The organism is Pseudomonas sp. PS01300 (assembly GCF_029960155.1).
GTDB classification, from domain to species: Bacteria; Pseudomonadota; Gammaproteobacteria; order Pseudomonadales; family Pseudomonadaceae; genus Aquipseudomonas; species Aquipseudomonas palmensis.
Window position 1 is genome coordinate 1 of sequence record NZ_JASCPN010000040.1, and the last position, 51,967, is coordinate 51,967.

Here is a 51,967-nt window from a genome sequence, read left to right on the forward strand (position 1 = left end):
GCCTGCCGCCATACAGCAGCGCACCAAAGATCTCCCACACCGAGAAGTCGAAGGCATAGGAGTGGAACAGGCTCCACACGTCACTCGGCCCGAAGTTGAACCAGTGTTCGGTGGCGGCAAACAGGCGCAGCACGTTGTGGTGCGCGAGCAACGCGCCCTTGGGCTTGCCGGTGGAGCCGGAGGTGTAGATCACATAGGCCAGGTTGGCAGGGTCCAGCGAGAGTGCCGGGTTGTGCGTGGCGAAGGCGCCGAAGTCATCGTCCAGCAGCAACGTGCGCACGCCTTGCGGAACTGGCAGTTGCAGGTGCGACTGGGCCAGCACCACGCTCAGGCCGCTGTCTTCCATCATGTAGGCCAGGCGGTCCTCGGGGTACGCCGGGTCCAGTGGCACATAGGCGCCGCCAGCCTTGAGGATCGCCAGCAGGCCGACCACCATCTCCAGGCTGCGCTCGCAGGCCAGGCCCACCAGCACCTCCGGCCCGATGCCCTGGGCAATCAACGCATGAGCCATCTGGTTGGCGCGTTCGTTGAGTTCGCGGTAGCTGAGCTGGGCGTCACCCAGGGTCAGCGCGATGGAGCCCGGCGCACGCGCAGCCTGGGCTTCGATCAGTTCATGGAGGCAGCGCTGGCTGGCGAACTGCGCAGGCGCCGGGTTCCATTGCTGGAGGTTGGCCTGTTGCTCGCGGGCATCGAGCAACGGCAGTTCGCCGACGCGCTGTTGCGGGTCAGCGACAATCGCCTGCAGCAGGTTCTGCCAGTGCCGGGCCAGACGCTCGATGGTCGCGGCATCGAACAGGTCGGTGGCGTAGACCAGAATCGCCGAAAGGCCATCGGCCGTTTCCGTGGTATCCAAAGTCAGGTCGAACTGTGCAGTGTGGTTGTCCCAGTCCAGACGCTCCACCTCCAGGCCCGGAAGCCGCTCGATGGCGCGCAGTTCACCGGCATCTTCGCTGTGGTGGTTGAACAGCACCTGGAACAGCGGGCTGTGTGACAGGCTGCGGCCCGGTTCCAGGGCTTCCACCAGTTGCTCGAACGGCAGGTCCTGGTGGGCCTGGGCCTGCAGGGTGGTCTGGCGCACCTGCTGCAGCAGTTCGGCGAACGACAGATCGGCACCAATCCTCGCCTCCAGCACCAGCGTATTGACGAAGAAGCCGATCAGGCGCTCGGTTTCAAGACGGTTGCGGCTGGCCACCGGCACCCCGACCCGCACCTGCGCCTGGCCGCTATAGCGGTGCAGCAGGGTCTGGAACGAAGCGAGCAACAGCATGAACGGGGTCACCCCTTCACGCTGGGAAAGCGCGCGCAGGCCACGGGCCAGTGCGGCATCGAGCACGATATCCAGCTTCGCGCCCTTGAAGCTGCGCGTGGCCGGCCGCGGTCGATCGCTCGGCAGCTCCAGCACCGGCTGCTCGCCGCCCAGTTGCCGGCACCAGTAATCGAGCTGGCGCTCGCGCTCGCCGGCCTCCATCCACTGGCGCTGCCACTGGGCAAAGTCGGCGTACTGGATCGGCAGGGCCGGCAACTGAACTTCGCGCCCCTGGCTGTAGCCCGCATACAAGGCAATCAGCTCGTCGACCATCACCTGCATCGACCAGCCATCGGAAACGATATGGTGCTGAACCAGTACCAACACATGGTCGTGCGCCGCCAGCCGCAGCAGCCTGACCCGCAGCAGCGGCCCCTGGTCCAGGGCAAACAGGCGGCCGTTCTGGGCCTCGATACAAGCCTGGATCTGCGCCGCCGGATCGTCCCCTGCATACAGCACCTGGAGGTCGATATCGACACGGGCCTGCTCGGCAATCAGCTGACGCGGCTCGCCCTGCACCTCGACGAATGTGGTGCGCAGGCTTTCGTGCCGCGCCAGCAGGCTGTCGAAACTGCGCTGCAGCGCCGCAACGTCCAGCGCCCCGCGCAGGCGCAGGGCGGCCGGCAGGTGATAGGCACTGCTCTGCGGATCCAGCTGCCAGAGGAACCACTGGCGCTCCTGGGCATACGACAGCGGCAATGGCCGGCCGCGCTCGACACAGGTGAACGGGGGCTCGCCGGCGGCCTGCCGCCCCCCCAGCGCTGCCACGAAGTCGCCCAGCCGGCTGCGCTCGAACAGGGTACGCAAGGCAACCTCCAGCCCCAGCACCTGACGCACCCGCGACACCACCTGGGTGGCCAGCAACGAGTGCCCGCCGATCTCGAAGAACGCATCGTCAAGCCCTACCCGCTCCAGCTTGAGCACGTCCTGCCAGATCGCCGCCACCTGTTGTTCCAACGCGCTTTGCGGCGCCACGTAGGTGTGCTGGGCCTGGCTGGCATCGACCGGTGGCAGGGCCTTGCGGTCCAGCTTGCCGTTGGGGCTCAGCGGCAAACGTTCAAGAAACAGCAGGTACGCCGGCACCATGTAGGCGGGCAGCACCGCGCGCAAGTGTGCGCCGATCGCTTCGCGCAACGCCGCCTGGGCCTGCGCCTCCAGTGCCTGGCGGCTGTCGCCGGGCACCACATAGGCAACCAGCTGCAGGCCGTCGGCAGCGGGCTGGGCCAGCACCACCGCCTCGCGAATGCCCGGTTGTTCGAGCAGGCGCGCCTCGACTTCGCCCAACTCGATGCGAAACCCGCGAATCTTGACCTGATGATCGATACGCCCGGCGTACTCGAGCACCCCTTCGGCATTGAAGCGGGCCAGGTCGCCACTGCGGTACAGGCGCCCACCCGGCTGCGCGGCGAACGGGTCGGGGATGAAACGCTCGGCCGTCAGGCCCGGGCGGTTGAAGTAGCCACGGGCGAGCAACTCGCCGCCGATCACCAGCTCCCCCACCACCCCTACCGGCGTCGGTGCGCCGCTTGCATCCAGCACATGGAGGCTGCGCCCGCCGAGCACCCGACCGATCGGCATGCTCAACGGGGTGCTGCGCACACCGCTGACATAATCATCGCATTCGAGGGTGGTGACACAGACCGTGGCCTCGGTGGGGCCATAGGTGTTGAGCAGCGCCACCTGCGACAATCCGGCCTGGCGCCAGGCTGCCACCCCTTCAGGTGGCATTGCCTCGCCGCCGATGTGCACGCGCCTGAGCTTGCCGTAATCGCGTGGGCCAGCGGCGGCAAAGTCCTTGGCCAGCAGGTTCCAGTAGGCGGTGGACAGGTCGGAAACGCTGACCTGCTTGTCGATGACCTCGTGGTAGTAGCGTTCGCTGTCCCAGAGTTCCTGGCCGCGCAGCACCACGGCAGCGCCGCAGATCAGCGCAGGGTAGAACTGCTCGACGAAGGCATCGAAGTTGAAGGTGGCAAACTGCAGGATCCGGTCGTCCGGCCCGAGCCTGGAGAACTCACGCGCGACCTGCGCATGCCCGGCCAGCGCCAGGTGGCTGATGCCCACCCCCTTGGGGCGCCCGGTGGAGCCGGAGGTGAACATCACATACGCCAGGTTGTGCGCATGGGCGGTATTGGCCAGGTCGCTGGCGTCGAGCTGGCGCCAGGCCGCATCCTGGTCCAGGCACAGGCTGCGCACCCCGCACGGCAGGCCCAGGCGCGCCAGCAACGGGGTCTGGGTCAGCACCAGCGGCGTGGCGCTGTCCTCGATCATGCACAGCAGGCGGTCCTGCGGATACTGCGGGTCCAGCGGCACATAGGCGCCACCGGCCTTGAGCACCGCCAGCAGCCCGACGATCATGTCGATGCCGCGCTCCACCGCGATGCCGACCGGCACCTCCGGCCCTACCCCGCACGCCACCAGGTGGCGCGCCAGGCGGTTGGCACGCTGGTTGAGCTCGGCATAGCTCAGTTGCGTCGACTCGAAGATCAGCGCCAGGGCCTGCGGGCGCTGCGCCACCTGCGCCTCGAAACGCTGATGCACGCGCAGGTCGGGACAGGTCAGCGGTGCACGCCCCCATTGCTCGAGCAGACACTCGCGCTCCTCGCTCGAGAGTAACGCCAGTTCGTCGAGGCGACACGTCGGGGTGGCGACCACGGCCTGCAGCAGGGCCACCCAGTGGCGTGCCATGCGCTCGATGGTCGCGGCCTTGAACAGGTCGCTGGCATAGGTCCAGGCCACCTGCAACTGGCCGCCCTGCTCGTAGGTGTCCAGGCTCAGGTCGAACTCGGTGGTACGGCTGCGCCAGTCGAGCATCGACAGTTGCAGGCCCCCGGCCAGCTTGAGCGCGGACACATCGGCCACGTGCGGCTGGTGGTTGAACATCACCTGGAACAACGGCGAATGGCTCAGGCTGCGCTCCAGTTGCAACCCTTCGACCAGGCGCTCGAATGGCAGGTCCTGGTGCGACTGCGCGCCGCTCACCGTGTCGCGGGTAGCCTGCAGCAACTCGAGAAAACTCATGTGCCCTGCCAGCGGGGTGCGCAACACCTGGGTGTTGACGAAGAAGCCGACCAGGCCTTCCAGCTCGCTGCGATTGCGGTTGGCCACGGGGCTGCCGAAGCGCACGTCGGTCTGCCCGGTGTAGCGATAGAGCAGCACGTTGAAGACCGCCAGCAGCACCATGAACAACGACACGTTGTGTTGCCGGGCAAAGCCACGCACCTGCTCGGCCAGCCCTGCGTCCAGCGTCAGGCAATGGCGCTCGCCGTCGAAGCTGGGCGACGAGGGGCGCGGGCAATCGAGCGGCAGTTCCAGCACCGGATGCTCGTCGCCGAGTTTTTCACGCCAGTACGCCAGTTGCCGCGCCTGCTCGCCGGCCTCCAGCCAGCGACGCTGCCACAGGCCGTAGTCGGCGTACTGGATCGGCAGCGCCTCGAACTGCGGCGCAAGGCCTTGGGCACAGGCGTCATAGCTGCGCGCGAACTCGTCGATCAGGATATTCATCGACCAGCCATCGGCGACGATGTGATGCAAGGTCAGCAACAGCACGTGCGCCTGTTCATCCAGCTTGAGCAGGCGCAGGCGCAGCAGCGGGCCCTGTGCCAGATCGAATGCACGCAGCGACTCCTGCTGCGCCTCGTGCTGCACCCGCGCTTCACGCGCAGCGGCCGGCACCGCGCTCAGGTCCAGTTGCTCCAGGCGCACCGCATGCTCCAACGGCACCTGCTGCACGCTGCCATCGGGCTGCGAGCGGAACACCGTGCGCAGCACCTCGTGACGCGCCACCAGCAGGCTGAACGCACGCTCCAGGGCCGCCACATCCAGCACGCCGTTCAGGCGTACCGCACCCGGCAGGTTATAGGCGCCGCTGTGCGGGTCCAGCTGCCACAGAAACCACATGCGCTGCTGCGCATAGGACAACGCCTGGCGGTCCGGCACCTGGACCCCGGCAGGAATCGGGAACTGCGAAAAGTCCAGGCCTTCCTTGCTCAGGGCCTGCAGAAACAGGCTGCGCTTTTCCGGCGCCAGCTCGATGAAACGACAGGCCAGTTGGAGGGACTTCTCAGCATTCATCGAATGGTTTCCGTGCAGGGTGGATAGCGGGCAGCGCCCCGGTTATCCCTACGAAACGGATACACCCCAGGAAAAATTAAACACCGCCACGGCCCCCGTTCATTGCTCGCGGCTAAATCAGCCGTGCCGCTAGCCGTCTATCTAGGGAACCCGTAGCAAGAAGGTGCATGCCATGACTTCCGCCTCCTCCCTGACCCGCGCCGTCGGGCGCGGCCTGCGCAAGCTGGCCGGCGCACAGCCCGAGCGCGCCTACCGCCTGTTCGATGTCACCCTCAAGCAACGCATCCAACTGAGCCCGTCGCTGAGCCGCCTGGTGTTCACCGGCCCGGACGTGGCCCGGATGCACACCCTGGCTGCCGATCAACGCGTCAAGCTGTTCTTCCCCGCCGCCGACGGCAGCCCGCCCGAACTGCCCAACGACCTGCACTGGAACGAAGCCCGCCGCGCCCTGGCCGAGGCCAGCCGCCCGCCCATGCGCACCTACACCATCCGTGCCCTGCGCCGCGAACAGGCCGAGGTGGATATCGATTTCGTACTGCACGGGGTCAACGGCCCCGCCTCGGCCTGGGCCACCCACGCCCGCACAGGCGACCGTCTGCAGATCCTGGCACCCAACCTGGCCTTCGCCGGCGACCCCGGGGGCTACGAATGGAACCCGCCCGCCGGGGTGCGCAACATTCTGCTGGTGGGCGATGAAACCGCCTTGCCAGCCATTGCCGGCATTCTCGAAACCCTCGCCGGGCAAGATGACCCGCCCCAGGTCGAAGCCTATGTAGAGGTGCCGCTGCAACAGGACTGCCTGGCCCTGCGCTGCAATGCCAGCACCACCCTGCACTGGCTGCCACGCGACCAGCAACAGCGTATCCAGGGCCAGGCCATGGTGCATGCCGTGACCCAGCTGGCCACCCTGCCCGCCAGACGCCCGCCCGCCGACACGCGCCTCGAGGAGGTGGACATCGACCAGCAGATCCTCTGGGAACGTGCCAGCGCCAGCCACCAGAGCTTCTACGCCTGGGTGGCCGGGGAATCGGCTGCGGTGATGCAGATCCGGCGCTTTCTGATCAACGAACAGGGCCTGGACCGCAACGCGCTGACCCTGATGGGCTACTGGCGCGCCGGGCGTACGTTCGAGTAGCGCCAGCGGGGTTCAACAGGGCTCCCGGCGGCAGGCCGGGAGCCTTGGAAACATTTGCTTGCATTTTTTAGTGCAGGATTTCTGCTTCTCATTCGTCCTAACAATTACCACTGCACCCTTTCGAGCGAGCCTGAGCCCAGACACCCCGTGCTCCGGAACCTCATGCTCACCACACTCCGAATCGAAGTTGCCTGCCCAATGTCGAAAAAGTCACGTTCAAAACTCTGGTTTCTGGTCCACAGCTGGCTAGCCCTGCCGATCTGGTTCTTCGTGCTGATCGTCTGCTTCACCGGGACGCTGGCCGTGGTCAGCCAGGAAATCGTCTGGCTGGCGCAGCCCGAGGTCCGCGCCTCCAAACCCGACGGCGACCCGCCGATGCTGGGCTTCGACCAGGTGCGCGCCGCCGTCGAGGCCGCGCAGCCGGGGGTGTATGTCAGCACCATCGTGCGCCCGGACGAATCGCATTTCGCCCTGACCGTCAGCGTCACCTACCCCGACTCGCGCTCCACCACGCTCTACGTCAACCCGTACACCGGGGTGGTCCAGGGCGAGGCGGCGCAGTTCAACTTCCAGGCCTTTACCCGCGCCCTGCACGGCTGGTGGCTGGTGCCGTTCACCAATGGCTACAGCTGGGGCTGGTACCTGGTGTCGCTGCTGGGGCTGCCGATGCTGGCCTCGCTGGTTACCGGGCTGGTGGTGTACAAGCGCTTCTGGAAGGGCTTTCTCAAGCCGACCCTGCGCCTGAAGCACGGTGCGCGGATTTTCTGGGGCGACTTCCACCGCCTGAGCGGGATCTGGTCGATCTGGTTCATCGCAGTCATCTCGATCACCGGTACCTGGTTCCTGATCCAGGCGATTCTGTTCGACAACCAGATCTCGATTTCCAGCAACCAGGTGCTGCCGGTGATCGCCCGCGAGAACGTGCCCACCGCGCCCGCCGGCCAGCCGGCCCCGGTGCTGAGCCTGGATGCCATCGAAAAGATCGCCATCGACAAGATTCCGGGGCTGGACGTGAGCTTCATCAGCCTGCCGAGCAACGCCTACAGCCACACCTCGGTGGGGGGGCGCAGCTGGTACCCGCTGATGTTCCAGACCGCATCGGTCAACCCCTACAGTGGCGTGGTCGAGGCCCATGAGCTGCTGTCCGACCGCAGCAAGCTCGAATTCGTCACCGAGTCGATGCGCCCCCTGCATACCGGCGATTTCGGCGGTATCTGGATCAAGCTGATCTGGTTCGTGTTCGGCCTGCTGCTGAGCATGATGGTGCTCAGCGGCCTGCTGATCTGGACCAAGCGCACCGCCATCGCCACGGCCACCGCCCTCAAGCGCAGCGAAAAACCGGCACGCGCCAAGCGCGCCGCCGCTGCCACCCCTACCCCTTCGGAGAGCCAGGCATGAGCAAGGCAATCGCTGCACAACCGCCTTCGCGCCTGCGCCAGTTCTGGCTGAAATGGCGTTTTCACATCAACATACTGCTGTTGTTGGTACCGCTGGGTTTCATGCCCAAGTACTTTGCTGATGCGGCCTTGTTTCGCGGTGACGTGGGCCTGGGCGAACGCGAGATCGGCGAGGTCCAGGTCGGCCCCTGGAGCCTGAAGCTGGCCGAGCTGCGCAACGAGGCGCCGCGCCAGGACGGGCCGGCCGGCTACATGAAGAGCTTCAACGCCAGCCTGTGCGAAGCCTGTATCCCACAGGTCAAGGCCACCTACCTGCGTATCGGCAAGCCGCGCAGCCTGCGCGCCGCCGGCGGAATCTTCTTCGGTTCCCCTTACCGCATGGGCGCCACGGTGCCGGTGCCGCTCAAGACCAGCCCCGACGCCGAACTGTGGGTGACCATGGAAGGCTGGGACGGCAGCATGCACCAGGGTTCGGTCCCGCTCAGCAAGGCCTCGCCAAGCACTGTCGCCTGGCTTCAAAAACAAGGAGGCAAATGATGCCTGTTTCTGACCTGCTGCGTCGCCTGGGTGGCGCGGCACTGCTCACTTCGCTCGCCACCTTCAGCAACCTGGCGCTGGCCCACAACCCGATCTGCGAATGCAAGCAGATCGAAGGCGGCCAGATCCAGTGCACCGGCGGCTTTTCCGACGGCAGCGGCGCCCCCGGCGTAACCCTCGACGTGATCGGCTACGACGAAAGCATCCTGGTACCCGGCAAGCTGGGCGAAGACTCCAAGCTCACCTTCAAGCGCCCCGATGCCGAGTTCTACGTGCTGTTCGACGCAGGCCCCGGTCATGTGGTGGAAATCGACCAGGCCGACATCGAGGCACCATGAGCACCCCGACCACGACCCAAACCATCCGCCCGGCCGGTGCCGGCCATGAAACGCTGTACGTGCTGTTGTTCTGCGCCCTGGTGCTGCTGGTGGCCGGCGCGGTGGTCAGCTGGCGCGGCGAAACCACCGAAACCAGCGAAGTGGCGGCCCATCAGTTCGATGCGCGCCGCGACCTCACGGCCGGCGAGCAAGGGGTGTACGCCGACCTGCGGGTTACCCTGGAGGAGATCCAGCTGCGTCAGCAGGAAGAACAGCGCCTGCCCACCCCGGCCGAGCTGGATGCCGAGGGCTACGCCCCGTTCGCCCGCGACGCCAGCGCCGTGAGCCGTGGCGGCCACACCTGGCAGTTGCTCGAAGGCGGCGCCTACCTGGGGCTCAGCCAGGCCAGCGAAGTGGCCGGCTCGTTCCTGATGCGCCTGGGCGCACAGCCCGACAGCCCGGCCGATATCTGGCTCAACCGCAGCACCGACCTCACCGCCCCCCACGACCTCAGCGACGCCGCCTTGAGCGCTGCGGGCTGGCAACAGGTCGTCGCGCAATTCGATGCCGGGGTCACTCGCCAGCATCGGCACTGAACCCACGGATACACCTGAGAGAAGACCGCCTGCCCATGTCTATTTCATCGTTTCTGGTCAACCGCCGACGCATCCTGGCCGGCGTGCTCGCCCTGTGCCTGGCGCCCCTGGCGCACGCCGAAGAGGCCAAGCGCCTGCGTATCGGCATCACCCTGCACCCCTACTACAGCTACGTGGCCAACATCGTCGGCGACAAGGCCGAGGTGGTGCCGCTGATTCCGGCAGGCTTCAACCCGCACGCCTACGAGCCACGCGCCGAGGACATCAAGCGCATCGGCACGCTGGACGTGGTGGTGCTCAACGGCGTGGGGCATGACGATTTTGCCGACCGCATGATCGAGGCCAGCGAAAAGCCTGGCGTGGCCACCATCGAGGCCAACGCCAACGTGCCGCTGCTGGCGGCCACCGGCATCGCCGCACGCGGCGCGGGCAAGGTGGTCAACCCGCACACCTTCCTGTCGATCAGCGCCTCGATCGCCCAGGTCAACAACATCGCCCGCGAGCTGGGCAAGCTCGACCCGGCCAACGCCAAGGCCTACACCGCCAATGCCCGCGCCTATGGCAAGCGCCTGCGCCAGCTGCGTGCCGAGGCCCTGGCCAAGCTCACCAGCGCGCCCAATGCCGACCTGCGCGTGGCCACCGTGCACGCGGCCTACGACTACCTGCTGCGTGAATTCGGCCTGGAAGTCACCGCCGTGGTCGAGCCCGCCCATGGCATCGAACCGAGCCCCAGCCAGTTGAAGAAGACCATCAACCAGCTGCGCGACCTGGACGTGAAGGTGATCTTCTCGGAGCTCGACTTCCCGTCCACCTATGTGGACACCATCCAGCGTGAGTCCGGCGTGCGCCTGTACCCGCTGTCGCACATCTCCTACGGCGACTACAGCGCCGAAAAGTACGAAAAGGAGATGACCAGCAACCTCGATACCGTGGTGCGCGCGATCCAGGAGGCCGGGGCATGAGCGCCATCGAGCCGATCACCCTTGCCAGCCAGGGCCCCGGCGTGGAGTTCGACGCCGTTGGCCTGACCCTGGGCCGCACCACCATCCTCGACCAGGTGAGCTTCAAGGTGCGCCCTGGCAGCGTGCATGCGCTGGTGGGGCCCAACGGCGGCGGCAAGAGTTCGCTGATCAAGACCCTGCTCGGCCAGATGCCCCACCACGGCCGCCTGAACCTGCACTGGGCCGGCGCCCCCGGTTGCATCGGCTACGTGCCGCAGGCCCTGGAATTCGACCGTGGCCTGCCGATGACCGTGGACGACTTCATGGCCGCCATGTGCCAGCGCCGCCCGGCGTTCCTGGGGCTGTCGCGCCACTACGCGGCGAGCATCGGCCAGGCGCTGGAGCGCGTGGGCATGCAGGACAAGCGCAAGCGGCGCATGGGCGCCCTCTCCGGCGGCGAGCGCCAGCGCGTGCTGCTGGCCCAGGGGCTGATTCCGGCGCCGCAACTGCTGGTGCTGGACGAACCGATGTCGGCGCTGGATGAAGCGGGCATCCGCATCTTCGAACAACTGCTGCTGGACTGGCGCGCCAGCGGCACCACCGTGCTGTGGATCGAACACGACCTGGAGGCGGTGAAACGCCTGGCCGATCACGTCACCGGCCTCAACCGGCGCATCCTGTTCGACGCGCCGCCCGAGCAGGCCCTGCGCCCGGAGGCGCTGCTGCAACTGTTTTCCACCCACCCGCGCAGCGCTGCGGCGACCGGGAGCCACGCCTGATGAACTATGAAGAATTTCGCCTGATGATCCAGGGCCTGGCGTCCTCGGGCTACCTGCCCGAAGCCCTGGCCTATGGCTTCGTGGTCAACGCGCTGCTCGCCGGCCTGCTGATCGGGCCGGTGCTGGGCGGGCTGGGCACGCTGGTGGTGGTCAAGCGCTTTGCGTTCTTCTCCGAGGCGGTGGGCCACGCGGCCCTGACCGGGGTGGCCATCGGCATCCTGCTCGGCGAACCCTATACCGGCCCCTACGGCAGCCTGTTCGGCTACTGCCTGCTGTTCGGCGTGCTGCTCAACTACCTGCGCAACCGCACCGGGCTGGCCCCGGACACCCTGATCGGGGTGTTCCTGTCGGTGTCACTGGCGCTGGGCGCAAGCCTGCTGCTGATACTGGCGGGCAAGATCAACGTGCACATCCTGGAGAACGTGCTGTTCGGCTCGGTGCTGACGGTCAACGGCAACGACCTGCTGGTGCTGGCCATCGTCGGCGCGCTGGTGCTGGGCCTGAGCCTGCCGCTGTACAACCGCATCATGCTGGCCAGCTTCAACCCGCAGCTGGCGGCAGTGCGCGGGGTGGCAGTGAAGACCCTGGACTACCTGTTCGTGGTGCTGGTGACGCTGATCACCGTGGCCGCGGTTAAGGTCATCGGCGCGATCCTGGTGGGCGCACTGCTGGTGATCCCGGCCGCTGCCGCCCGCCTGCTGAGCCAGTCGCTCAAGGGGTTTTTCTGGACCTCGGTGGTGATCGCCACCCTCAGCACCCTGAGCGGCATCCTGCTGCCGATCGTGTTCGACCTGCCGTTGCCCTCGGGCGCCGCGATCATCCTGGTCGCCGGCATGGCCTTCGCCCTGGCCGCCATCGCCCGTGGCACCCTGCCCAGCCTGAAAGGAAACATCGGATGAAGCCGACATTTCGCCAACTGACCCTGGTACTGGCCCTGAGCGGCGCCTTCAGTGTTGCCGCACAGGCCGCCGAAGCCGCGCGCCCGGTGCAGGTACTGGCGTCCCTGCCCATCACCTACGGCCTTGGCCAGTTGCTGCTCGACGGCAGCGAGGTGAAGCTGCAACGCGCCGCCGCGGCCAACCTGCCCGGCTCGCGCCAGACCGCCTACTTCAGCGGGCGCGGGGCGCCGGCCCTGCAGAAGCTGGCCGTGAACGCCGATGCGGTGATCGGCCTGCGCTCGGTATGGGCGGACGACCCGCTGTACCCGATGGCGCGGCGCAGCAATATCCGCATCGTCGAAGTGGATGCCGCACGCCCGGTGGATGGCAGCCTGCCCGGCATTGCGGTGCAGCCGGGGGCGCCAAAGGACGGCCTGAACAGCCAGCCGTGGCTGTCGAGCAACAACCTGGGGCGCATGGCCGACGTGACCGCCGCCGACCTGGTGCGCCTGGCGCCGGCCGCCAAGCCGAAAATCGAGGCCAACCTGGCCACGCTCAAGCAGCAGTTGCTCAAGCTCAGTGCCGACAGCGAAGCGCGCCTGGGCGAAGTCGACAACCTCAGCGTGGTAAGCCTGTCGGAGCGCTTCGGTTACCTGATCGGCGGGCTGAACCTGGAGCAGGTGGCCTACAGCGTACCCGCCGAAGACCAGTGGACCCCCGAGGCACTGCAACAGCTGACCGCCCTGCTCAAGGACAACGACGTGGCGCTGGTGCTCGACCATCGCCAGCCGAGCGAGGCGGTAGCTGCGGCAGTCGCCAAGGCCGGCAGCCGCCTGCTGGTGCTGGAGAGCGGCGGCGAAAACCCGGTGAGCGAACTGCAGGGCAGTATCGATGAAGTGATCAAGGCACTCGCCGCGAAAGCCTGAAGGTCGGCAAAAACAAAGCCCCAGTGCGCAACGCCTGGGGCTTTTCAGTTGCGCCGAACGCCAGCGCGCGCGCGATCAGCGCGCCGGCAGCGGTTGCGGCACCGGCAGCGGCCTGCCAAGCAGCACACCGACCACCACGGCGAACACCAGCGCTGCCACCCCGGCGCTTTGCAGCACCGTCTCGAAGCCGCCGATGAAGGCGTGCTGCGCCAGCGGCGCGAGGGTTTCGCGCAGTGCCGGGTCGACCATAGCCAGCGCTGCCGGCAGGTCACCGGCGGCAACCCGGGTGGCCATGTCGCCGACCTTGTCCAGTTGCCCAGGCGCCACCCCTGCCACCGCCTCGCGCAGCAACTGCCCGCTGCGCGCCGCCAGGATGCCGCCCAGAATGCCGATGGCCAGCACGATGGCACCAAAGCGCGTGGTAGTGCTCAGGCCCGAGGCCATGCCGGTGCGCTCGCGCGGCACGCAGGCCATGATGTTCTTCTGCGTGTCGCCGTTGAGCAGCCCGGCCCCGGCGCCCAGCACGATGCTGGCCAGGGCGAAGCTCAGGTAGCCGCCATAGCTGGCCGCCGCGCCGCACAGCAGGTTGCCCGCGCCCACCAGCAGCAGGCCCAGGGCGAACACCTGGGCGCTGCTCAGCCGCGCCGACAGGCGCATGCCCAGGCGCGGGGTCAGCAGCATCGCCAGGGCAAACGGCAGCATGCCCGCGCCGGCGGCCAAGGCCGACAGTTGCAGGCCGTTCTGCAGGTACAGCGGCAGCAGGGTCATCATCACCTGGGCGCAGGCGGCGTAGGCGAACATGCCCAGCAATGCACCGATGAAGCGTGCGCTGCGCATCAGTTGCAGGTCGATCATCGGCCGCGCCTGATTGCGCTCCACCAGAATGAACAGGCCGAACAGGAACGCTGCGATCACCAGGCGCCCAAGGGTCTGGGCACTGCCCCAGCCGACCTGGTTGGCATCGATCAGCGCCCAGATCAGGTAGCCCAGGCTGCCGGCGAAGGTCAGGCTGCCAAACGGGTCCAGCCGCGCGGCGGCGCTGTCGCGGGACTCCTCGACACTGCGCCGCACCATCACCGCCAGCACCGCCACCAGCGGCAGGTTGATGTAGAAGATCCAGCGCCAGCCCAGGGTGCTGGCGATCAGCCCGCCCAGCAGCGGCGCGAAGGTGATGGTCGCGCCCATGCACGCGCCCCAGAACGCCCAGGCCCGCATGCGCGCCTCGGGCTCGTGGAAGCGGTGACCGATGGCAGCCAGTGCCGAGGTCAGCAGCAACGCCGCGCCCACGCCCTTGGCGGCCCGTGCGATGTCGAGGAACACCAGGGTGGGCGCCGCGCCGCAGGCCAGCGAGGCGAGGCCGAACAGGCCCAGGCCCAGTTGCAGCATGCGCCGGCGCCCGAAGCGGTCGGCCAGGCTGCCGGCGGGCAGCAGCAGTGCGGCGAAGGCCAGCAGGTAGGCGCTGACCACCCATTCGATGTCGGCGAACGAGCCGGACAGGTCGCGGGCGATGCTCGGCAGGCTGACGGCGACGATATTGGTGTCGAGAATGATCAGGGCGCACACGGCCGAAGCCGTGAACAGGGTGAAACGGGCGGAGGACATTGCAAGGCTCCCGTGCAAGGCGATCTGGGGCCGGTGTCGCAGTGTCCGAGCAGGCTGCCGCGACAGGGCCGGTGTAGCCACCGGATGCTCATAGGCGCAGCGGCTTTGCCGCCACGTCACGCATCTTGTAGTGTTACTACACATTACCGCCGCAACGGCCTGGCCTTGTTAGCCAGGATCGCCTGCGTCATTAGCCTGCAGCTAACGAGACCCCATGGAAATCCGCCATTTCCGCTATTTTCTCAGCGTCGCCCGCCTCGGCCACTTCACCCGCGCCGCCGAGCAACTGGGCATCGCCCCGCCGACCCTGAGCCGGCAGATCCAGGACATGGAAAGGCAGCTGGGTGTGCGCCTGTTCGAGCGCAGCCAGCGCGAGGTGTGCCTGACCGCCGCCGGCGAGGCGCTGCTGCCCGAGGCCGAACAGGCGGTGCGCCAGTTCGATGCCGCGCAGCTGGGCGCACAACGGGCCGGGCGCGGTGACGTGGGGCGTATCGAGTTGGGTTATGTGGCCTCGGCGGCCTTTTCGGGGCTGCTCCAGCAGCAGGTGACGCGCTTCAGCCAGTCGCACCCGGGGGTGGTGCTGAACATCCGCGAGCAACCCATGGCCGAGTCCCCCGCGCTGGTGCGTGACGGTGTGCTGGATATCGCCTACGTGCGCACGCCGATGGACCTGCCCGACGAACTGGTCGCGATGGACCTGCACGAAGAAGGCTTTGTCCTGGCCCTGCCGGCCAGCTCGCGGTTGAACGAGCTGCCGCAGATCATGGCCGCACGCCTGGCCACCGAAACCTTCATCTTGCCCGAGCAGATCTCCGGCACCCTGGCCGTCGCCGCCCAGGGTGGCTTCGTGCCGCGCCTGGGGCCGCAGCCGGGTAGCCTGGTGGCGGTCATCACCCTGGTTTCGCTGGGCCAGGGCGTGGCGCTGGTGCCCGAGTCGGTGCTGCAACACATCACCCTGCCGCAGGTCAGCTACCGGCGCATCGCCGACAGCCAACCCACCTCGTGCCTCACCGTGCTGCATCGGCGTTTCGAGAAGGCGCCCGCGGTGATGCGCTACATCGAGGCCCTGCGCAGCGGCCAGGGCTGATCGCACCCGCGCGCCTTACAGACGCTGCAGGGCCGCCGGCAAGGCGCGGGCGAAGCGCTCGGCCACGTCGTCCACCTGCGCTGCGGTAATGATCAGCGGCGGCAGAAAGCGCACCACGCAACCGTTGCGCCCACCCAGTTCGATGATCAGCCCGCGCTTGAGGCATTCGTTCTGGATCAGCGAGGCCAGCTTGCCGAACCCCGGCGCATGCCCCAGCGCATCGGCGGCCCCTTGCGGGTCCACCACCTCGACGCCGAGCATCAGCCCGCGACCGCGAATGTCGCCCAGGTGCGGGAAGTCACGCTGCAGCACCGCCAGGTGCTCGCACAGCCGTGCGCCCATGGCCTCGGCGTGGGCAGCCACGTCGTGTTCCTTGAGATAACGCATCACCGCCGAGCCTGCAGCCATGGCCATCTGGTTGCCACGGAAGGTGCCGGCGTGGGCACCCGGCAGCCAGGTGTCGAGCCAGTCGCGGTACACCACCACTGCCAGCGGCAGGCTGCCGCCGATGGCCTTGGACAGCACCACCACGTCCGGCACGATGCCGGCGTGCTCGAAGGCGAACATCCTGCCGGTACGGGCAAAGCCGCTCTGGATCTCGTCGACGATCAGCGCCACGCCCGCCTGCTCGGTGATGCGCCGCACGCCGCGCAGCCAGTCGAGGTCGGCCGGGATCATGCCGCCCTCGCCCTGCACCACCTCGACGATCACCGCCGCCGGCAACTGCACGCCGCCTTCGGGGTCGCTCAGCAGGTTTTCCAGGTAGCGCAGGTTGACCTGCACGCCCTGCTCGCCGCCCAGCCCGAACGGGCAGCGGTAGTCGTAGGGGTATGGCAGGAACTGAACGCCGTTGCCCAGCAGTGCGCCCATCGGTTTCTTAGGCCCCAGGCTGCCCATCAGGCTCAGCGCGCCCAGGCTCATGCCGTGGTAGCCGCCCTGGAACGACAGCACCGTGCTGCGCCCGGTGGCAGTGCGTACCAGCTTGAGCGCGGCCTCCACCGCATCGGTGCCGGTCGGCCCGCAGAACTGGATCCGGGCCTGGGCGCTGAAGGCCGGTGGCAGCAGGCCGAACAGGTCCTGCACGAACTGGTCCTTGACCGGCGTGGTCAGGTCCAGGGTATGCAGCGGCAGGCCGTCGGCCAGCACCTGCTGGATCGCCTCGATCACCACCGGGTGGTTGTGGCCCAGGGCCAGGGTGCCGGCGCCGGCCAGGCAGTCGATGAACTGGCGGCCCTCGACGTCTTCGACGTAAAGCCCCTGGGCACGCTTGAGCGCCAGCGGAATGCGCCGCGGGTAACTGCGTGCATTGGACTCCTGCTGCTTCTGTCGCGTCAGCAGCGGCGAATCTTCGAAGTGATAAAGCGTTTCGCCAGGCTCGTCGGCTGAAGAAGCCGGCTGTGCCTGGGCAAGGCAGGTAGCGACTGACATCGGAAGTAACCCTCGCAAGCAAGCGGATGGTCCCACCACGCGCCGATGGCCAGCGTTGTGTCGGGATGTGTACTCGCTTGAAAGACGCATCAACGCCCTGCGGATTTAGCGCGCGGGGCGGTCTTCTAGAAGGTTTTGTGCATCAGTTGCAGGTGCAGGCCATGAAATCCCAGCGCCTCACCGCTGGGCGAATAACCCAGGCGTGCGAAAAAATCCTGGGCCGAGCCGGTGCTGTACAGCGATGCATGGGTACAGCCCCAGCGGCGCAAGGCGTGTTCCAGGTCCAGCACCAGTGCCCGACCGATGCCATGCCCGGTGTAGTCGCGCTGCACGAAGCACTGGCAGATCTCGCCGCTGCGCAAGGCCAGCGCGGTAGCCACCGGGCGACCCTGCCAGCGCCCCAGGTTCAGGTACAGGGCCGGGTCGCCCAGCCAGTCGGTGATCTGCGCACGCTGCTTGCTGCGCGACCAGGCGTCGATCACCTGCAGGTCGCCGTGATGGTCCTGGTCGGCTGTGGTGGCGATGCTCTGCTGCATCAGCCGCTCGATCAGCGCGGCCTCGGCCGGCCGGGCCCTGGCAATGCGAATCCGTTCGTCCATGAGTGCTCCCTGGTGCTGTGCGGTCCACACCTTACGGGGGCGACCGGCGCCTGACGAGGCCGGCGGGGTTACATTTGATGTGCACGCAACGGCATCTGCAGCAACACGCGCAAGCCGTCGGCGTGGCTGTCGAACGTCAGCGAGCAGGCGCAGCGCTGCACGATCGCCTGCACGATCGCCAGGCCCAGGCCACAGCCTTCGCTGTGGCCATTGCGCCAGAAACGCTGGGTCACATGCTGCAGGTTCTGTGCATCGATGCCCGGCCCATGGTCGCGTACCAGAAAGCCCACGGTGTTCGCCTCGACCTGAACATGCAGCTCCACCGGCGCGTCGGCGGCGCTGTGGCGCAGGGCGTTGTCCAGCAGGTTGCGCAAGGCCGCCACCGCCAGCGCCGCGGGCATGTCGGGAAACACCTGGGCCGCCGGCGCCGCAGCCTGCAGCACGATGCGCCGGTTGTCGCCCAGGCCCGCATCCTGGATGGCCTGGCGGGCGATCTGCTCGGCGCTGTACTGCACGCCATCATCGAACGACAGGCTGCCCTCCACCCGCGCCAGCAACAGCAGCTGCTCCAGGGTACGGTGCAGGCGATCGGCGCCCTGCTCGGCATGTTCCAGGGCCTGCTCGCGCACCTTGCCATCGGTCATGCGGGCCACTTGCAGGTGGGTCTTGATCGCCGTCAGCGGGCTGCGCAGTTCATGCGCGGCATCGCCGGTCAGGCGCCGTTCGCGCTCGATGGTCTGGCCGATGCGCTGGAACAGCTGGTTCTGGGTTTCGAGCAACGGCTGCAATTCGCTGGGCAGGGCACGCACCTGCAACGGCTCCAGCGAGTCGGGGCTGCGCCTGCGCAGCGCGTCGCGCATGCGGTTGAGCGGCGCCAGGCCCTTGCCCACCCCCAGCCACAGCAGCCCGAGGCTGCCCAGCAACGCCACCAGCACGGGTGCCGAGGCCGCCAGCAGGATCGAGCGGTTCAGCGCCTCGCGCTCCAGGTGCCGGTCGGCAGTGGTGATGCGCACATCGCCGCGTGCATAGGTGAAGCTGCGCCACAGTGCGCCATCGATCATCTGGTCGTGAAAGCCGCTGCGCTGATCGTCGAGGGTCTGGTCGGCATGGTTGTGGCTGCGCGCCAGGATCTCGCCGCGCAGCGAGCTGACCTGGCAGGCCATGCCGTCGGGGATGCTGAACTGGTCGGTGCTCAGGCGCGTGCCCTCGCCCTTGCTGGTCAGCGGCTGCGGCAACTGGTCGATCAGGCCGGCGACCATGCGCGCCGACGCCACCAGGCGCTGGTCGAGGGAGAACATCATCTGCTGACGCAGGTCGCACAGCATCCACGTCGCGGCCAGGGCCCAGATCAGGATGAAGGCAGTGCCCAGAATCAGGCTCAGGCGCAGGCGCAGGCTCATCGTTGCAACGCCTGCGGCACCTGGGCCGGCCCCAGGCGATAACCCAGGCCACGCACGGTCTCGACGATGCCGTTGCCCAGCTTGCGGCGCAGGTGATGGATGTGCACGTTCAGAGCATTGCTTTCGACCTCGTCGCCAAAGCCGTAGACGCTGTCCTTGAGCTGCTCGCTGGACAACACCCGGCCGCGGTTCTGCAGCAGGGCCTGGAGCAGCGCCTGTTCGCGGCGCGACAGGTCCACCGGCTGACCGGCCAGGTGCGCTTCGCAGCTGGAGGGGTCGAAGCTCAGCGGGCCGTGTTCGATGACGTTGACACAGCGCCCGGCCACGCGGCGCAGCAGGGTGTGCAGGCGCGCGGCCAGCTCGCGCAGATCGAAGGGTTTGAGCAGGTAGTCGTCGGCGCCGGCCTGCAGCCCGTCGACCCGGTCGGTGACCGCATCGCGCGCGGTCAGGATCAGCACCGGCAGGCTGTGGCCCTGCTGGCGCAGGCGTTGCAGCAGCTTGAGGCCGTCTTCGTCGGGCAGCCCCAGGTCCAGCACCATCACGTCGAAATGCGCGGCCTGCAGCATCGCCCGCGCCGCACTGGCGCTGGCCACGCGGTCGACGGTCAGGCCCTGGGCACTCAGGCCGGCAATGATGCCGCTGGCGATCAGGTCATCGTCTTCACAGAGCAGTACGTGCATGGGGCGGGCTCGGTCGTTGGCAGAAAGGCCCAGTGGGCCACAGGCGGATTAACCGGGGATTATGCCGCGCCCAGGCGCTCACGTCGCCTGCGAGGCGACGGCTGCCCATCGGTTAACCCTGGGTTAATCCATGCCGGTCAGTCTTGCGGGCTTATCGCACTGCCAAGGCGTCGACATGCGCGTATTTCTGCTAGCCCTGCTGTGGCTGTTCAGTTCGCTGAGCCAGGCCCAGCCCTTCAACAACCCTTTTGCCCAGAGCGAATTCCTGCCCGTGGAAAAGGCCTTCGTGTTCAGCAGCGAGCGCCTGCCCTCGGGGCAGATGCGCCTGCACTGGCAGATCAGCGACGGCTACTACCTGTACCAGAAGCGTCTGAAGTTCGATGGCCTGGCCCCCGAGGCGGTACCACCATTGCCGCCGGCCCTGCCCCACAGCGACGAGTACTTCGGCGAAACCCAGGTGTACCGCGGCGAACTCGAGCTGCTGATACCGGCCAACGCCACCGGCCAGTTGCGCATGGGCTGGCAGGGCTGTGCCGACGCGGGGCTGTGCTACCCGCCCCAAACCAGCCCGGTCGACCTGGGCGGGCAGGCCGCAGGCGCCGAGCAGGCCAGCGACCAGGCCCTGGCCGGCAGCCTCGGCGAACACCCGCTGGCCTGGAGCCTGCTGGCCTTCTTCGGCCTGGGACTGCTGCTGGCCTTTACCCCCTGTTCGTTGCCGATGCTGCCGATCCTGGCCGGGCTGGTGATGGGCAACGGCGCCAGCACCCGCCGCGGGCTGGTGCTGGCAGGCGCCTACGTGCTGAGCATGGCGCTGGTGTATGCCGCCCTGGGCGTGGTCGCCGCACTGCTTGGCGCCAGCCTGCAGGCATGGCTGCAGCAGCCTTGGCTGCTGGGCAGCCTGGCCGCGCTGTTCGTGCTGCTGGCCCTGCCGATGTTCGGCGCCTTCGAGCTGCAGCTGCCCACCTTCGTGCGCGACCGCCTGGAGCGCGCAGGCCGCAACACCCGTGGCGGCAATCTGTATGGCGCGGTACTGCTGGGGGCCTTGTCGGGCCTGCTGATGGGGCCGTGCATGACCGCCCCGCTGGCCGGCGCGCTGCTGTACATCGCGCAGAGCGGCAATGCCGTGCATGGGGCGCTGGTGCTGTTCAGCCTGGGGCTGGGCATGGGCCTGCCGCTGTTGCTGCTGGTGACCGTGGGCAACCGCTACCTGCCACGTCCGGGGGCCTGGATGAACCGGGTCAAGGCGGTGTTCGGCTTCGTGTTCCTGGGCATGGCGCTGTACACCCTGCGCGCGGTGCTCGACCCTGCGCTGTGGCTGGGCCTGTGCGGGGCCTGGCTGATCGCGCTGGCCTGGGGCGCCTGGCCCGCGGTCCACACCCTGCGCGCCCTGCAACCGGCCGTGCTGCTGGCGGGCCTGTGGGGCGCCTTGCTGGTGGTGGGCGCGGCCGGTGGCGCGAGCAACCTGCTGCAGCCCCTGCAACCCTATGCCGGTGGCACCGGCAATGCCGTGGCTGCGCCCCACGCCGACGCCTTCACCACGGTGCGCACCCCGGCCGAGCTGCAGGCGCAGCTGGACGCCGCCAAGGCCCAGGGGCAGTGGGTGTTCCTGGATTACTACGCCGACTGGTGCGTGTCGTGCAAGGTCATGGAAAAACAGGTGTTCGCCCGCCCCGAAGTGCTCGCCGCGCTGGAAGGCGTGCGCCTGGTACGCCTGGACGTGACCGCCGATGCCCCGGCCAGCCAGCAGTTGCTGCAGCGCTACCAGGTGCCCGGCCCGCCGAGCATGCTGTGGATCGGCCCCGAGGGTGACGAGCGCCGGGCCAGGCGCATCACCGGTGAAGTCAACGCCGCCACCTTCCTGCAACACTGGACCGCCACCCGGAGCCAAGGCTGATGCTGACCGTTAACCTGGGCCCCCTGACCATCGCCCTCGACCACCTGCTGCTGCTCTGCGCCCTGGGCCTGGCCACGCTGGTGGGCTGGCGGGTGGCCAGGCGCGGCGGCGACAACCCCGAGGCCGCACTGTTTCGCCTGTTCCTGCTCGGCCTGCTGTGCGCCCGGCTGGGGTTCGTGGCGCGCTACTGGTCGATGTATGCCGAAGACCCGGTGCAGATCATCGACATCCGCGATGGCGGCTTTTTGCCCTGGGCCGGCCTGGTGGCGGTGCTGCTGGGGGCGGCCTGGTACGCCTGGCGCCAGGCGAGCCTGCGCCGGCCACTGGGCTGGGGCCTGTTCAGCGGCGCGCTGTTCTGGTTGCTGGCCAGCTGGGCCAGCCACCTCTACGAACAGGGCACGCAACTGCCGGACCTGGCCCTGCGCGATGCCCAGGGCCATTCGGTGGCGCTGCACAGCCACCGCGGCCGGCCGTTGGTGATCAACCTGTGGGCCACCTGGTGCCCGCCGTGCCGGCGCGAGATGCCGGTGCTGCAACAGGCCCAGCATGATTATCCGGACGTGACCTTCCTGTTCGTCAACCAGGGCGAAACCCCGCAGATCGTCACCAACTTCCTGGCCACCACCGGCCTGAACCTGTCCCATGTACTGTTCGATACCGGTGGCCAGCTGGCCCAGCAGGTCGGCTCCATGGCGCTGCCCACCACCCTGTTCTACGACGCCGAGGGGCGCCTGGTGGGCAGCCACCTGGGGGAGCTGTCCCGTGCCAGCCTGCGCCATGCCCTCGAATCCTTCGACCGCGATACCGCGCTCGCTCCCACCGTTCCAGCAAGGACGACACCATGAAAGTTTCCGCCATTACCCTCGCCCTGGGCATGTTCGCCACCCAACTGGCCGTCGCCGAAGAATTGCCCAAGGCCGTGCAGCAGATCGAGGCCAAGGGCGCCAAGGTCACCGGCAGCTTCGATGCGCCCAATGGCCTGAAAGGCTATGCCGCGCAGTTCCAGAACCGTGGCGTGGCCCTGTACCTGACCCCGGACGGCAAGCACGTGCTGGTTGGCAGCCTGTTCGACGAACAGGGCCAGGACCTGAGCGAGGCGCCGCTGGAGAAGCTGGTGTATGCACCCATGGCCAAGCAGGTGTGGGCCAAGCTCGACAAGACCGCGTGGATTGCCGATGGCAAGGCCGATGCACCGCGGGTGGTGTACCTGTTCAGCGACCCCAACTGCCCGTACTGCAACATGTTCTGGCAGCAGGCACGGCCGTGGGTGGACTCGGGCAAGGTGCAATTGCGCCACATCATGGTCGGCATCATCCGCGCCGACAGCCCGGCCAAGTCGGCCGCGTTGCTGGCCAGCGCCGACCCGCAGAAGGCCTTGCAGGCCCATGAAAGCGCGGGCAAGGCCAGCACCCTCAAGCCGCTGGCGAAGATTCCGGCGCAGGTGCAGGCCAAGCTGGATGCGAACCTGGCGCTGATGGAGGAGCTGGGATTGTCGGCTACGCCGGCGATCTTCTACCTGGATGACAAGGGGCAGTTGCAGACCCAGCAGGGTGCGCCGCGGCCAGAGATGTTGGGGAAGATACTGGGCAAGCGCTGAGACTCACCACGCCAACAGATATCTGAAGCCGGGCACCAGGGCTGGCGATGCAAATCCCACAGGCCATGGCCTGCAGGATCGGTGTTGTCAGCCTTGTTTGTTCGGCCGAAGATCGCAGTAGGGCCACCATGGGCCAGTCGACACCTTTGCAGCGCCCTCAGGATCGAGCGCCGCCCGCGCGGCGCATCGCGGGTCAAGCCCGCTCCCACATTTGCTGCAACGTGCCATGGCCTGCAGGATCGGTGTTGTCAGCCTTGTTTGTTCGGCCGAAGATCGCAGTAGGGCCATCATGGCCTTTGGGGGTTGGGGTGGCGCTACAGCATCACCAGCGTCAACACCACCAGCAACGGCAACAGCACCGCACACGACCACGCCATGTACCCGAAGAAGCTCGGCATCTTCACCCCGCGCTGCTCGGCTATCGCCTTGACCATGAAGTTCGGCGCGTTGCCAATGTAGGTCATCGCCCCCATGAACACCGAGCCCATGGAGATCGCCAGCAAGGTCTGCGGCATGCGCTCCATCAACACCTGCGCATCCCCAGCCGCCATGTTGAAGAACAACAAATAGGTCGGCGCATTGTCCAGGAAGCTCGACAAGGTCCCGCTCAACCAGAAGTACATGCTGTCGATCGGCTCGCCCTGCGCACCACTCACGCTCGCCACCAACCACGCCAACTGGCCGTCACTGCCGGCCCGCAATATCGCAATCACCGGGGCAATGGTGAGAAAGATGCCCGCAAACAACTTGGCCACCTCGACGATCGGCCCCCAGTCGAACTCGTTGGCAACCCGCAGGCCGCGCGGGGTGAACCACAACGACAGCAAGGCCAGTACCACCAGCAGGCCGTCACGCAACAGGTTCTGCACCTCGACCCGCGTGCCCATCAGCTCGACGCCAATCCCGGGTTTCCAGAGGCCCGACATCAATACCGCCAGCACCACGCCCGCCAACAGCAGGAAGTTGCGCTTGCCCAGCAGGCGCAACGGCGCATCCGGCGTCGGGTCTTCGGCCAGCATCTCGTTTTCGCGGCGATAGTAGTAGCGGTCTATCAGGTAGAACACGCCCAGCAACGGCACCGCCAGCAGCACCACCGGCAAGGCCATGTGCTGCAGGGTCCAGGCAAAGCTCACACCCTTGAGAAAACCCAGGAACAACGGCGGGTCGCCCAACGGGGTCAGGCCGCCGCCGACGTTGGCCACCAGAAAGATGAAGAACACCACCACGTGCGCGGTGTGCTTGCGGTTGTCGTTGGCACGCAGCAGCGGGCGGATCAGCAGCATCGCCGCCCCCGTGGTGCCCATCACCGAGGCCAGCACCGCCCCCAGCGCCAGCAACCGCGTGTTGAGCCACGGCGAGCCATGCAGGTTGCCCTCCACCACGATCCCGCCCGAAATGGTGAACAGCGCAAACAGCAGGATGATGAACGGCAGGTACTCGGCCAGCAGTACGTGCACGCCCAGCCCCAGGCTGGCGTGCCAGCCGAAGGCAAAGCAGAACGGCAGCGCGAACAGCAGCGTCCAGCCCAGGGTGATCTTGCCGAAATGGTGATGCCACAGCGGTGCGGCCACGATGGGCAGCAAGGCGATGCTCAGCAGGATGCCGGCAAACGGCACGCCCCACAGCAGGCCCATGCGCGCACCATCGACCTCGGCGGCGCTGGCGATGCCCGGCAGGCACAGCAACAAGAGGGCCGCCAGTAGCGACAGACAGGAACAACCACGAAACAAAGCAGGGAAAAGGCGCATCGATACCGACCGTGTGCAGATGAACAGCAGCGCGCCAGCCCGAAGGCTGGCGCGCATGAGCGAAGCATGGATGCTAAACCAAAATGCCCCGCTCGGCTGCCTACAACGCCTCCAGCGAAGCCATCAGGTCACTCAGCCGGTCGACCTTGTCGTCGCTCAGCACCGTGGCCTCGAGGCCCTCCACATAGATCGCCAGTTCCTCCACGCTGCTGCATTCGAACATGGCCCGCAGCGGCACGTTCAGTTGCAGCACCTTCTGCACCCGCGAAGCAATCTGGGTGGCCAGCAGCGAATGCCCGCCCAACTCGAAGAAGTTGTCGCGCACCCCCACCCGCTCGACCTTGAGCACATCGGCCCAGATGTCAGCCAGTTGCTGCTCCAGTTCACTGCGCGGCGCCAGATAGGCCTGGCTGTGCTGCTGGCCGAACTCGATGGCCGGCAGCGCCTTGCGGTCGAGCTTGCCGTTGGCGTTGCGCGGCAACTCGGCCAGCCACGCCCAGTGCAGCGGCACCATGTACTCCGGCAGTTCGGCGCGCAGGCGCTGGCGAACCTGTTCCAGCAATGGCGCCGTGTCGGCACGGCTGTCGGCCGCCACCAGGTAGCCGACCAGGTGCTTGCCGTTTGCACCCTCCTGCACGCCCACCGCCGCGTCACGCACCTGGACCTGTTCATGCAGGCGTGCCTCGATTTCGCCCAGTTCGATGCGGTAGCCGCGAATCTTCACCTGGTGATCGATGCGCCCCACGTACTCCAGCACCCCGTCGGCACGCCGGCGTGCCAGGTCGCCGGTGCGGTACAGGCGCTCGCCGGGGGCGCCGAACGGGTGCGGGATGAACGCCTGGGCCGTGCGCAGCGGGTCGCCCACGTAGCCGCGCCCTACCCCGGTGCCGGCCACGCACAGCTCGCCCACCGCGCCCAGCGGCACCAGCTCGTGATCTTCACCGAACAGGTACAGGCGGTTGTTGTCGGTCGGCGTGCCGATCGGCAGGTAGCTGCCCTGGGTGGAGGCCGCATCGACGCGGAAGAACGCCACGTCATCGGAGCACTCGGCCGGGCCGTAGGCATTCACCAGGCCGACCTGCGGGTAGCGCTCCAGCCACTGCCAGGCCAGCTCCGGCGGCATCGCCTCGCCGGTGGGCAGCATCCAGCGCAGGCCGCTCAGGTGCTGGCGCTCGTTGGCCAGCATGCCCTGGATCAGCGACGGCACGCTTTCGAGCACCGTGATGCCGGCGGCCTGCACATGCTCCAGCAGCCCTTGCGGATCGTGCGCGATGGCATTGGGCACGATCGCCACCTGCGCGCCGAACAGCGGCGCGGCAAGGAACTGCCACACCGAGATATCGAAGCTCTGCGAGGCGGTCTGCGCGATCACGTCCGCTTCGCCCAGTTGCAGGTACGGCACCTTGCTCAGCTGGTTGTTGAGCATGCCGCGCTGCTCGACCATCACGCCCTTGGGCAGGCCGGTGGAGCCGGAGGTGTAGATCACGTAGGCGAGGTTGTCCGGCGCGCTGTAGATGCCCGGGTTGGCTTCGCTGCCGTCGCCGGCCTGAATGTCCTCCCACACCAGCAGGCGCGGCCGCCCGGCACACCCCAGTTCGTCGAGCAGGGCCTGTGCCTGGGCCAGGCAGGCCCGGGTGCAGACGATCACCGGGGTGCAACTGAGCTCGACGATGCGTTGCAGACGCGCGCCGGGCAGTCCCGGGTCCAGCGGCAGGTAGCCGGCGCCGGCCTTGAAGCTGCCGACGATCATGCCCAGCAGCGCCAGCCCGCGCTCGGCCAGCAGTGCCACCGGCTGGTCGACCTGCACCCCGGCCGCCACCAGGGCATGCCCGAGGCGGTTGGCCTGGCAGTTCAGCTCGGCGTAGCTGCAGTGCTGTTCGAGGCAGCGTGCGACCACCCGATCGGGATGCGCCGCCACCCTCGCCTCGAACAACGCCGCGTAGCTCTGCTGCAGCGGATAGGCATGCTCGCTGCGGTTGCAGTCCTGCAGCAGGAAGCGCTGTTCCTGCTCGCCCAGTAGTGCCAGCTGCGCCACATCGCCGTGCAAGCCCTCCATCAGCGCCAGCAGCAGGCGCTTGAATTCGCCCAGCAGGCGTTCGACGGTGGCGCGGTCGAAGTAGCGCTGGTCGAACGACAGGTGCAGGCCCAGGTCGTCGCCGGGGTAGCACACCGCCGTGAGCGGGAAGTTGGTGTGGGTGCGGCCCGAGTCGGAGGTTGCATTCAGGCTCTGGGCGCGGTCCAGCACCGCCACTTCGACCGGGGCGTTCTCGAACACGAACAGGCTGTCGAACAGCGGCTGGCCCTTGGGCAGTTCGCTGCATTCCTGGATGTTGACCAGCGGCAGGTACTCGTACTCGCGCACCTCCATGTTGCGTTCCAGCAGGCCCTGCAGCCACTGGCGCACCGAACACCGCTCGCCGGGGGCCGGCAGGGTGACACGCAGTGCGATGCTGTTGATGAACAGGCCCACGGTGTGCTGCATCTGCGGCAGGCTGACCGGGCGCCCGGCCACGGTCACGCCGAACACCACGTCACGCTCGCCGCCGAAGCGGCTGAGCACCAGCGCCCAGGCCGCCTGGGCGAAGGTGTTGACGGTCAGCTGATGGGCCTGGGCCAGCTCGCGCAGGCGTACCCCGTCCTCCACCGCCAGGCGCGTGTAGCAGTCGCCCACCTGCATGCCGCCGTGATCGCCCGCGTGCTCGCGCAGCAGCGGGCGGTCGCTTGGAAGGTAGGTGGTGCGCTCGAAGCCCTGCAGGTTCTGCCGCCACCACTGGCGCGCCTCGTCCAGGCTCTGGTGCTGCAGCCAGCCGATGTAGTCGCGGTAGCGCGGCGGCGTCGCCAGCTGCGCCTCACGGCCCTCGCCCAGGGCCAGGTAGAGCTCGAAGAAGTCGTTCATCAGCAGCGAGCGGCACCAGGCATCGATGAGGATGTGGTGGTTGCTCATCATGAACCAGTACTGCGCCTGGCCCACGCGGATCAGGCGCAGGTGGAACGGCGCCTGCTGCAACAGCTCGAAACCGGCCTCGCGCTCCTGCTTGTGCAGGGCCTGCAGGCGTGCTTCGTGATCGGCCTGCGGGTCGGCGCTCCAGTCCTGATAGTCGATGGGCGTGGTGCCGGGCTTGTGAATGATCTGCAGCATGCCTTCGCCGGCATTCCAGCAGAACGAGGCGCGCAGGGCTTCGTGCCGCGCCACCACCGCCTGCCAGGCCTGGGCGAAGCGCTGCGGGTCGATCTCGCTGTTGATGCGGTAGCGGTCCTGCATGTAGTAGATGCCCGTGCCCGGTTCGAGCAGGGTGTGCAGCAGCATGCCCTCCTGCATCGGGGTCAGCGGGTACACGTCCTCGATCTGCGCGGCGGGCACCGGCAGGCTGTCGATCTGTGCCTGGGTCAGGCGCGCCAGCGGGAAGTCCGACGGCGTGAAGCTGCCGTTGGCGTCATCCAGGCAATGGACGATCAGGCTCGCCAGCTCGCCGAGGTAGGCGCGGGCCAGCTCTTCGATGGTCTGGGTGTCGAAGCGCTCGCGGCTGAAGGTCCAGCGCAGCTGCAACTGGCCGCCGTACACCTGGCCGTCGACGCTCAGCCAGTTGGGCAGCGGTGCGTCGAGGTCGTGGGCCAGGCCCGCGGGTTCGTCCACCGGCTGATACAGCGCCGCACTGCCGAACTGCTGGTCGAACTGGCCCAGGTAGTTGAAGGTGATGCGCGCCTGGGGCAGCGCGGCCATGGCTTCGCGGGTGGCGTCATCGGCCAGGTAGCGCAGTACCCCATACCCCAGGCCCTTGTGCGGCACGCTGCGCAGTTGCTCCTTGATCGCCTTGATCGAGGCCGCCTGCCCGGCGGCCTCCTCGATGTTCAGCGGGCTCAGGCGCAGCGGGTAGGCGCTGGTGAACCAGCCGACGCTGCGGCTCAGGTCGATCTCGTCGAACAGGGTCTCGCGGCCATGCCCTTCGAGCTGCACCAGCACCGAGGTATCGCCGCTCCAGCGGCACAGCACCCGGGCCAGCGCGGTCAGCAACAGGTCGTTGACCTGGGTGCGGTAGGCCGCGGGGGCCTGCTGCAGCAACTGGCGCGTCTGCCCCTGGCTCAGTTGCACGCTGACGGTGTGCGCCTGGCGGTGCAGATTGGCACCCTGGGGGTGGTCGCACGGCAGCTCGCGGGTGGCGGCACTGAGCTGCGCCTGCCACCAGTGCTGCTCGTCACGCAGCGAGTCGCTGCCGGCATAGGTGGCCAGGCGTGCGGCCCAGTGGCTCATCGCGCTGGTCTTGGCTGCCAGCGGCTGGCCACGGTACAGCGCCTGCAGGTCTTCGAGCAGCACGCGCCACGACACGCCATCCACCACCAGGTGATGGATCGCCAGCAGCAGGCGCTGGGCGCCCTGCCCGTCCTCCACCAGCAGCGCACGCAGCAGCGGGCCGTCGGCGAGGTCGAGGCTGCGCTGCACATCGCTGTACAGGGCCTGGCAATCCTGCAGATCGGCCACCGAGGCCTGCCACAGCAGTGCGCGCGTATCGGCCGGGGCGTAGCTGGCGCGGCCCTCGCAAAAGCGCAGGCGCAGTGCATCGTGATGCGCCACCAGCGCCTGCAGGGCCTGTTCCAGCGCTTCGCCGGCCAGGCGTTCGGCAGGCGCCAGCAGCACGGCCTGGTTCCAGTGCTGCGGTTGCACCACGTCGCTGTCGAAGAACCAGTGCTGGATCGGCGTGAGCGCTGCGGCGCCGCTGAGCGGGCCCTGTTCGATCAGCGTGGCCTGGCTGCGGCTGACCACCGTGGCCAGGGTCTGCACGGTCTGCTGCTGGAACAGGTCGCGGGCGCTGAAGTGCAGGCCCAGCTGGCGGGCGCGGCTGACCACCTGGATCGACAGGATCGAGTCGCCGCCCAGTTCGAAGAAGTTGTCCTGCAGGCCCACGCGCTCGACGTTGAGCACATCGCGCCAGATCGCGGCCAGTTGCTGCTCCACCTCGCTGCGTGGCGCCTCGTAGTGCTCGCGGCCCTGCTCCCTGTCCGGCAGCGGCAGTGCGTGACGGTCGAGCTTGCCGTTGCCGGTCAGCGGCATCTGATCCAGCAGTACCAGGTGGGCGGGCACCATGTAGTCGGGCAGGTTCACCCGCAGTTGCGCCTTGAGGCTGTCGCGCAGCGCCGCCTGCTGTTCGGCGCCGGCCTGTGCCTGCTCGCACACCAGGTAGGCAGCCAGTTGCTTGCCGCCGGGCATGTCCAGCGCCAGCACCACGGCCTCGCGCACGTCGGCATGTTCCAGCAGGCGGCTTTCGATCTCACCCAGTTCGATACGGAAGCCGCGGATCTTCACCTGATGGTCGATACGCCCCATGTACTCCACCAGCCCGTCGGCGCGCTGGCGCACCAGGTCGCCGGTGCGGTACAGGCGCCCGCCCCGCTGGCTGAAAGGGTCGGCGACGAAGCGTTCGGCGCTCAGCCCAGGTCGATCATGGTAGCCCTGGGCCAGGCCTGCGCCACCGATGTACAGCTCGCCAATGGCGCCCTGCGGCAGCAGCGCCAGGTCGGCATCGAGGATGTACGCCACGCGGGCGCCGATCACCCGGCCGATCGGCACACTGCCGGCGCCCGCTTCAAGGGCCGGTGGTGCCAGGCAGGCCAGCGGCATCACCACGGTTTCGGTGGGGCCGTAGGCATTGAAGAACTGCGCCGGCTTGAACGCCTCGCGAATGCGTTGCAGGTGCTCGCCGGTCAGGGCTTCGCCGCCGGTGATGCACAGACGCACCGGCAGCTGTTCGTCGCGGCTGGCCAGCCATTGCGCCAGCTGGCTGCCGTAGCTCGGCGTGAATCCCAGCACGCTGACCTGCTGCTGGCGGATCAGCGTGCAGATTTCCTCGGCGCCCCACTGCCCCTGGGCGCGCAGCACCACCCGTGCGCCGCTGAGCAATGGCACCAGCAGGCGCTCGGTGGCCGCGTCGAAGTTGATCGAATAGAAGTGCAGCTCGCAGTCGTCGCTGCGCATGCCGAACGCCTCGATCACCGCCAGGCAGTGCATGGCGATCTCGCCATGGCTGACCACCACGCCCTTGGGCTTGCCGGTGGAGCCGGAGGTGTAGATCAGGTAGGCCTGGTGACCCGGCAGGCTGAGTGACGGCAAGGCCTCGGCGCTGTAGCCGTGCAGCGCCGCCGCGTCGTCGTCCAGGCACCAGCGGGCCACGCCGGGCGGCAGCTCGCCCAGCCTGTCGAACAGCGCGCGCTGGCCCAGCAGCAGGCCGATGCCGCTGTCCTGGATCATGTACTGCAGGCGTTCGAGGGGGTATTCCGGGTCCAGCGGCACGTAGGCGCCGCCGGCCTTGAGGATCGCCAGCAGGCCGATCACCAGCTGCGCCGAACGCTCCAGCGCCAGGCCCACCCGCACCTGCGGGCCCACGCCACGTTCGCGCAGCACCCGCGCCAGGCGGTTGGCCCGGGCATCGAGCTGGGCGTAGCTCAGGTGTTCGCCGGCAAAGGTCAGTGCCAGTGCATCCGGGGTGCGCTGGGCCTGTGCACTGAACAGGTCATGCACGGTGCGGTTCAGGCCCGGCGCTGCGGGGTCGCCGGCCAGGTTGTCGAACAGGGCCTGGCGCTCGCCCTGGCCCAGCAGCGGCAGTTCGCACAGGCGTTGCTGCGGGTCGGCCAGCAAGGCGTCGAGCAACCGCTGCCAGTGCGCCGCCATGCGCGCGATGCGCGGCGCGTCGAACAGGTCGCAACTGTAGGTCAGGCAGCAGCCCAGGCGACGGTCGAGGTCGGTGACTTCCAGGTTGAGGTCGAACTTGGTCGCCCGGGCGTCGTTGACCAGGTACTCCACCTGCATGCCGGCCAGTTGGCGGCTCTGCTGGAATTCCCAGCGCTGCACGTTGCACATCACCTGGAACAGCGGGTTGTAGGCGGCGCTGCGCGGTGGCTGCAAGGCTTCGACCAGGTGGTCGAACGGCAGGTCCTGGTGCGACTGGCCGTCGATCACGGTCTGGCGCACCTGCTCGATCAGGTCGGCCACGCGCATCTGCCCGTCCAGCTGGCAACGCAGCACCTGGGTGTTGAGGAAGGCGCCGATCAACCCCTCGCTTTCCGGGCGGATGCGGTTGGCCACCGGTGCGCCGATGCGCAGGTCGGTCTGCCCGCTGTAGCGGTACAGCAGCAGCGCCAGGGTGGCGGTCATGGTCATGAACAGGGTCAGGCCATGCTCGGCATTGAAGGCGCGCACCCTGGCGGCCAGCTCATCGCTCAGGTCGAAGCGGTACAGCTCGCCGCGGTGGCTCTGCACCGCCGGGCGCGGGCGATCGGCGGGCAATTCCAGCACCGGGTGTTCATCGCCCAGCTGTGCGCGCCAGTAGTCCAGCTGGCGCTGGCGCTCGCCGGCCTCCAGCCACTGGCGCTGCCACACGCTGTAGTCCAGGTACTGCACCGGCAGCGGTTCGAGCGGCGAATCGCGGTCGTCCAGAAACGCTTCGTACAGCTCGCCCAGCTCGCGGGCAAAGATGTCCATGGCCCAGCCTTCGGTGACGATGTGGTGCAGGGTGAGCACGAAGTAGTGCTCCTGCTCGCCGGCCTTGACCAGGCAGGCACGCAGCAGCGGGCCGGTCTCCAGGTCGAACGGCTGGTGCGCCTGCTCGTCGGCCAGGGCCTGCAGGCGCTGCTGGCGCTGCACCTGGTCGTGGGCCGAAAAATCCAGCCAGTTCATCACCAGCCCGGTGTCGGGCGAAACGGCCTGGTACGGTACGCCATCGATGCTCGGGAAGGTGGTGCGCAAGGTCTCGTGGCGCACGATCAGCGCCTGCAGGGCCTGTTCGAAGCGGCTGACGTCCAGCACCCCGCGCAGGCGTGCCATGCCGCCGACGTTGTAGGCCGGGCTGTCCGGCTCCATCTGCCAGAGGAACCACATGCGCTGCTGCGAGTACGACAGCGGCACCGGCTGGCTGCGGTCGATGCGCGTTATTTCGCCTTGCAGGTTGTGCTGCCCGGCCAGTTGCAGGGCCTCGATGCGCGCGGCGAAGGCGCCCAGCGCGCTGGCTTCGAACAGGGTGCGCAGTGGCAGTTCGACGTCGCAGGCCTGGCGCGTGCGGGCGATGATCTGGGTGGCCAGCAGCGAGTGCCCGCCGAGGGCGAAGAAGTCATCGTCCAGGCCGACCCGCGCCAGGCCCAGCACATCGCACCAGATGGCGGCGATCTGCTGTTGCAGCGGCGTGACCGGGGCAACATGCACGCGCTGCTGCCAGCTCGGCTCGGGCAGCGCCTTGCGGTCGAGCTTGCCGCTGGGGCCCAGCGGCATCTGCGCCAGGTGCACCAGTTGCGCGGGCACCATGTAGGGCGGCAATTGCGCCGCCAGTGCGCTCAGCAATGCTTCGCCGCAGTCGTGCGCGTGGGTGTAGTAGCCGACCAGTTGCGGGCCGGCCGCCGTGTCGCGTACCAGCACCACGGCCTGCTCCACGCCCGGCTGGGCCAGCAGGCAGGCCTGCACCTCTTCGGGCTCTACACGAAAACCGCGCAGTTTGACCTGCTGGTCGATACGCCCCAGGTATTCCAGTGCCCCCAGGTCGGTCAGCCAACGCGCACGGTCGCCGCTGCGGTACAGGCGCTGGCCGTCGGCGCCAGGCACGAAGCGTTCGGCGGTGAGGCCCGGCCGGCCCAGGTAGCCACGGGCCAGGCCCGCACCGCCCAGGCACAGCTCACCGGGCACCCCCACAGGCGAAAGCGCCAGCTCCTCATCGAGCACCTGGCACTGCACGTTGGCCAGGGGCCGGCCGATGGGCGAGCGCAGGCCGTCTTCACGGCGGCAGTGCCAGTGGGTGACGTTGATCGCGGTTTCGGTCGGCCCATAGCGGTTGTGCAGTGCCACGTGCGGCAGTACCTGCAGCACACGGTCGCGCAGCGCCGCCGGCAACCCCTCGCCGCCGGAGAACACCCGGCGCAGGCTGGTACAGGCGGCCGCCAGGGGCTCCTGCACGAACACCTGCAACAGCGGCGGCACGAAGTGCAGCGTGGTCACGCCATGCTGCTGCACCAGTTCGGCGATGCGCTGCGGGTCGCGGTGCTCGCCGGGGCCGGCCAGCACCAGCGTGCAGCCCTGGGCCAGCGGCCAGAAGCATTCCCACACCGACACGTCGAAGCTGATCGGGGCTTTTTGCAGCAGCACGTCGTGTTCGTCCAGCGCATAGGTGGCCTGCATCCAGTGCAGGCGCTCGGCCAGGGCCGCATGGGTGTTGCCCACGCCCTTGGGCTGGCCGGTGGAGCCGGAGGTGTAGATCACGTAGGCCAGGTTGTCACCGTGCAGGTGCAGGCCCGGCGCCTGGCTGGGCCAGTTGTCCAGGTGCAGGGTGTCCATGGCGATGGTACTCACGCCCTCGACCTGGGGCAGGCGTTCGAGCACCTCGCTGTGGCTGAGCAGCAGGCTTGCGCCGCAGTCGGCGAGCATGTAGGCCAGGCGCTCGGCCGGGTAGTCGACGTCCAGCGGCACGTAGGCACCACCGGCCTTGAGAATCGCCAGCAGGCCCACCAGCAGCTGCGGCGAACGCTCGGCGGCAATCGCCACGCACACGTCCGGGCCCACGCCCTTGTCGCGCAGGTAATGGGCCAGGCGGTTGGCCTGGGTGTGCAGGCTCGCGTAGTCCAGGCTGCCGCCGGCCCATACCAGCGCGGTGCGCTGCGGGGTGCTGCGCGCCTGTTCGTTGAGTTGCTCCACCAGCCACTGGCCGGGGGCCGCTGCCGGGGCCTGGCCCCAGTCGAGCAGTTGGGCGCGGCCCGGAGCGTCGAGCAGGTTCAGCTCGGCCAGCGGCAGCTGCGGCGCGCTGCTCACCTGCTGCAGCAGGCTGACCAGTTGCGCGGCCAGGCGCTCGATGCTGGCAGCGTCGAACAGCTCGTCGGCATAGTCGAAGGAAAGGCTGATGCGGCCCTGGTGGTCTTCTTCGCTGTGCAGTTGCAGGTCGAACTTGGCCTCGCGGCTGTGCCACGCCAGTTCGTCGGCCAACAGCCCCGGCAGGCGGCGCAAGGCGCCGAGGTCGCGCTGCTGGTGGTTGAACATGACCTGGAACAGGCCCTGCTCGCGGGCCTCGGGGAAGGCTTCGACCAACTGCTCGAACGGCAGGTCCTGGTTGGCCTGGGCTTCAAGGGTGCGCTGGCGCACCTGGGCCAGCAAGGCACTGAAGGGCTGGCGCGGGTCAAGCTCGGCACGCAGCACCTGGGGGTTGATGAAGAAGCCGACCAGGCCCTGGGTTTCCAGGCGCGGGCGGTTGGCATTGGGCACGCCGACACGGATGTCGCGCTGGCCGCTGTAGCGGTGCAGAAGGGTTTGCCAGGCCGCCAGCAACAGCATGAACAGGCTGGCATCGTGGGCCTGGGCCACCTGGCGCAGTGCAGTGCCCAGCGCCGGCTCAAGACGCAGGCTCAGGCGCGTGGCGCTGTTGCGCTGCTGCACCGAGCGCGGGTGATCGGTGGGCAGGTCGAGCACCGGCTGCGCATCGCCGAGCAAGGCCTTCCAGTAGGCGAGCTGGCGGGTACTTGCCCCCTGGGCCAGCCACTGGCGCTGCCAGCTGGCATAGTCGGCGTAATGCACCGGCAATGCATTCAGTCGCGCCTGCTGGCCCTGGCAGGCGGCGGCATACAGGCGCGCGAATTCGCCCAGCAGAATGTTCATCGACCAGCCATCGGCGATGATGTGGTGCAGGGTCACCCACAGCTGATGGGTTTCGTTGTCCTGGCGTACCAGGGTGACCCGCAGCAGCGGCCCGCGCTCCAGGTCGAAGGGTTGGCGCGCCTCGTCTTCGCGCAACTGCTGAACGCGGGCCGGGGTTTCGTGCCCCAGGTCCAGGCTGTGCACCTGCAACGCCAGGTTCGCCAGCACGCGCTGCACCGGTTGCCCGTGGTGGTCGGCAAACACCGTGCGCAGCGCTTCATGGCGGGCCACCAGCGCCTGGAAGCTGCTGCGCAGCGCAGCCTCGTCCAGTTCGCCGCGCAGGCGCAGGCCACCCGGGATGTTGTAGGCCGCACTGCCAGGCTCCAGTTGCCACAGCAGCCACAGCCGGGCCTGAGCCAGCGACTGCGGCAGCGCCTCTTCCCGGGGCAATTGCGCGATGGCGCCCTGGGCCACCCCGCCGTCGATGTGCAGGCGGGCCACCTGGGCAGTGAAGCCTGCCAGGGTCGGCGCTTCGAACAGCAGGCTCAGGCTCAGTTCCAGCCCAAGCTCGTCACGCAGGCGCGCCGTGAGCTGGGTGGCGGCGATGGAGTTGCCGCCGAGCAGGAAGAAGTGATCGTCGTCGCCCACCTCGGCCACGTTCAGTTGCTCGCACCACAGCCGCGCGATCAGCGCCTGCAACCCGTCGCCGCTCGGCGCCGCGTGGCGTGCGGCAGGCGCCTGGGCCTCCGGGAAGCGGGCGTAGCAGTCCAGGCTGTCATCGTGCAGGCGCAGGCGGCAGGCCGAACGCTGCAACTTGCCGCTGGAGGTCTTGGGCAACGCACCGGGGTTGAGCAGCAGCACCACCGCCGGTGCCTGCTGGCAGGCATCGGCGATGACCTGGCGCAGGGTGCGGATCAGGTTCGCCGGCTCGATGACCTTCTGCACGTTGCGGCTGATCTCCACCGCGATGCCGATGCCCTCCTCGCCCTGGTCGTCGACGGCGAACACCGCCACGCGGCCCTTGCGCAGCACGTCGACCTCGCGCTCCAGGGTCTTTTCCAGGTCCTGCGGGTAGAGGTTGTGCCCGCGCACGATGAGCATGTCCTTCAGGCGCCCGGTGACGAACAGTTCGCCGTCACGCATGAAGCCCAGGTCGCCGGTGCGCAGCCAGGTGCGCCCGCCGTGCTCGACGAAGGTCTTTGCGCTGGCCTCGGGGTTGCGCCAGTAACCGTGGGCGATGCTCGGGCCGGCGGCCCAGATCTCGCCCACCTGGTTGTCGCCCAGCACGGCCAGGGTGTGCGGTTCGACGACCTGCACCGCGTGCAGCGGCTGGCTGAAGCCGCAGCTCATCTGCACGCTGCCCTCGCCTGCTTCGGCGCGGTTGTGCGCCAGTGCCGCGCTGTCCAGCGCCAGCGCGGGGATACCGCCGCCGCGCACGCTGCCACTGACGAACAGGGTGGCTTCGGCCAGGCCGTAGCTGGCGAAGAAACTCGAGGGCACGAAACCGCACGCGGCGAATTTTTCGGCAAAGCTGTCGAGGCTGTCCTGGCGGATCGGCTCGGAGCCCGAATAGGCCACGCGCCAGCAGCTCAGGTCGAGGCTGGCCAGCGCCGCACTGCTGACGCGCTCGTTGCACAGGCGGTAGGCGAAGTCCGGCCCGCCGCTGATGGTGCCGCGGTAATCGCTGATCGCCTGCAGCCAGCGCTGCGGCCGCGCCAGGAAGTACGCCGGGGCCATCAGCACGCAGGGCACGCCGCTGAAGATCGGTTGCAGCAGGCCGCCGATCAGGCCCATGTCGTGGTACAGCGGCAGCCAGCTGACGATCACATCGTCGGGGTTCACGTCGATGCCGAAGCCGTGGCGGATCAGCACTTCGTTGGCCACCAGGTTGCCGTGGCTGACCTGCACGCCCTTGGGCAGCGCGGTGGAGCCGGAGGTGTACTGCAGAAAGGCGATGTCGTCCGGCTTGAGCGACGGGGCCTGCCACTGCTCGCCCAGGCCGGCGTCAAGGTGATCGACGCTGAGCAGCTGCGGCGCATCCTCGCCCTTGAGTGCATCCAGGGCCAGCAGGCTGTTGTGCAGGTTGTCGACGGTCAGCAGCAGGCGCGGCTGGGCGTCCTCGATGATCGACAGCAGGCGGGCCTGGTGGTGGGTGCGCGAGGATTCCGGCGGATAGGCCGGCACGGCGATCACCCCGGCATACAGGCAGCCGAAGAACGCGGCGACGTAGTCCGGGCCACTGGGGAACAGCAGGATCGCGCGGTCGCCCGGCACCGCACGCGCCTGCAATGCGGCGGCGATGCTGCATGCACGCAGGTGCAGGTCACGGTAGCTGAGCACGGCCTGGTCGCGGGCGTCTTCGGCGAGAAAGCGCAAGGCCACCCGCTCAGGGGTCAGCGCAGCACGCTGGGTGAGGGCCTGGACCAGCGTAACCGGGAGTTCGAAGGCGTCCGTCATGGAAAGTTCCTGCCAGTGTCTGTACGTGAAAATCGGCATCGCGGGGCGCAGGGAGCCGGGTGTTCGGGCACCGGCACACGCCCTTCAGGGGCCGAGGATGTACACAGGGGAACGGATGAACGGGTGAAATAATTAGGCGCCACTGTGGCGCGGCGACAGGTGATTTTCGAAGCGGATCACGGGGTAGTGCTTAGAACCAAAAAACAGCTTGAAGTATTACTTTTCGCATTTGACAATAATTATCATTAAGAATAGCTTGTCGCACGTCGTAGGAAGCATCTCCTCGCGGAGTGCTTCGCTTCCCTCTTCGAGAACAAGGTGAAATTTCCATGGCGGAACAACTGTCCACAAGTAAGTGCGATTCACCGTTACTCCAAGCGTTCGTCGACAATCGCAGCATTCTGGTGAAAATTGCCGCCCGGATCACCGGGTGTCGCTCACGCGCCGAGGATGTCGTGCAGGACGCTTTCTTCCGGCTCAGTGCAGCCCCGCAGATCACCTCGTCGTTCAAGGCGCAGTTGAGCTACCTGTTCCAGATCGTGCGCAACCTGGCCATCGACCATTACCGCAAGCAGGCGATGGAGCTGAAGTATTCCGGCAGCGAAGAGGAAGGTCTGAATGTGGTCATCCATGGTGCCTCGCCCGAAGCCACGCACATCAATTTCGCGACGCTTGAGCACATTGCCGATGCGCTGAGCGAGCTGCCGCAGCGCACCCGCTATGCGTTCGAGATGTACCGCCTGCATGGCGTGCCGCAGAAGGACATCGCCAAGGAGCTGGGCGTGTCGCCGACCCTGGTGAACTTCATGATTCGCGATGCGCTGGTGCATTGCCGCAAGGTGTCGCTGGCGCGGGGTGAGGTGGCCTGAAGGGGCCACCCTGCGCCGCTGCTGCCCTGTAGGAGCCGGCGTTGCCGGCGATCCGCCCTCCAGGCCAGATGCCGGGTGTCCGGCAGCACGAGCGCCTTGTGCTGGTTCGCCGGCAACGCCGGCGCCTACAGGATCGGGTGCCGGCCTACACCAGCCTGCAGCGCTCGAAGAAGCGCTCGCGCCCCAGGATCATCAGCGCCGCACGCTTGTGCGGGAAGTCGAATTCCTTCTCGCAGTGAAAGCACTGGTCGTGCATGTAGCCGATCATCTTGGCATTGTCGGCCCGAGGCTCGGCCACCACGCGCTGGGTGCGCGGGTCGTCCAGGAACAGGTAGTGCACCAGCGCCGACAGCCAGCTGGCCACCTTGTGCGGCCCGCGGTGCGTCTGCTCCCCTACCAGCATGTGAATGCCACGGTCGTAGTCGTCGGCCGCATAGAACGGTGCAATCCGGTCCTCCTTGGCCCAGTAGGCTTCGAAGTAGGCAAACGGCTGGTCGTCGAAGCAGCCGATCAGGGTCAGTGTGTGCGGGTCGGCCTCAAGCTTGCTCAGGTAGTCGCGGTGCTGTTCGAGGCTGCCGCCCTCCTGCCAGAAGCTCAGCACCCGCGGGTTGTTCTGCCAACGGTTGAAGCGCTCCAGGTCGTGGTCGATTTCCAGGGTCCGCAACGAGATCCAGGCCCCCAGCCGCGCATCGAAGCGCCGATACACTTCCCCCCGCGGCTTGGGCGCACGGCGCGGATGACGCTTGCCGGCACTGATCTGCATCTGCTGCGGGTACACGCCCGACAGCGATTCGCCCAGCCACGGTTGCGGCAACTGCCAGAACAGCGTGCGTTCGCAGCGGTAGCGCCCCGCCTGTTCGTCGGCCACCAGCAGGCCGCTGGCCAGTGCCGCCTCGGGCACCTGCGCCAGATGCCAGCACAGGCGCTGACACCCCGGATCGCGGGAAAACAGCCAGTAGCACGCGGCCCACAACGCCTGCTGTGGGCGCTCGGGGCAGGTGTATTGCAGGTGCACGTCAAGGTCATCACCGCGCTCCAGACGCAGGCGCACCAATGGCGTGTCTTCGAGCACCAGGCTCAGGTGGCAGTCGGTTTCATCGGCGCTGAGGCTGCGCCAGCGCGGCAGGGACAACGCGCAGGTTGCGGTATCGGAAGGCATGGTCTTGGGCTCACGAAGTGGAAGAGACAATCTCACTGCAGTTGACGTGAAAACCGTGGGCGAATTTAGGGCGAATGGGCCGCGCTGACACCGATCTGGTAAGGCCCGAAGATGTCCTGCAACTGACCGTTCTCGTGCAGTTGCTGCAACAGACGGGCAAAGGCCTCGCCACTGATCGGTGCCTGGGGACGCAGCAGTGCGTAATGGTGATAGGTCTGGTCGGTACGCTCGGAGGCCAGGAACTGGCCTCGGTAATCCTCGTGGCGCGCCAGAAAGTCGTACAGGTACGAACGGGTCACCAAGGCCACGTCGGCGCGGTCGCGCTGCACCATCATCAGGTTGCTGTCGTGGGAATAGGTCAGGGTGGCGCCGAATGTTTGCTGCAGGTACCTGGCGTCGGCATTGAAACCGGCGAAGGCGTAGTGATAGCCGCTGTACAACGCCAGGCGCTTGCCCTGCAGGCTGTCGAAGTAGCCCTGGCCGCGGCCTTCGATATTGTGCGTGACGAAGACTTCGGCATCTTCGAGGCCGAGATCGACCTTGACGAAGTCGATGCCTTTCCAGCCCCAGTCAGGGTTTTCGAAGATCGCCATGTCGATGCGACCCTCGTTGAAGTCGCGAAAGCGTCGCGGTATGGAGGTGGGCACCAGCGTGAAATGGTAGGTGTCCTGAAGCGCGTTCAAGGCCTGGATCAACTGCGCCAGCAGGCCGCTGCCGGTATCGCGTTCGGGATTGACGGTGTACGGCGGAAAGTGCGCTGCGCCGATCCTGATCTGCTCCTGGGCACACACCGGTGTGGTCAGCCACGCCACCGCGAGCATCGACAGGGAGAGCACGACCTGTGGCAGTGACGCTGAACTCAAGGCAACACACTCTTTACGGGTTCGCGCCTAAACTAGGCGTTTTCCTACGCTTGCACAACTGGCAGAACCATCAGGCAAATGGCCACGGGATACCGCACAGGCCACAGATTGGCTACGCTCAGGCGAGTATCTGTCAAGGAGCCTGCCATGGGCCACTGGTTGGTGATCGACCTGGAAGCTACCACCGACGAGGGTGGCTGGCCGATCGAAGACATGGAAATCATCGAGATCGGCGCCAGCCTGGTCAACCGCGAAGGCCGCGAGGTGGACCACTTCCAGCGCTTCGTCAAACCCCGGCGGCGCCCGCTGCTGACGCCCTTTTGCCGTGAGCTGACGCATATCGCCCAGGCGGACATCGACGCCGCCGCCTCCTTTGCCAAGGTGTGGGACGGGTTCGAGCACTGGCTGCAGCATCAGCAGGCGCACCTGCAGGGCTGGGTCAGCTGGGGCGACTACGATCGCCGCCAGCTGCTGCAGGAATGGCAGGTGCACCAGGTGCACAGCCTGCTGGCCGACACCTGCCACCTCAACCTCAAGCAGCGCTTCGCCAAGGCCCGCCACCTGAAACGCCCGCCCGGGCTCAAGGGCGCGCTGGCCCTGGCCGGGCTGCAGTTTGTCGGGCAGCAGCACCGCGCCCTGGAAGATGCGCGCAATACCGCACGCCTGCTGCCGCTGAGCCTGCCGGCCCAGGGCGCCTGAAAGCGGATGACGCCACCGGGAGGCTTGGGCATACTGGCCAGCCCTTTTTTGCCCCTTTCAGGAGTCGCCCATGTTTAAGGTCAACGAGTACTTTGATGGCACGGTCAAGTCGATCGCCTTCACCAGCGCCGAAGGCCCGGCCACTGTCGGCGTGATGGCCCCGGGCGAGTACGAGTTCGGTACGGCCAAGCGCGAGATCATGCACGTGGTGTCCGGCGCCCTGATCGTCAAGCTGCCGGGCAGCGACAACTGGGAAACCTTTACCGCCGGCAGCCAGTTCAATGTGCCGGCCGACAGCAAGTTCCAGCTGCAGGTGAAGGTCGATACCGCCTACCTGTGCGAATACCGCGACTGATTCAAAGGCTTCGCCGGCAAGGCCGGCTCCTGCAGGGGACTGCGGTCGTTGCAGGAGCCGGCCTTGCCGGCGAAGCGGCCATCAGCGTAAAAACGCCACGATGCTGTCCGCCGCCGCCCCCAGGTGGTGCGCATGGCTGAACCCCGAGGCCTTCAGCGGCTTCAAGTCATGATCCCCTGCCACCAGCCAGCACAGCTCGATGGCTGACGACAGTGCATACCCCTCCACCGTCTCGCGATTGCCCAGCGCATCACGCTCGCCCTGCACGATCAGGGTTGGCGTCTTCAGTTCGGCCAGGTGCGCCACCCGCGGCTTCTCGGGCTTGCCTGCGGCATAGAACGGATACCCCAGGCACACCAGCGCATCCACCCCCAGTTCGTCCGCCACCAGGCTGGCCATGCGCCCGCCCATGGACTTGCCGCCGATCACCAGCGGCCCAGCGACCAATGGTCGCACCTGGGCCACCACTTCGCGCCAGCAGTCGAGCAGGCGGGCCTGGGGGTTTGGCGGCCTTCTGCCACCATCGAGCCGGCGCTGAGCCATGTAGGGAAACTCGAAGCGCAGTACCGCCAGCCCTTGCGCGGCAAGCCTCTGCGCCATGTCGGTCATGAACGCGCTGTCCATGGGTGCGCCCGCGCCGTGGGCCAGGATCAGGCACCCCAGGGGCGACGCATCTGCCTGATTTTGCGGGGCATCGTACAACCAGCCGCGTTGTTCGACCCACTGCGCCCATTGATCCCCGTCAATACCGGCCACTTGCCCATTACTCATGCTTGCCTCGCTGTTTAGCCTGCCTATAACCGTGGATGGGAACCCATACATGAACACAACCAGCAGTACCGCCTACAACTACCAGGTGGTCCGCCAATTCGCCATTATGACGGTGGTGTGGGGAATCGTCGGGATGGGGCTCGGCGTTTTTCTCGCCGCGCAGCTCGTCTGGCCTTCACTCAACTTCGACCTCCCGTGGACCAGCTTCGGGCGCCTGCGCCCCTTGCACACCAACGCGGTGATCTTCGCCTTCGGAGGCTGTGCACTGTTCGCCGCCTCCTACTACTCGGTACAGCGTACCTGCCAGACCGTGCTGTTCTCGCCACGCCTTGCCGCCTTTACCTTCTGGGGCTGGCAACTGGTGATCGTGCTCGCGGCCGTCAGCCTGCCGCTGGGTTATACCAGCTCCAAGGAATACGCCGAACTGGAATGGCCGATCGACATCCTGATCACCATCGTCTGGGTGGCCTACGCCGTGGTGTTCTTCGGCACCCTGATGAAGCGCACCACCAAGCACATCTACGTGGGCAACTGGTTCTTCGGTGCGTTCATCATCACCGTGGCGATCCTGCATATCGTCAACAACCTGGAAATCCCGGTCAGCCTGACCAAGTCGTACTCGCTGTACGGCGGCGCCACCGACGCGATGGTGCAATGGTGGTACGGCCACAACGCCGTAGGCTTCTTCCTGACCGCAGGCTTCCTGGGCATGATGTACTACTTCGTGCCCAAGCAGGCCGAGCGCCCGGTGTACTCGTATCGCCTGTCGATCGTGCACTTCTGGGCCCTGATCACCCTGTACATCTGGGCCGGCCCGCACCACCTGCACTACACCGCCCTGCCCGACTGGGCGCAGTCGCTGGGCATGGTGATGTCGCTGATCCTGCTGGCGCCCAGCTGGGGCGGCATGATCAACGGCATGATGACCCTCTCGGGCGCCTGGCATAAGCTGCGCAGCGACCCGATCCTGCGCTTTCTGGTGGTGTCGCTGGCGTTCTACGGCATGTCGACCTTCGAAGGCCCGATGATGGCGATCAAGACCGTCAACGCCCTGTCGCACTACACCGACTGGACCATCGGCCACGTACACGCCGGCGCCCTTGGCTGGGTAGCGATGATCTCGATCGGCGCGCTGTACCACATGATCCCGAAAGTGTTCGGCCGCGAGCAGATGTACAGCCTGGGCCTGATCAACGCGCACTTCTGGCTGGCGACCATCGGCACCGTGCTGTACATCGCCTCGATGTGGGTCAACGGCATCGCCCAGGGCCTGATGTGGCGTGCAGTCAACGCCGACGGCACCCTGACCTACTCCTTCGTCGAAACCCTGGTGGCCAGCCACCCTGGCTTCATCGTGCGGTTCGTGGGCGGTGCGATCTTCCTCACCGGCATGTTCCTGATGGCCTGGAACACCTGGCGCACCGTGCGTGCCCCAGCGGGCGAGACCGCCAACGCCACTGCGCAGCTGGCCTGAGGAGAACCTGATGAAACACGAAGTAATCGAGAAGAACGTCTTCCTGCTGGTGCTGTTGATGGTGTTTGCCGTCAGCATCGGCGGCCTCACCCAGATCGTCCCGCTGTTCTTCCAGGACGTCACCAACAAGCCGGTCGAAGGCATGAAGCCCTACACCGCGCTGCAGCTGGAAGGCCGCGACATCTACATCCGTGAAGGCTGCGTACAGTGCCACTCGCAGATGATCCGCCCGTTCCGCGCCGAAACCGAACGCTACGGCCACTACTCGGTAGCCGGTGAAAGCGTGTGGGACCACCCGTTCCTGTGGGGCTCCAAGCGTACCGGGCCTGACCTGGCCCGCGTCGGCGGCCGCTACTCCGACGACTGGCACCGCGCGCACCTGTACAACCCGCGCAACGTGGTACCCGAGTCGAAGATGCCGGCCTACCCGTGGCTGGTGGCCAACCCGGTCGACAGCAGCCATACCGAGACCAAGCTGCGCGTGATGCGCACCCTGGGCGTGCCCTACAGCGACGACGATATCACCGGCGCCGTGGCCTCGCTCAAGGGCAAGTCCGAGATGGACGCGCTGGTCGCCTACCTGCAGGTGCTCGGCACCGCGATCAAGAACAAGAGGTAAGCGCCATGGACTTCACACTGGATATCGGCCAGTTACGCGGCCTGGGCACCCTGCTGGTAGCCATCGCCTTCATCGGCCTGGCGCTGTGGGTGTTCAGCGGCCGGCGTGACCGCGAGTTCGCCGAAGCGAGCCTGCTGCCGTTCGCCGACGATCGCCTTGTACCTGCCGCCAAAGAATCCGAATCGAGGAGTAACGGGCAATGACCACCTTCTGGAGTACGTACATCTGCGTACTGACCATCGGTAGCCTGATCGGCCTGACCTGGCTGCTGCTCAGCACCCGCAAGGGCCAGAGCAAGGGCACCACCGACCAGACCATGGGCCACAGCTTCGACGGCATCGAGGAGTACGACAACCCGCTGCCCAAGTGGTGGTTCTGGCTGTTCGTGGGCACCCTGGTGTTCTCGGTGGGCTACCTGATCCTGTACCCGGGCCTGGGCAACTGGAAAGGCATCCTGCCCGGCTACGAGAACGGCTGGACCGGCGCCAACGAGTGGCAAAAGGAAATGGACCGCGCCGACGCCAAGTTCGGGCCGATCTTCGCCAAGTTCGCCGCCATGCCGGTGGAAGAAGTGGCCAAGGACCCGCAGGCGCTGAAAATGGGCGGTCGCCTGTTCGCCTCCAACTGCTCGGTGTGCCACGGCTCGGACGCCAAGGGTGCCTACGGCTTCCCCAACCTCACCGACAATGACTGGCGCTGGGGCGGTGACCCGGAAACCATCAAGGCTTCGATCATGGGCGGTCGTCACGGCGTGATGCCGGCCTGGGCCGAAGTGATCGGCGAGCAGGGCGTGGCCGATGTGGCCGGGTTCGTGCTGACCAACCTCGATGGCCGCACCCTGCCCAAGGACGCCAAGGCCGACGTGGAAAACGGCAAGCAGCTGTTCGCCGCCAACTGCGTGGCCTGCCACGGACCGGAAGGCAAAGGCACCCCGGCGATGGGCGCACCTGACCTGACCCACCCGCAGGCATTCATCTACGGTTCGAGCTATGCCCAGCTGCAGCAGACCATCCGTTACGGCCGTCAGGGCCAGATGCCGGCTCAGCAGGAGATTCAGGGCAACGACAAGGTCCACCTGCTGGCGGCCTATGTCTACAGCCTGTCGCAACCGGCAGAGAACGTAACTGCCAAGTGAAACGATGATGTAACTGAGCCTTGACTCAAACCGCCGCATCGACAACGGTGCGGCGGTTCCCACCGCCCCTTGCGACCAAGTGTCGCACCCCGCCGCACACCCGCCTTGCACCCCCCCTGATCGAGACTAAGCTTGTTGCCACAGTGGCTTGAAGTCTTGCACCTGAATGCACCTTTTTGGCGCACTTTCTGTTCGCGAGCCACCACCAAAGGCTGATGGATCCCGGCCCAAGTGCGAATTGCCTGCCCTGACCACGCAGGACGATAGTGCCAAGGCAGCTTAATGCGTGCACAACGAAAGCGGAATAATGGTGCACATTATCGCCTTGCGATTGTGTACACTTCCCACCGCCAATCGGCTGGAAACGCCGTAAAATCGGCCTTCGCAAGGTGCGGCGCGATTTCCATCGCGTTGCAATAACCACACGGTTTATACATACTTGCGCCGATTTTTTAACCAACAAAAACACCCAAACCGTGGAACCTTAGAATGAGCACAGCAATCAGTCCGACTGCTTATAACTATAAGGTCGTCCGCCAGTTCGCCATCATGACGGTGGTCTGGGGGATCCTTGGCATGGGCCTCGGTGTCTTCATCGCCTCGCAACTGGTCTGGCCTCAGCTGAACCTGGACCTGCCGTGGACGAGCTTTGGACGCCTGCGCCCCCTGCACACCAACCTGGTGATCTTCGCCTTCGGTGGGTGCGCACTGTTTGCCACTTCCTACTATGTCGTGCAGCGAACCTGCCAGACGCGACTGATTTCCGACAGCCTCGCGGCCTTCACCTTCTGGGGCTGGCAAGCGGTGATCGTCGGCGCGCTGGTCACCCTGCCGCTGGGCTACACCACGACCAAGGAATACGCAGAACTGGAATGGCCTATCGCCATTTTGCTGGCCATCGTGTGGGTTACCTACGGTGCGGTGTTCTTCGGCACCATCGTCAAGCGCAAGACCAAGCACATTTATGTGGGCAACTGGTTCTACGGTGCCTTCATCGTGGTGACCGCGATGCTGCACATCGTCAACCACGCCTCGCTGCCGGTCAGCCTGTTCAAGTCGTACTCGGCCTACTCGGGCGCGACCGACGCGATGATCCAGTGGTGGTACGGCCACAACGCCGTGGGCTTCTTCCTGACCACCGGCTTCCTGGGCATGATGTACTACTTCGTACCCAAGCAGGCCGAACGCCCGATCTACTCGTATCGCCTGTCGATCGTGCACTTCTGGGCGCTGATCACCCTGTACATCTGGGCAGGCCCCCACCACCTGCACTACACCGCGCTGCCCGACTGGGCGCAGTCGCTGGGCATGGCGATGTCGATCATCCTGCTGGCCCCGAGCTGGGGCGGCATGATCAACGGCATGATGACCCTCTCGGGCGCCTGGCATAAGCTGCGCACCGACCCGATCCTGCGCTTTCTGGTGGTATCGCTGGCGTTCTACGGCATGTCGACCTTCGAAGGCCCGATGATGGCGATCAAGACCGTCAACTCGCTGTCGCACTACACCGACTGGACCATCGGCCACGTACACGCCGGCGCTCTGGGCTGGGTAGCGATGATCTCGATCGGCGCGCTGTACCACATGATTCCGAAAATCTATGGCCGCGTGCAGATGCACAGCGTGGGCCTGATCAACGCGCACTTCTGGCTGGCGACCATCGGCACCGTGCTGTACATCGCCTCGATGTGGGTCAACGGCATCACCCAGGGCCTGATGTGGCGCGCCATCAACGACGACGGCACCCTCACCTACTCCTTCGTCGAAGCGCTGCAGGCCAGCCACCCGGGCTTTATCGTGCGTGCACTGGGCGGTGCGTTCTTCGCCTCCGGCATGCTGCTGATGGCCTACAACGTTTGGCGCACCGTCCGCGCCTCGCAGCCGGCCGAAGCTGAAGCCGCCGCTCAGATCGCTGTCGTTGGAGCTCACTGATGAAGCACGAAGTAGTCGAGAAGAATATCGGCCTGCTGGCCTTCTTCATGGTCATCGCCGTGAGCATCGGCGGCCTGACCCAGATCGTCCCGCTGTTCTTCCAGGACGTCACCAACAAGCCGGTCGAGGGCATGAAGCCTCGCGTCGCGCTGGAGCTGGAAGGCCGCGACATCTACATCCGTGAAGGCTGCGTGCAGTGTCACTCGCAGATGATCCGTCCGTTCCGCGCCGAAACCGAGCGCTACGGCCACTACTCGGTAGCCGGTGAAAGCGTGTGGGACCACCCGTTCCTGTGGGGTTCCAAGCGTACCGGGCCTGACCTGGCCCGCGTCGGCGGCCGCTACTCCGACGACTGGCACCGCGCGCACCTGTACAACCCGCGCAACGTGGTGCCGGAGTCGAAGATGCCGGCCTACCCGTGGCTGGTGGAGAACACCCTCGACGGCAAGCTGACCGCCAGGAAAATGGAAGTGTTGCGTACCCTCGGCACGCCCTACACCGACGAGGACATCGCCGGTGCCCGCGACGCGGTCAAGGGCAAGACTGAAATGGACGCTCTGGTTGCCTACCTGCAAGGGCTGGGCACCATCATCAAAAGCAAACGGTGACCTTGATGGATATCGGGATGATTCGTGGCCTGGGCACCGTCGTGGTGATGGTGGCCTTCATCGGCCTGGCGTTGTGGGTATTCAGTTCTCGGCGCAAGTCCGAGTTCGACGAAGCGACCATGCTGCCCTTCGCGGATGATCCCGAAGCCAGCAAGCACGTCGAGCAAGCGCAAGCGAGCGCTTCTAGGAGTAACAAAGAATGACTACCTTCTGGAGTCTGTACGTCACCGTTCTGAGTCTGGGTACCATCTTTGCCCTGACCTGGCTGCTGCTGTCCACCCGCAAGGGCCAGCGCAGCGAAACCACCGAAGAAACCGTGGGCCACGCCTACGACGGCATCGAGGAATACGACAACCCGCTGCCCAAGTGGTGGTTCATGCTGTTCGTGGGCACCATCGTGTTCGCCCTGGGCTACCTGGTGCTGTACCCGGGCCTGGGCAACTGGAAAGGCCTGCTGCCGGGCTACCAGTACCTGGACAACGAAAACAAGGTGGCCTTTGCCAACGGCGAGTCGGGCTGGACCGGCGTGCACGAGTGGGAAAAGGAAATGGCGCGTTCGGATGCCAAGTTCGGGCCGATCTTCGCCAAATTTGCAGCGATGCCAATTGAAGAAGTGGCCAAGGATCCGCAAGCCCTGAAGATGGGTGGCCGCCTGTTCGCCTCCAACTGCTCGGTATGCCACGGCTCCGACGCCAAGGGCTCCTACGGCTTCCCCAACCTGACCGACGACGACTGGCGCTGGGGCGGCGAGCCCGAGACCATCAAGGCCACCATCATGGGCGGTCGTCACGGCGTGATGCCGGCGTGGGCCGAAGTGATCGGCGAGCAGGGCGTGGCCGATGTGGCCGGGTTCGTGCTGACCAACCTCGATGGCCGCACCCTGCCCAAGGACGCCAAGGCCGACGTGGAAAACGGCAAGAAGCTGTTCGCCGCCAACTGCGTGGCCTGCCACGGACCGGAAGGCAAAGGCACCCCGGCGATGGGCGCGCCCAACCTGACCCATCCGCAGGCGTTCATCTACGGCTCGAGCTACGCCCAGCTGCAGCAGACCATCCGTTACGGCCGCCAGGGCCAGATGCCGGCGCAGCAGGACATTCAGGGCAACGACAAGGTCCACCTGCTGGCGGCCTATGTCTACAGCCTGTCGCACCAGCCAGAGAAAACCGCCGAAGCGCAGTGAACATGCCCCGGCTGTGAAAAGGCCCCGCCAGTGTTGCTGGCGGGGCCTTTTTATTGGCGCAGGCCCCTTCTGCCGGCAAGCCGGCCAAGGGGCCGGATCTGCCACCCACGTGACTCAGGTCAATTGACAAGCTCCACTACACTATCGCCCGCCACTAACCAACGCGACCAAAGGTCGCACTGCACCCTGTACCGCAATGACAGGCGTATCATGCGCCCTAGAGCAGCAACAACTTCTGACTGCGGTCGGCATGTACTGGCCGCGGCACTTTTCCACTGCCGTGGGACTCAATGATGAGCAAACAGATTCCAGTACATGACGTCACCCCACCTGCCAAGAAAGATGCCGGCGGCGTCGACCTCTATGCCGCACGGGAAAAGATCTACACCCGCGCCTTCACCGGCCTGTTCCGCAACCTGCGCATGGCCGGCGGGGCCCTCCTGTTTCTGCTGTACTTCGGTACCGTCTGGCTGAACTGGGGCGGGCACCAGGCCGTGTGGTGGAACCTGCCCGAGCGCAAGTTCTACATCTTCGGCACCACCATCTGGCCCCAGGACTTCATCCTGCTCTCGGGCATCCTGATCGTCGCGGCCTTCGGCCTGTTCTTCATCACCGTGTTCGCCGGGCGCGTGTGGTGCGGCTATACCTGCCCGCAAAGCGTGTGGACCTGGATCTTCATGTGGTGCGAGAAGGTCACCGAAGGCGACCGCAACCAGCGCATCAAGCTCGACAAGGCGCCCATGAGCGCCAACAAGCTGGTGCGCAAGCTGGCCAAGCACAGCCTGTGGCTGAGCATCGGCTTCGTCACCGGCATGACCTTCGTCGGCTACTTCAGCCCCATTCGCGAACTGAGCATCGAATTCTTCACCGGCCAGGCCGACGGCTGGGCCTACTTCTGGGTCGGCTTCTTCACCCTGGCCACCTACGGCAACGCCGGCTGGCTGCGTGAGCAGGTGTGCATCTACATGTGCCCGTATGCGCGCTTCCAGAGCGTGATGTTCGACAAGGACACGCTGATCGTGTCGTACGACCCGCGTCGCGGCGAAACCCGCGGCCCGCGCAAGAAGGACATGGACTACAAGGCCAAGGGCCTGGGCGACTGCATCGACTGCACCATGTGCGTGCAGGTATGCCCGACCGGCATCGACATCCGCGACGGCCTGCAGATCGAGTGCATCGGCTGCGCCGCCTGCATCGATGCCTGCGACACCATCATGGACAAGATGGAGTACCCGCGCGGGCTGATCAGCTACACCACCGAGCACAACCTGTCGGGGCAGAAGACGCACATGCTGCGCCCGCGCCTGATCGGCTACTTCGTGGTGCTGCTGGTGATGATCGGCCTGCTGGCCACCGCCTTCCTCATGCGCCCGCTGGTGGGCTTCGACGTGAGCAAGGACCGCGTGCTGTACCGCGAGAACGCCCAGGGCCGCATCGAGAACGTGTACAGCCTCAAGGTGATGAACAAGGACCAGCGCGACCACGTGTACGTGCTCGATGCCTCCGGCCTGCCGGACCTCAAGCTCGAAGGCGCGCGGGAGATCCGCGTGGCGGCCGGCGATATCGTCAGCCTGCCGGTACAACTGTCGATGGCACCGGAAGATCTGCCTTCGACTGCCAACGAAGTCACCTTCACCCTCAAGGACGCCGACGACAACGGCACCCAGGTCGAAGCCAAGAGCCGTTTCATCGGCCCCAACATTCGCTAAGAGAGTAGAGACATGCCTGCAAACGCCTCCAGCCCCTGGCACCACCACCTCTGGCCGTGGATCATCATCGGCGTGCTGGCCACGTCGGTGACCTTGAGCCTGACCATGGTGACCATCGCGGTGAACAACCCGGACAACCTGGTCAACGACAACTACTACGAGGCTGGCAAGGGCATCAACCGCTCGCTGGACCGCGAGCTGCTGGGGCAGAGCCTGAAGCTCAAGGCCAGCGTGCACCTGGACGAGCTGACCGGCGAAGTGGACCTGCGCCTGAGCGGTGACAGCCAGCCGCAGACCCTGGAGCTGAACCTGATCTCGCCGACCCAGCCGGAGAAGGACCGCAAGATCATGCTGACCCGCAGCGAAAGCGAGCCCGGGCGTTACCTGGGGCAGTTGAGCGACAAGGTCGAGGGCCGGCGTTTCGTCGAGCTGCTGGGTACCGAAAAGGGCCAGGTATGGCGCCTGTTCGAAGAAGAGCAAGTGGCGCACGACACCACGCTGATGCTGGGTGACGAGGCGCTGCAAGGGGCTGAACACCTCGAGAAATGAGTCGACTGCAATCGCGGGTCAAGCCCGCTCCCACAGGTTTTCGGTGCTCAGACACCCTGTGGGAGCGGGCTTGACC

The 51,967-nt window shown here is 66.8% G+C and carries 37 protein-coding genes; 26 read left to right on the forward strand and 11 right to left on the reverse strand.

Going from position 1 to position 51,967, the window contains the following annotated elements:
• The coding region (locus QMX96_RS18300) for a non-ribosomal peptide synthetase (RefSeq protein ID WP_282362188.1) at window positions 1-5,377 on the reverse strand (5,377 nt) is incomplete at its 3' end.
• A gap of 172 nt (window positions 5,378-5,549) precedes the next feature.
• Between QMX96_RS18300 and QMX96_RS18305 the strand changes: the two genes are divergently transcribed.
• The 9 genes from QMX96_RS18305 to QMX96_RS18345 all read left to right on the forward strand — a co-directional run bounded on the left by QMX96_RS18305 (window position 5,550) and on the right by QMX96_RS18345 (window position 12,883).
• Complete coding sequence (locus QMX96_RS18305) at window positions 5,550-6,512, forward strand: siderophore-interacting protein (protein ID WP_104572903.1); 963 nt, start codon at window positions 5,550-5,552, stop codon at window positions 6,510-6,512.
• 198 nt (window positions 6,513-6,710) lie between these two features.
• Window positions 6,711-7,910 (forward strand): PepSY domain-containing protein, encoded by a 1,200-nt coding sequence (locus tag QMX96_RS18310; RefSeq protein WP_078480228.1) that lies wholly within the window; start codon window positions 6,711-6,713, stop codon window positions 7,908-7,910.
• The gene (locus QMX96_RS18315) at window positions 7,907-8,446 is read left to right on the forward strand and encodes a thiamine pyrophosphate-binding protein (RefSeq protein ID WP_078480229.1); all 540 of its coding nucleotides are present in this window, start codon (window positions 7,907-7,909) and stop codon (window positions 8,444-8,446) included. Before QMX96_RS18310 ends, QMX96_RS18315 begins: the two co-directional genes overlap by 4 nt.
• Window positions 8,446-8,784 carry a hypothetical protein gene (locus QMX96_RS18320; RefSeq protein ID WP_043862411.1) on the forward strand — a complete coding sequence of 113 codons (339 nt, stop codon included), beginning with the start codon at window positions 8,446-8,448 and terminating at the stop codon, window positions 8,782-8,784. Before QMX96_RS18315 ends, QMX96_RS18320 begins: the two co-directional genes overlap by 1 nt.
• Complete coding sequence (locus QMX96_RS18325) at window positions 8,781-9,359, forward strand: DUF6162 family protein (protein ID WP_054915566.1); 579 nt, start codon at window positions 8,781-8,783, stop codon at window positions 9,357-9,359. The genes QMX96_RS18320 and QMX96_RS18325 overlap by 4 nt, the downstream gene beginning before the upstream one ends.
• Before the next feature lie 35 nt (window positions 9,360-9,394).
• Window positions 9,395-10,321: a metal ABC transporter substrate-binding protein gene (locus QMX96_RS18330; protein WP_043862409.1), complete on the forward strand. Its 927-nt coding sequence runs from the start codon at window positions 9,395-9,397 to the stop codon at window positions 10,319-10,321.
• Window positions 10,318-11,079 carry a metal ABC transporter ATP-binding protein gene (locus QMX96_RS18335; RefSeq protein WP_078480232.1) on the forward strand — a complete coding sequence of 254 codons (762 nt, stop codon included), beginning with the start codon at window positions 10,318-10,320 and terminating at the stop codon, window positions 11,077-11,079. Before QMX96_RS18330 ends, QMX96_RS18335 begins: the two co-directional genes overlap by 4 nt.
• Window positions 11,079-11,978 (forward strand): metal ABC transporter permease, encoded by a 900-nt coding sequence (locus QMX96_RS18340; RefSeq protein ID WP_043862407.1) that lies wholly within the window; start codon window positions 11,079-11,081, stop codon window positions 11,976-11,978. Before QMX96_RS18335 ends, QMX96_RS18340 begins: the two co-directional genes overlap by 1 nt.
• Complete coding sequence (locus tag QMX96_RS18345) at window positions 11,975-12,883, forward strand: zinc ABC transporter substrate-binding protein (protein WP_282362189.1); 909 nt, start codon at window positions 11,975-11,977, stop codon at window positions 12,881-12,883. The genes QMX96_RS18340 and QMX96_RS18345 overlap by 4 nt, the downstream gene beginning before the upstream one ends.
• A gap of 75 nt (window positions 12,884-12,958) precedes the next feature.
• On the opposite strand, the gene QMX96_RS18350 is transcribed toward QMX96_RS18345, so the two are convergent.
• Window positions 12,959-14,485, reverse strand: a complete 1,527-nt coding sequence (locus tag QMX96_RS18350) for an MFS transporter (protein WP_054915568.1) — start codon at window positions 14,483-14,485, stop codon at window positions 12,959-12,961.
• A 214-nt stretch (window positions 14,486-14,699) separates the two neighbouring features.
• On the opposite strand from QMX96_RS18350, the gene QMX96_RS18355 reads away from it, so the two are divergent.
• Window positions 14,700-15,572: a LysR family transcriptional regulator gene (locus tag QMX96_RS18355; protein WP_043862404.1), complete on the forward strand. Its 873-nt coding sequence runs from the start codon at window positions 14,700-14,702 to the stop codon at window positions 15,570-15,572.
• A 15-nt stretch (window positions 15,573-15,587) separates the two neighbouring features.
• Here QMX96_RS18355 and QMX96_RS18360 read toward each other — a convergent pair whose 3' ends face one another.
• From QMX96_RS18360 to QMX96_RS18375, 4 genes are all read right to left on the reverse strand, one after another.
• Entirely contained in the window at window positions 15,588-17,000 is a 1,413-nt protein-coding gene (locus QMX96_RS18360) for an aspartate aminotransferase family protein (protein ID WP_054915569.1), read from the reverse strand.
• Window positions 17,001-17,125: 125 nt separating this feature from the next.
• Window positions 17,126-17,599: a GNAT family N-acetyltransferase gene (locus QMX96_RS18365; RefSeq protein ID WP_282362190.1), complete on the reverse strand. Its 474-nt coding sequence runs from the start codon at window positions 17,597-17,599 to the stop codon at window positions 17,126-17,128.
• 68 nt (window positions 17,600-17,667) lie between these two features.
• Window positions 17,668-18,999 carry an ATP-binding protein gene (locus QMX96_RS18370; protein ID WP_043862401.1) on the reverse strand — a complete coding sequence of 444 codons (1,332 nt, stop codon included), beginning with the start codon at window positions 18,997-18,999 and terminating at the stop codon, window positions 17,668-17,670.
• Entirely contained in the window at window positions 18,996-19,679 is a 684-nt protein-coding gene (locus QMX96_RS18375) for a response regulator (RefSeq protein WP_043862400.1), read from the reverse strand. The genes QMX96_RS18370 and QMX96_RS18375 overlap by 4 nt, the downstream gene beginning before the upstream one ends.
• A gap of 175 nt (window positions 19,680-19,854) precedes the next feature.
• On the opposite strand from QMX96_RS18375, the gene dsbD reads away from it, so the two are divergent.
• The 3 genes from dsbD to dsbG are packed head-to-tail and all read left to right on the forward strand — an operon-like array spanning window position 19,855 to window position 23,170.
• Window positions 19,855-21,573, forward strand: a complete 1,719-nt coding sequence (gene dsbD / locus QMX96_RS18380) for a protein-disulfide reductase DsbD (protein WP_043862399.1) — start codon at window positions 19,855-19,857, stop codon at window positions 21,571-21,573.
• Entirely contained in the window at window positions 21,573-22,418 is an 846-nt protein-coding gene (locus QMX96_RS18385; RefSeq protein ID WP_043862398.1) for a TlpA disulfide reductase family protein, read from the forward strand. Before dsbD ends, QMX96_RS18385 begins: the two co-directional genes overlap by 1 nt.
• Window positions 22,415-23,170 (forward strand): thiol:disulfide interchange protein DsbG, encoded by a 756-nt coding sequence (gene dsbG / locus QMX96_RS18390; RefSeq protein WP_043862397.1) that lies wholly within the window; start codon window positions 22,415-22,417, stop codon window positions 23,168-23,170. Before QMX96_RS18385 ends, dsbG begins: the two co-directional genes overlap by 4 nt.
• Before the next feature lie 314 nt (window positions 23,171-23,484).
• Here the strand turns inward: dsbG and QMX96_RS18395 are convergent, their stop codons facing one another.
• On the reverse strand, window positions 23,485-24,858 hold the full coding sequence (locus QMX96_RS18395) for a sodium:proton antiporter (protein WP_229590412.1): 1,374 nt from the start codon (window positions 24,856-24,858) through the stop codon (window positions 23,485-23,487).
• Window positions 24,859-25,018: 160 nt separating this feature from the next.
• A complete protein-coding gene (locus tag QMX96_RS18400; RefSeq protein ID WP_282362191.1) occupies window positions 25,019-37,969 on the reverse strand; it encodes a non-ribosomal peptide synthetase in 12,951 nt (4,316 codons plus the stop codon).
• A 329-nt stretch (window positions 37,970-38,298) separates the two neighbouring features.
• Between QMX96_RS18400 and QMX96_RS18405 the strand changes: the two genes are divergently transcribed.
• Window positions 38,299-38,838, forward strand: a complete 540-nt coding sequence (locus tag QMX96_RS18405; protein ID WP_043862395.1) for an RNA polymerase factor sigma-70 — start codon at window positions 38,299-38,301, stop codon at window positions 38,836-38,838.
• Between the two features lie 145 nt (window positions 38,839-38,983).
• Here the strand turns inward: QMX96_RS18405 and QMX96_RS18410 are convergent, their stop codons facing one another.
• Window positions 38,984-39,997: a GNAT family N-acetyltransferase gene (locus tag QMX96_RS18410; RefSeq protein WP_104572911.1), complete on the reverse strand. Its 1,014-nt coding sequence runs from the start codon at window positions 39,995-39,997 to the stop codon at window positions 38,984-38,986.
• A gap of 65 nt (window positions 39,998-40,062) precedes the next feature.
• On the reverse strand, window positions 40,063-40,818 hold the full coding sequence (locus QMX96_RS18415) for a transporter substrate-binding domain-containing protein (RefSeq protein ID WP_282362193.1): 756 nt from the start codon (window positions 40,816-40,818) through the stop codon (window positions 40,063-40,065).
• 189 nt (window positions 40,819-41,007) lie between these two features.
• Here QMX96_RS18415 and QMX96_RS18420 point away from each other — a divergent pair, with 189 nt between their 5' ends.
• Together QMX96_RS18420 and QMX96_RS18425 are read left to right on the forward strand one after the other, a co-directional pair.
• Complete coding sequence (locus tag QMX96_RS18420; protein ID WP_043862393.1) at window positions 41,008-41,559, forward strand: exonuclease domain-containing protein; 552 nt, start codon at window positions 41,008-41,010, stop codon at window positions 41,557-41,559.
• Between the two features lie 70 nt (window positions 41,560-41,629).
• Window positions 41,630-41,914, forward strand: coding sequence for a pyrimidine/purine nucleoside phosphorylase (locus tag QMX96_RS18425; RefSeq protein ID WP_043862392.1), 285 nt, complete (start codon window positions 41,630-41,632; stop codon window positions 41,912-41,914).
• A gap of 81 nt (window positions 41,915-41,995) precedes the next feature.
• Here the strand turns inward: QMX96_RS18425 and QMX96_RS18430 are convergent, their stop codons facing one another.
• The gene (locus QMX96_RS18430) at window positions 41,996-42,685 is read right to left on the reverse strand and encodes an alpha/beta family hydrolase (RefSeq protein WP_043862391.1); all 690 of its coding nucleotides are present in this window, start codon (window positions 42,683-42,685) and stop codon (window positions 41,996-41,998) included.
• A 49-nt stretch (window positions 42,686-42,734) separates the two neighbouring features.
• On the opposite strand from QMX96_RS18430, the gene ccoN (QMX96_RS18435) reads away from it, so the two are divergent.
• From ccoN (QMX96_RS18435) to QMX96_RS18480, 10 genes are all read left to right on the forward strand, one after another.
• On the forward strand, window positions 42,735-44,159 hold the full coding sequence (gene ccoN / locus QMX96_RS18435) for a cytochrome-c oxidase, cbb3-type subunit I (protein WP_043862390.1): 1,425 nt from the start codon (window positions 42,735-42,737) through the stop codon (window positions 44,157-44,159).
• Between the two features lie 10 nt (window positions 44,160-44,169).
• Window positions 44,170-44,778, forward strand: coding sequence for a cytochrome-c oxidase, cbb3-type subunit II (ccoO, locus tag QMX96_RS18440; RefSeq protein WP_043862389.1), 609 nt, complete (start codon window positions 44,170-44,172; stop codon window positions 44,776-44,778).
• A gap of 5 nt (window positions 44,779-44,783) precedes the next feature.
• The gene (locus tag QMX96_RS18445) at window positions 44,784-44,981 is read left to right on the forward strand and encodes a CcoQ/FixQ family Cbb3-type cytochrome c oxidase assembly chaperone (protein ID WP_043862388.1); all 198 of its coding nucleotides are present in this window, start codon (window positions 44,784-44,786) and stop codon (window positions 44,979-44,981) included.
• Complete coding sequence (ccoP, locus tag QMX96_RS18450; protein ID WP_282362192.1) at window positions 44,978-45,913, forward strand: cytochrome-c oxidase, cbb3-type subunit III; 936 nt, start codon at window positions 44,978-44,980, stop codon at window positions 45,911-45,913. Before QMX96_RS18445 ends, ccoP (QMX96_RS18450) begins: the two co-directional genes overlap by 4 nt.
• Before the next feature lie 489 nt (window positions 45,914-46,402).
• Window positions 46,403-47,845, forward strand: a complete 1,443-nt coding sequence (gene ccoN / locus QMX96_RS18455; RefSeq protein WP_043862386.1) for a cytochrome-c oxidase, cbb3-type subunit I — start codon at window positions 46,403-46,405, stop codon at window positions 47,843-47,845.
• A complete protein-coding gene (gene ccoO / locus QMX96_RS18460) occupies window positions 47,845-48,453 on the forward strand; it encodes a cytochrome-c oxidase, cbb3-type subunit II (protein WP_043862385.1) in 609 nt (202 codons plus the stop codon). The genes ccoN (QMX96_RS18455) and ccoO (QMX96_RS18460) overlap by 1 nt, the downstream gene beginning before the upstream one ends.
• Before the next feature lie 5 nt (window positions 48,454-48,458).
• Window positions 48,459-48,656 (forward strand): CcoQ/FixQ family Cbb3-type cytochrome c oxidase assembly chaperone, encoded by a 198-nt coding sequence (locus QMX96_RS18465; protein WP_043862418.1) that lies wholly within the window; start codon window positions 48,459-48,461, stop codon window positions 48,654-48,656.
• Window positions 48,653-49,633: a cytochrome-c oxidase, cbb3-type subunit III gene (gene ccoP / locus QMX96_RS18470; protein WP_043862384.1), complete on the forward strand. Its 981-nt coding sequence runs from the start codon at window positions 48,653-48,655 to the stop codon at window positions 49,631-49,633. Before QMX96_RS18465 ends, ccoP (QMX96_RS18470) begins: the two co-directional genes overlap by 4 nt.
• Before the next feature lie 293 nt (window positions 49,634-49,926).
• On the forward strand, window positions 49,927-51,342 hold the full coding sequence (gene ccoG, locus QMX96_RS18475) for a cytochrome c oxidase accessory protein CcoG (protein ID WP_058542067.1): 1,416 nt from the start codon (window positions 49,927-49,929) through the stop codon (window positions 51,340-51,342).
• A gap of 12 nt (window positions 51,343-51,354) precedes the next feature.
• Window positions 51,355-51,891: a FixH family protein gene (locus QMX96_RS18480; RefSeq protein ID WP_043862382.1), complete on the forward strand. Its 537-nt coding sequence runs from the start codon at window positions 51,355-51,357 to the stop codon at window positions 51,889-51,891.
• Window positions 51,892-51,967: the final 76 nt, after the last annotated feature.

Coding starts and splice junctions, on each gene's coding strand:
- QMX96_RS18350 (WP_054915568.1), bottom strand. CDS start 14,485: ATGTCCTCCGCCCGTTTCACCCTGTTCACGGCTTCGGCCGTGTGCGCC.
- ccoO (WP_043862389.1), top strand. CDS start 44,170: ATGAAACACGAAGTAATCGAGAAGAACGTCTTCCTGCTGGTGCTGTTG.
- QMX96_RS18465 (WP_043862418.1), top strand. CDS start 48,459: ATGGATATCGGGATGATTCGTGGCCTGGGCACCGTCGTGGTGATGGTG.
- QMX96_RS18315 (WP_078480229.1), top strand. CDS start 7,907: ATGAGCAAGGCAATCGCTGCACAACCGCCTTCGCGCCTGCGCCAGTTC.
- dsbG (WP_043862397.1), top strand. CDS start 22,415: ATGAAAGTTTCCGCCATTACCCTCGCCCTGGGCATGTTCGCCACCCAA.
- ccoG (WP_058542067.1), top strand. CDS start 49,927: ATGAGCAAACAGATTCCAGTACATGACGTCACCCCACCTGCCAAGAAA.
- ccoN (WP_043862386.1), top strand. CDS start 46,403: ATGAGCACAGCAATCAGTCCGACTGCTTATAACTATAAGGTCGTCCGC.
- QMX96_RS18370 (WP_043862401.1), bottom strand. CDS start 18,999: ATGAGCCTGCGCCTGCGCCTGAGCCTGATTCTGGGCACTGCCTTCATC.
- QMX96_RS18420 (WP_043862393.1), top strand. CDS start 41,008: ATGGGCCACTGGTTGGTGATCGACCTGGAAGCTACCACCGACGAGGGT.
- QMX96_RS18335 (WP_078480232.1), top strand. CDS start 10,318: ATGAGCGCCATCGAGCCGATCACCCTTGCCAGCCAGGGCCCCGGCGTG.
- dsbD (WP_043862399.1), top strand. CDS start 19,855: ATGCGCGTATTTCTGCTAGCCCTGCTGTGGCTGTTCAGTTCGCTGAGC.
- QMX96_RS18405 (WP_043862395.1), top strand. CDS start 38,299: ATGGCGGAACAACTGTCCACAAGTAAGTGCGATTCACCGTTACTCCAA.
- QMX96_RS18345 (WP_282362189.1), top strand. CDS start 11,975: ATGAAGCCGACATTTCGCCAACTGACCCTGGTACTGGCCCTGAGCGGC.
- QMX96_RS18330 (WP_043862409.1), top strand. CDS start 9,395: ATGTCTATTTCATCGTTTCTGGTCAACCGCCGACGCATCCTGGCCGGC.
- QMX96_RS18310 (WP_078480228.1), top strand. CDS start 6,711: ATGTCGAAAAAGTCACGTTCAAAACTCTGGTTTCTGGTCCACAGCTGG.
- ccoN (WP_043862390.1), top strand. CDS start 42,735: ATGAACACAACCAGCAGTACCGCCTACAACTACCAGGTGGTCCGCCAA.
- QMX96_RS18340 (WP_043862407.1), top strand. CDS start 11,079: ATGAACTATGAAGAATTTCGCCTGATGATCCAGGGCCTGGCGTCCTCG.
- QMX96_RS18445 (WP_043862388.1), top strand. CDS start 44,784: ATGGACTTCACACTGGATATCGGCCAGTTACGCGGCCTGGGCACCCTG.
- QMX96_RS18480 (WP_043862382.1), top strand. CDS start 51,355: ATGCCTGCAAACGCCTCCAGCCCCTGGCACCACCACCTCTGGCCGTGG.
- QMX96_RS18400 (WP_282362191.1), bottom strand. CDS start 37,969: ATGACGGACGCCTTCGAACTCCCGGTTACGCTGGTCCAGGCCCTCACC.
- ccoP (WP_282362192.1), top strand. CDS start 44,978: ATGACCACCTTCTGGAGTACGTACATCTGCGTACTGACCATCGGTAGC.
- QMX96_RS18305 (WP_104572903.1), top strand. CDS start 5,550: ATGACTTCCGCCTCCTCCCTGACCCGCGCCGTCGGGCGCGGCCTGCGC.
- QMX96_RS18415 (WP_282362193.1), bottom strand. CDS start 40,818: ATGCTCGCGGTGGCGTGGCTGACCACACCGGTGTGTGCCCAGGAGCAG.
- QMX96_RS18325 (WP_054915566.1), top strand. CDS start 8,781: ATGAGCACCCCGACCACGACCCAAACCATCCGCCCGGCCGGTGCCGGC.
- QMX96_RS18385 (WP_043862398.1), top strand. CDS start 21,573: ATGCTGACCGTTAACCTGGGCCCCCTGACCATCGCCCTCGACCACCTG.
- QMX96_RS18360 (WP_054915569.1), bottom strand. CDS start 17,000: ATGTCAGTCGCTACCTGCCTTGCCCAGGCACAGCCGGCTTCTTCAGCC.
- ccoP (WP_043862384.1), top strand. CDS start 48,653: ATGACTACCTTCTGGAGTCTGTACGTCACCGTTCTGAGTCTGGGTACC.
- QMX96_RS18410 (WP_104572911.1), bottom strand. CDS start 39,997: ATGCCTTCCGATACCGCAACCTGCGCGTTGTCCCTGCCGCGCTGGCGC.
- QMX96_RS18365 (WP_282362190.1), bottom strand. CDS start 17,599: ATGGACGAACGGATTCGCATTGCCAGGGCCCGGCCGGCCGAGGCCGCG.
- ccoO (WP_043862385.1), top strand. CDS start 47,845: ATGAAGCACGAAGTAGTCGAGAAGAATATCGGCCTGCTGGCCTTCTTC.
- QMX96_RS18430 (WP_043862391.1), bottom strand. CDS start 42,685: ATGAGTAATGGGCAAGTGGCCGGTATTGACGGGGATCAATGGGCGCAG.
- QMX96_RS18355 (WP_043862404.1), top strand. CDS start 14,700: ATGGAAATCCGCCATTTCCGCTATTTTCTCAGCGTCGCCCGCCTCGGC.
- QMX96_RS18425 (WP_043862392.1), top strand. CDS start 41,630: ATGTTTAAGGTCAACGAGTACTTTGATGGCACGGTCAAGTCGATCGCC.
- QMX96_RS18375 (WP_043862400.1), bottom strand. CDS start 19,679: ATGCACGTACTGCTCTGTGAAGACGATGACCTGATCGCCAGCGGCATC.
- QMX96_RS18320 (WP_043862411.1), top strand. CDS start 8,446: ATGCCTGTTTCTGACCTGCTGCGTCGCCTGGGTGGCGCGGCACTGCTC.